The organism is Microbulbifer variabilis (assembly GCF_056232115.1).
The window spans coordinates 2,435,686-2,491,866 of sequence record NZ_CP174325.1; the positions used below are offsets into that span (position 1 = coordinate 2,435,686).

General features: G+C 47.3%; 64 protein-coding genes and 1 tRNA gene (2 of these 65 cut by a window edge). 48 read left to right on the forward strand and 17 right to left on the reverse strand.

The genetic code is table 11. The features are described from left to right. The 28 genes from ACJJI7_RS10715 to ACJJI7_RS10850 all read left to right on the forward strand — a co-directional run. Positions 1-234, forward strand: partial view of a D-Ala-D-Ala carboxypeptidase family metallohydrolase gene (locus ACJJI7_RS10715; RefSeq protein WP_444902192.1) — the 3' portion only. Its footprint begins 144 nt before the window's first position; the window shows 234 of its 378 coding nt (coding positions 145-378); the start codon falls outside the window, past its left edge; the stop codon is at positions 232-234. Continuing rightward, positions 234-602, forward strand: a complete 369-nt coding sequence (locus ACJJI7_RS10720) for a 3TM-type holin (RefSeq protein WP_444902191.1) — start codon at positions 234-236, stop codon at positions 600-602. The genes ACJJI7_RS10715 and ACJJI7_RS10720 overlap by 1 nt, the downstream gene beginning before the upstream one ends. Further along, the gene (locus ACJJI7_RS10725; RefSeq protein WP_444902190.1) at positions 599-805 is read left to right on the forward strand and encodes a holin; all 207 of its coding nucleotides are present in this window, start codon (positions 599-601) and stop codon (positions 803-805) included. Before ACJJI7_RS10720 ends, ACJJI7_RS10725 begins: the two co-directional genes overlap by 4 nt. After that, complete coding sequence (locus ACJJI7_RS10730; RefSeq protein ID WP_444902189.1) at positions 802-1,539, forward strand: hypothetical protein; 738 nt, start codon at positions 802-804, stop codon at positions 1,537-1,539. Before ACJJI7_RS10725 ends, ACJJI7_RS10730 begins: the two co-directional genes overlap by 4 nt. Positions 1,540-1,637: 98 nt before the next feature. After that, positions 1,638-2,159, forward strand: coding sequence for a hypothetical protein (locus ACJJI7_RS10735; RefSeq protein ID WP_444902188.1), 522 nt, complete (start codon positions 1,638-1,640; stop codon positions 2,157-2,159). Next, positions 2,104-4,134, forward strand: coding sequence for a terminase gpA endonuclease subunit (locus ACJJI7_RS10740; protein WP_444902187.1), 2,031 nt, complete (start codon positions 2,104-2,106; stop codon positions 4,132-4,134). The genes ACJJI7_RS10735 and ACJJI7_RS10740 overlap by 56 nt, the downstream gene beginning before the upstream one ends. Next, positions 4,135-4,350 carry a DUF6148 family protein gene (locus ACJJI7_RS10745; protein WP_444902186.1) on the forward strand — a complete coding sequence of 72 codons (216 nt, stop codon included), beginning with the start codon at positions 4,135-4,137 and terminating at the stop codon, positions 4,348-4,350. After that, entirely contained in the window at positions 4,350-5,852 is a 1,503-nt protein-coding gene (locus ACJJI7_RS10750; RefSeq protein WP_444902185.1) for a phage portal protein, read from the forward strand. The genes ACJJI7_RS10745 and ACJJI7_RS10750 overlap by 1 nt, the downstream gene beginning before the upstream one ends. Before the next feature lie 9 nt (positions 5,853-5,861). Continuing rightward, a complete protein-coding gene (locus ACJJI7_RS10755) occupies positions 5,862-7,916 on the forward strand; it encodes a ClpP-like prohead protease/major capsid protein fusion protein (protein ID WP_444902184.1) in 2,055 nt (684 codons plus the stop codon). A gap of 98 nt (positions 7,917-8,014) precedes the next feature. Beyond that, a complete protein-coding gene (locus ACJJI7_RS10760; protein ID WP_444902183.1) occupies positions 8,015-8,386 on the forward strand; it encodes a capsid cement protein in 372 nt (123 codons plus the stop codon). A gap of 11 nt (positions 8,387-8,397) precedes the next feature. After that, positions 8,398-8,694: a head-tail joining protein gene (locus ACJJI7_RS10765; protein WP_444902182.1), complete on the forward strand. Its 297-nt coding sequence runs from the start codon at positions 8,398-8,400 to the stop codon at positions 8,692-8,694. A gap of 362 nt (positions 8,695-9,056) precedes the next feature. Continuing rightward, positions 9,057-9,506 carry a hypothetical protein gene (locus tag ACJJI7_RS10770; protein WP_444902181.1) on the forward strand — a complete coding sequence of 150 codons (450 nt, stop codon included), beginning with the start codon at positions 9,057-9,059 and terminating at the stop codon, positions 9,504-9,506. Between the two features lie 123 nt (positions 9,507-9,629). Further along, positions 9,630-10,094, forward strand: a complete 465-nt coding sequence (locus ACJJI7_RS10775) for a hypothetical protein (RefSeq protein WP_444902180.1) — start codon at positions 9,630-9,632, stop codon at positions 10,092-10,094. 266 nt (positions 10,095-10,360) lie between these two features. After that, the gene (locus ACJJI7_RS10780; RefSeq protein WP_444902179.1) at positions 10,361-10,909 is read left to right on the forward strand and encodes a hypothetical protein; all 549 of its coding nucleotides are present in this window, start codon (positions 10,361-10,363) and stop codon (positions 10,907-10,909) included. Beyond that, a complete protein-coding gene (locus ACJJI7_RS10785; protein ID WP_444902178.1) occupies positions 10,894-11,664 on the forward strand; it encodes a hypothetical protein in 771 nt (256 codons plus the stop codon). The genes ACJJI7_RS10780 and ACJJI7_RS10785 overlap by 16 nt, the downstream gene beginning before the upstream one ends. Before the next feature lie 95 nt (positions 11,665-11,759). Continuing rightward, complete coding sequence (locus ACJJI7_RS10790) at positions 11,760-12,158, forward strand: hypothetical protein (RefSeq protein WP_444902177.1); 399 nt, start codon at positions 11,760-11,762, stop codon at positions 12,156-12,158. 86 nt (positions 12,159-12,244) lie between these two features. Next, positions 12,245-12,808 (forward strand): hypothetical protein, encoded by a 564-nt coding sequence (locus tag ACJJI7_RS10795; RefSeq protein ID WP_444902176.1) that lies wholly within the window; start codon positions 12,245-12,247, stop codon positions 12,806-12,808. 99 nt (positions 12,809-12,907) lie between these two features. Then, on the forward strand, positions 12,908-13,309 hold the full coding sequence (locus tag ACJJI7_RS10800) for a VOC family protein (RefSeq protein WP_444902175.1): 402 nt from the start codon (positions 12,908-12,910) through the stop codon (positions 13,307-13,309). 100 nt (positions 13,310-13,409) lie between these two features. Next, the gene (locus tag ACJJI7_RS10805) at positions 13,410-13,814 is read left to right on the forward strand and encodes a hypothetical protein (RefSeq protein ID WP_444902174.1); all 405 of its coding nucleotides are present in this window, start codon (positions 13,410-13,412) and stop codon (positions 13,812-13,814) included. A 176-nt stretch (positions 13,815-13,990) separates the two neighbouring features. Then, entirely contained in the window at positions 13,991-14,398 is a 408-nt protein-coding gene (gene gpU, locus ACJJI7_RS10810) for a phage tail terminator protein (RefSeq protein WP_444902173.1), read from the forward strand. 26 nt (positions 14,399-14,424) lie between these two features. Beyond that, on the forward strand, positions 14,425-14,844 hold the full coding sequence (locus tag ACJJI7_RS10815) for a phage tail tube protein (protein WP_444902172.1): 420 nt from the start codon (positions 14,425-14,427) through the stop codon (positions 14,842-14,844). Further along, on the forward strand, positions 14,841-15,266 hold the full coding sequence (locus tag ACJJI7_RS10820; protein WP_444902171.1) for a phage minor tail protein domain-containing protein: 426 nt from the start codon (positions 14,841-14,843) through the stop codon (positions 15,264-15,266). Before ACJJI7_RS10815 ends, ACJJI7_RS10820 begins: the two co-directional genes overlap by 4 nt. Continuing rightward, on the forward strand, positions 15,266-15,532 hold the full coding sequence (locus tag ACJJI7_RS10825; RefSeq protein WP_444902170.1) for a hypothetical protein: 267 nt from the start codon (positions 15,266-15,268) through the stop codon (positions 15,530-15,532). The genes ACJJI7_RS10820 and ACJJI7_RS10825 overlap by 1 nt, the downstream gene beginning before the upstream one ends. 3 nt (positions 15,533-15,535) lie before the next feature. Beyond that, positions 15,536-17,758: a hypothetical protein gene (locus ACJJI7_RS10830; RefSeq protein WP_444902169.1), complete on the forward strand. Its 2,223-nt coding sequence runs from the start codon at positions 15,536-15,538 to the stop codon at positions 17,756-17,758. 4 nt (positions 17,759-17,762) lie between these two features. After that, positions 17,763-18,158 (forward strand): hypothetical protein, encoded by a 396-nt coding sequence (locus ACJJI7_RS10835; RefSeq protein ID WP_444902168.1) that lies wholly within the window; start codon positions 17,763-17,765, stop codon positions 18,156-18,158. 2 nt (positions 18,159-18,160) lie between these two features. Beyond that, on the forward strand, positions 18,161-23,695 hold the full coding sequence (locus ACJJI7_RS10840; protein WP_444902167.1) for a hypothetical protein: 5,535 nt from the start codon (positions 18,161-18,163) through the stop codon (positions 23,693-23,695). A 15-nt stretch (positions 23,696-23,710) separates the two neighbouring features. Further along, on the forward strand, positions 23,711-24,094 hold the full coding sequence (locus ACJJI7_RS10845; RefSeq protein WP_444902166.1) for a hypothetical protein: 384 nt from the start codon (positions 23,711-23,713) through the stop codon (positions 24,092-24,094). 205 nt (positions 24,095-24,299) lie between these two features. Then, on the forward strand, positions 24,300-25,415 hold the full coding sequence (locus tag ACJJI7_RS10850; RefSeq protein WP_444902165.1) for a TIR domain-containing protein: 1,116 nt from the start codon (positions 24,300-24,302) through the stop codon (positions 25,413-25,415). A gap of 66 nt (positions 25,416-25,481) precedes the next feature. Here ACJJI7_RS10850 and ACJJI7_RS10855 read toward each other — a convergent pair whose 3' ends face one another. After that, positions 25,482-25,880, reverse strand: a complete 399-nt coding sequence (locus ACJJI7_RS10855; RefSeq protein ID WP_444902164.1) for a hypothetical protein — start codon at positions 25,878-25,880, stop codon at positions 25,482-25,484. Positions 25,881-25,977: 97 nt separating this feature from the next. On the opposite strand from ACJJI7_RS10855, the gene ACJJI7_RS10860 reads away from it, so the two are divergent. After that, positions 25,978-26,172, forward strand: a complete 195-nt coding sequence (locus ACJJI7_RS10860; RefSeq protein ID WP_444902163.1) for a hypothetical protein — start codon at positions 25,978-25,980, stop codon at positions 26,170-26,172. A gap of 528 nt (positions 26,173-26,700) precedes the next feature. On the opposite strand, the gene ACJJI7_RS10865 is transcribed toward ACJJI7_RS10860, so the two are convergent. After that, entirely contained in the window at positions 26,701-27,042 is a 342-nt protein-coding gene (locus ACJJI7_RS10865; RefSeq protein WP_444902162.1) for a helix-turn-helix domain-containing protein, read from the reverse strand. 216 nt (positions 27,043-27,258) lie between these two features. Between ACJJI7_RS10865 and ACJJI7_RS10870 the strand changes: the two genes are divergently transcribed. The 3 genes from ACJJI7_RS10870 (at position 27,259) to ACJJI7_RS10880 (ending at position 29,228) form a co-directional block, all read left to right on the forward strand. Continuing rightward, positions 27,259-27,468 carry a hypothetical protein gene (locus ACJJI7_RS10870; protein ID WP_444902161.1) on the forward strand — a complete coding sequence of 70 codons (210 nt, stop codon included), beginning with the start codon at positions 27,259-27,261 and terminating at the stop codon, positions 27,466-27,468. Between the two features lie 116 nt (positions 27,469-27,584). Then, positions 27,585-27,974, forward strand: coding sequence for a LexA family protein (locus tag ACJJI7_RS10875; RefSeq protein ID WP_444902160.1), 390 nt, complete (start codon positions 27,585-27,587; stop codon positions 27,972-27,974). After that, positions 27,975-29,228 carry a Y-family DNA polymerase gene (locus tag ACJJI7_RS10880; RefSeq protein WP_444902159.1) on the forward strand — a complete coding sequence of 418 codons (1,254 nt, stop codon included), beginning with the start codon at positions 27,975-27,977 and terminating at the stop codon, positions 29,226-29,228. A gap of 29 nt (positions 29,229-29,257) precedes the next feature. Here ACJJI7_RS10880 and ACJJI7_RS10885 read toward each other — a convergent pair whose 3' ends face one another. The 8 genes from ACJJI7_RS10885 to ACJJI7_RS10920 form a co-directional block, all read right to left on the reverse strand. Next, the gene (locus ACJJI7_RS10885) at positions 29,258-29,620 is read right to left on the reverse strand and encodes a hypothetical protein (protein ID WP_444902158.1); all 363 of its coding nucleotides are present in this window, start codon (positions 29,618-29,620) and stop codon (positions 29,258-29,260) included. 102 nt (positions 29,621-29,722) lie between these two features. Continuing rightward, on the reverse strand, positions 29,723-30,460 hold the full coding sequence (locus ACJJI7_RS10890; protein WP_444893096.1) for a hypothetical protein: 738 nt from the start codon (positions 30,458-30,460) through the stop codon (positions 29,723-29,725). Between the two features lie 103 nt (positions 30,461-30,563). Continuing rightward, positions 30,564-31,214 (reverse strand): tetratricopeptide repeat protein, encoded by a 651-nt coding sequence (locus tag ACJJI7_RS10895; RefSeq protein WP_444902157.1) that lies wholly within the window; start codon positions 31,212-31,214, stop codon positions 30,564-30,566. Positions 31,215-31,336: 122 nt separating this feature from the next. Beyond that, a complete protein-coding gene (locus tag ACJJI7_RS10900; protein ID WP_444902156.1) occupies positions 31,337-31,651 on the reverse strand; it encodes a hypothetical protein in 315 nt (104 codons plus the stop codon). Positions 31,652-31,754: 103 nt separating this feature from the next. Further along, on the reverse strand, positions 31,755-32,270 hold the full coding sequence (locus tag ACJJI7_RS10905) for a hypothetical protein (RefSeq protein ID WP_444902155.1): 516 nt from the start codon (positions 32,268-32,270) through the stop codon (positions 31,755-31,757). Positions 32,271-32,725: 455 nt separating this feature from the next. After that, complete coding sequence (locus ACJJI7_RS10910; protein ID WP_444902154.1) at positions 32,726-33,058, reverse strand: hypothetical protein; 333 nt, start codon at positions 33,056-33,058, stop codon at positions 32,726-32,728. Positions 33,059-33,143: 85 nt separating this feature from the next. Further along, complete coding sequence (locus tag ACJJI7_RS10915; RefSeq protein ID WP_444902153.1) at positions 33,144-33,491, reverse strand: hypothetical protein; 348 nt, start codon at positions 33,489-33,491, stop codon at positions 33,144-33,146. 323 nt (positions 33,492-33,814) lie between these two features. Then, positions 33,815-34,036 (reverse strand): hypothetical protein, encoded by a 222-nt coding sequence (locus tag ACJJI7_RS10920; RefSeq protein ID WP_444902152.1) that lies wholly within the window; start codon positions 34,034-34,036, stop codon positions 33,815-33,817. Between the two features lie 285 nt (positions 34,037-34,321). Between ACJJI7_RS10920 and ACJJI7_RS10925 the strand changes: the two genes are divergently transcribed. Then, on the forward strand, positions 34,322-34,513 hold the full coding sequence (locus ACJJI7_RS10925; protein ID WP_282951582.1) for a hypothetical protein: 192 nt from the start codon (positions 34,322-34,324) through the stop codon (positions 34,511-34,513). Positions 34,514-34,810: 297 nt separating this feature from the next. On the opposite strand, the gene ACJJI7_RS10930 is transcribed toward ACJJI7_RS10925, so the two are convergent. Both ACJJI7_RS10930 and ACJJI7_RS10935 read right to left on the reverse strand, forming a co-directional pair. After that, positions 34,811-35,692, reverse strand: a complete 882-nt coding sequence (locus tag ACJJI7_RS10930; protein WP_444902151.1) for an SMI1/KNR4 family protein — start codon at positions 35,690-35,692, stop codon at positions 34,811-34,813. Between the two features lie 274 nt (positions 35,693-35,966). Beyond that, positions 35,967-36,869: a LysR family transcriptional regulator gene (locus ACJJI7_RS10935; protein ID WP_444902150.1), complete on the reverse strand. Its 903-nt coding sequence runs from the start codon at positions 36,867-36,869 to the stop codon at positions 35,967-35,969. Between the two features lie 111 nt (positions 36,870-36,980). Here ACJJI7_RS10935 and ACJJI7_RS10940 point away from each other — a divergent pair, with 111 nt between their 5' ends. Together ACJJI7_RS10940 and ACJJI7_RS10945 are read left to right on the forward strand one after the other, a co-directional pair. After that, positions 36,981-37,673, forward strand: a complete 693-nt coding sequence (locus tag ACJJI7_RS10940) for a pirin family protein (RefSeq protein ID WP_444902149.1) — start codon at positions 36,981-36,983, stop codon at positions 37,671-37,673. 220 nt (positions 37,674-37,893) lie between these two features. Beyond that, positions 37,894-38,313, forward strand: coding sequence for an isochorismatase family protein (locus ACJJI7_RS10945; protein WP_475717124.1), 420 nt, complete (start codon positions 37,894-37,896; stop codon positions 38,311-38,313). 1,169 nt (positions 38,314-39,482) lie between these two features. On the opposite strand, the gene ACJJI7_RS10950 is transcribed toward ACJJI7_RS10945, so the two are convergent. Together ACJJI7_RS10950 and ACJJI7_RS10955 are read right to left on the reverse strand one after the other, a co-directional pair. Continuing rightward, positions 39,483-40,691 (reverse strand): glycerol-3-phosphate dehydrogenase/oxidase, encoded by a 1,209-nt coding sequence (locus tag ACJJI7_RS10950; protein ID WP_020412048.1) that lies wholly within the window; start codon positions 40,689-40,691, stop codon positions 39,483-39,485. Next, positions 40,675-41,367 carry a glycerophosphodiester phosphodiesterase family protein gene (locus ACJJI7_RS10955; protein ID WP_020412049.1) on the reverse strand — a complete coding sequence of 231 codons (693 nt, stop codon included), beginning with the start codon at positions 41,365-41,367 and terminating at the stop codon, positions 40,675-40,677. Before ACJJI7_RS10955 ends, ACJJI7_RS10950 begins: the two co-directional genes overlap by 17 nt. Positions 41,368-42,049: 682 nt before the next feature. Between ACJJI7_RS10955 and ACJJI7_RS10960 the strand changes: the two genes are divergently transcribed. Then, on the forward strand, positions 42,050-42,733 hold the full coding sequence (locus ACJJI7_RS10960) for a fimbrial biogenesis chaperone (protein WP_020412051.1): 684 nt from the start codon (positions 42,050-42,052) through the stop codon (positions 42,731-42,733). A gap of 97 nt (positions 42,734-42,830) precedes the next feature. Here ACJJI7_RS10960 and ACJJI7_RS10965 read toward each other — a convergent pair whose 3' ends face one another. The 3 genes from ACJJI7_RS10965 to ACJJI7_RS10975 form a co-directional block, all read right to left on the reverse strand. Then, positions 42,831-43,706 carry a hypothetical protein gene (locus tag ACJJI7_RS10965; RefSeq protein WP_444902147.1) on the reverse strand — a complete coding sequence of 292 codons (876 nt, stop codon included), beginning with the start codon at positions 43,704-43,706 and terminating at the stop codon, positions 42,831-42,833. A gap of 70 nt (positions 43,707-43,776) precedes the next feature. Continuing rightward, a complete protein-coding gene (locus ACJJI7_RS10970) occupies positions 43,777-46,296 on the reverse strand; it encodes a TcfC E-set like domain-containing protein (protein ID WP_444902146.1) in 2,520 nt (839 codons plus the stop codon). Positions 46,297-46,340: 44 nt separating this feature from the next. Beyond that, a complete protein-coding gene (locus tag ACJJI7_RS10975; RefSeq protein ID WP_444902145.1) occupies positions 46,341-46,865 on the reverse strand; it encodes a hypothetical protein in 525 nt (174 codons plus the stop codon). Positions 46,866-47,142: 277 nt separating this feature from the next. On the opposite strand from ACJJI7_RS10975, the gene gltX reads away from it, so the two are divergent. From gltX to ACJJI7_RS11035, 12 genes are all read left to right on the forward strand, one after another. After that, the gene (gltX, locus tag ACJJI7_RS10980) at positions 47,143-48,618 is read left to right on the forward strand and encodes a glutamate--tRNA ligase (RefSeq protein ID WP_282951572.1); all 1,476 of its coding nucleotides are present in this window, start codon (positions 47,143-47,145) and stop codon (positions 48,616-48,618) included. A 160-nt stretch (positions 48,619-48,778) separates the two neighbouring features. Further along, positions 48,779-48,854 (forward strand) — tRNA-Ala (locus ACJJI7_RS10985). A gap of 761 nt (positions 48,855-49,615) precedes the next feature. Further along, the gene (locus tag ACJJI7_RS10990) at positions 49,616-50,062 is read left to right on the forward strand and encodes a DUF262 domain-containing protein (protein WP_282951571.1); all 447 of its coding nucleotides are present in this window, start codon (positions 49,616-49,618) and stop codon (positions 50,060-50,062) included. Positions 50,063-50,943: 881 nt separating this feature from the next. Continuing rightward, a complete protein-coding gene (locus ACJJI7_RS10995) occupies positions 50,944-51,168 on the forward strand; it encodes a hypothetical protein (RefSeq protein ID WP_282951570.1) in 225 nt (74 codons plus the stop codon). A 173-nt stretch (positions 51,169-51,341) separates the two neighbouring features. Then, positions 51,342-52,034, forward strand: coding sequence for an endonuclease NucS domain-containing protein (locus ACJJI7_RS11000; RefSeq protein ID WP_282951569.1), 693 nt, complete (start codon positions 51,342-51,344; stop codon positions 52,032-52,034). 201 nt (positions 52,035-52,235) lie between these two features. Further along, a complete protein-coding gene (locus ACJJI7_RS11005) occupies positions 52,236-52,994 on the forward strand; it encodes an ion transporter (RefSeq protein WP_282951568.1) in 759 nt (252 codons plus the stop codon). A gap of 581 nt (positions 52,995-53,575) precedes the next feature. Further along, the gene (locus ACJJI7_RS11010; protein ID WP_282951567.1) at positions 53,576-53,851 is read left to right on the forward strand and encodes a hypothetical protein; all 276 of its coding nucleotides are present in this window, start codon (positions 53,576-53,578) and stop codon (positions 53,849-53,851) included. Positions 53,852-53,866: 15 nt separating this feature from the next. Next, complete coding sequence (locus ACJJI7_RS11015; RefSeq protein WP_282951566.1) at positions 53,867-54,250, forward strand: hypothetical protein; 384 nt, start codon at positions 53,867-53,869, stop codon at positions 54,248-54,250. A gap of 322 nt (positions 54,251-54,572) precedes the next feature. Continuing rightward, positions 54,573-54,872, forward strand: a complete 300-nt coding sequence (locus tag ACJJI7_RS11020; protein WP_282951565.1) for a hypothetical protein — start codon at positions 54,573-54,575, stop codon at positions 54,870-54,872. 101 nt (positions 54,873-54,973) lie between these two features. Beyond that, positions 54,974-55,378 (forward strand): SMI1/KNR4 family protein, encoded by a 405-nt coding sequence (locus ACJJI7_RS11025; RefSeq protein ID WP_282951564.1) that lies wholly within the window; start codon positions 54,974-54,976, stop codon positions 55,376-55,378. A gap of 114 nt (positions 55,379-55,492) precedes the next feature. Then, positions 55,493-55,882, forward strand: coding sequence for a DUF6678 family protein (locus ACJJI7_RS11030; protein ID WP_282951563.1), 390 nt, complete (start codon positions 55,493-55,495; stop codon positions 55,880-55,882). Positions 55,883-55,942: 60 nt separating this feature from the next. Further along, positions 55,943-56,181, forward strand: the start of a protein-coding gene (locus ACJJI7_RS11035; protein WP_282951562.1) for a hypothetical protein. Its footprint extends 334 nt past the window's final position; only the first 239 of its 573 coding nucleotides appear in the window; the start codon lies at positions 55,943-55,945; its stop codon lies beyond the right edge, outside the window.

Genomic DNA, 56,181 nt, shown 5'->3' on the forward strand with positions numbered 1-56,181 from the left:
TGCCCAGCTCATAACGCCAGATTAAATGCGACCATGACTCATACCACCGGGCAGGCTGTTGATGTTTCTGTGGCTGTGAGCGGGGCGTACAAGCTTATGAAAATTGCCTTAGAGGAGGGTTTCACCGGTATAGGGGTGAAACAGAAAGGGCCGATCAAAAGTCGGTTTATCCACTTGGATGACCTTGATTCTATTCCTGGCGAGCGTGCGCGCCCTACAGTGTGGAGCTACTAATGATTTCAGCTATATCCAACTTGCTCGGCAAGGTCATAGACAAGGCATTCCCGGATAAGACAGAGGCCAACCGCCTAAAGGCGCAGGTAGATTCAAAGTTAATCTCAATGGACCTGGAGGAGCTGAAAGCGGCTACCCAGGTAATCACTGCTGAAGCTAAGGGAGAGTCATGGCTACAAAGAAACTGGCGGCCAGTAACAATGCTCACGTTCGTGGGCCTGATCGTCTTTCATTGGCTGGGGTGGACAGCACCAAACCTAAGCGAGGACCAGACGCTCGCCCTTCTGGAAATCGTAAAAATCGGCCTCGGTGGTTATGTCGTGGGGCGCAGCGCTGAAAAAGCGGTGAGGGCTTGGAAGCAGTCATGACACTTCAGGATGCTCTGAGAGAAATAGCGGATAAGGCTGGCTATATGACTGCCATTGGTGCGGGAACTTTCGCGGGTTGGCTTGCAAACAACTGGCTTGGACTTGCGGGTGTGGTGATAGCTGCGGTTGGTCTGATGGTGAATTGGTATTACAACCATAAGCGCTTGAAGCTGCAAGAGCAGCAGCAGGGTGAAGACTCATGACGGTTAATGTCAGCATTGATACTTCAGCGTTTGATAGTGCCTCTACCGAGTTACAGCGTCAGCTGCCTTATGCTGGCTCTGTAGCTTTGAACAATGTGGCCTTTAGGATTCGAGGGGAAGAGCGTTCTGCAATGGGCCGGGTTTTTATGAACCCAGTCAAGTTAACTCTGAATTCAGTTCTGATAGATAAGGCGACCAAGCGCTCTGGTCGTGCCAAAGTTTATATCCGTGATCATGCCACTAAGGGCACAGCACCCAGTAAATACCTTGCCCCTTCTGTATTTGGCACTAGCCGTAATGACAAACGATTTGAGCGGGCGCTGCGCATTGCTGGCCTGCTACCCGCTGGGATGTATGTTGTTCCCGGTGAGGGGGCGAAGCTGAATAAGCACGGCAATATCAGCGCGGGCACTTACAGCAAGATCCTATCCCAGGTTAGTGCTAGCTCTGACCCCATGCAAAACGCTACCGATAGCCAGCGTAGTAAATCCAAGCGAGGAGCAACCAAGGGTTACTTTGTCGGAAAGATTGAGGGCACTTTAGGAGTATGGCAAAGGGTAGGGTACAAGCGACGCCGATCAGTTAGGCCCATCCTGATCTTCGTTAAAAAGAAACCAGAATACCGTAAGCGTTTTCCATTCTTTCAAATTGCTGAAGGCATAGCCCGAAAGCACATCCCCATCGAGCTGGAAAAGGCAATGGAGCGCGCACTGGCAACCGCCAAACGGCGCTGAACGACACCTCAACGGGTCCTCCTGAGAAATCCGGCACACGGGTAATTCGGACCCCGCTTTTTTAACAGATATCTGAAATTTCCTAGGGGGGTTATACCTTGGCTGGCGATATCTCTTTTGATGATCAGGCCACTCAGTCTGGTTTTGCTCGCTTAGTAGGCGCATCACAGCCGGCGATTGCCAAGCACTACAAAGCGGGGGTCTTTACTGAAGGTGCCAATTATAGGGTTTGGCTTCAAGAATACTGCGAGCGATTACGGACAGAAGCCGCTGGCCGCCAGGTTAGTGATGCTCGCAGCCGTCGCGATATGGCCCAAGCTATTGAGTCTGAGGTGAATGCTCAGATGAAAATGCGCGAGATGTATAAGGACGATCAATTAATTCTGGATATTGAGTCTGTACGCAAGGTGATGGTGGAGTGGTCCACCATTGGAAAGAATGAATTATTAGGAGCGGTGGAGAGCATCGTTATTGCTATCGAGAGCCAGTATGCAATTACCGTCGACCGCGAACCCTTACAGCCAAACATTGACGCTGCCCTCAAAGCTATTGGCAGTTACCAGATTGAATCTGAAGAGGCTGGTGGAGGAGGTGCGTCAGGCCTGGATACCGCAGCCTAAAATCCCGCTGATTGAGTGGCTGCCAGACAATATCAAACTGCCGTCTGAGGATAGCGACAACGCCGGCTATTACCGCAACGATTATGTGCCCTATTTTTGGGGCGTGATGTACGCGCTGGATAGTCCGGTGTCGTGGATGGTAGTGATGCAGAAGGCCGCGCAGATCGGCTGGACGGTTCTGCTGGCTACCGATATCTGTAAATGTGCGGTTACTGAGCCCGCTCGGATCCTGATGCTGTTCCCCAAGGATGAAAAAGGCCGGCAGTTTATGGATGAAAAGCTGGTGCCGATTATCGAAGGGTCGCCAGCAGTAAATAAGGTGATCGATGTCACCACCAGCCGTAAAGGTGGCAGCCGCTCAACACGCAAGAAATTCCCCGGTGGTGAGGTTCGCACCATTGGCTCCAACTCAATTTCTAATGTGAAATCTACTTCAGCCCGCCGGGGCTATGTGGAGGAGCCAGACGATACCAATAAAGATGTCGGCGATCAGGGCGATTCCATTCGCCATCTGCGCGAACGCCTCAAGCGCATGCGCAACAAGAAATTGATTATTGGTGGAACGCCTGCGGTAGCGGATCTCTCCCAAGTAGAGCATTACACCAAGCTCGGCACCATGCGCGTTCTACCGGTGACCTGCCACGACTGTGGCGAGTCCCATGTATTGGATTGGGAAAACGTCAGCTGGCTGGAGAAAGAGGGCGGTACTCCGCACCCGGTATTCGGCCTGCACCAGCCAGAAAGCGCGGCGTATAGCTGCCCGCACTGTGGCAGTGTCTGGGATGACTACCGTCGCCAGGCCAATATCCTGCAGACCTGCAAAACCGCGCGGGAGAGCGGCGATGACTTTGCCGGCTGGGTCAAAACCCAATGCGGCGAGGACTTTGCAGAAGATGAAATTGAGCCGATAGAAACCTTTATGGAGCTATCAGAGCTTTATGTTTGTATCCCTGGCACGGGCTTGGCTGAGGTCGTAAGGGATTTCTTAGAAGCCGAACACGAAGCAAAAAGCGGCGATGAATCCGCACGTATCGTATTCCAGAATAACAAACTGGGCCGACCCTATCAGTATGCAGCCAGCCAACTGCTAGACCATGAAAAGCTGGAAGAAGCTGCGGAAGACTATCCAGAGTTATTTTGCCCAGCGGGTGGTCTACTGGTAACAGTCGGAATCGATGTTCAGCACGATCGCCTAGCGATCAGTATTCGCGCTTTCGGTCGCAATGAAGAAAGCTGGCAGATGTACTGGGGCGAAATTGATGGTGATACCGCCGATAAACAAGATGATTGCTGGTCAGCGCTGGATAAGTTGGTTTTTCAAAGTTTTAAGCACGAGCGTTTTGGTGAAATTCGTGCAGCAGCAGTAAGCATTGATTCCGGGGATGGCGGGACTAGCAATGCAGTGTACCACTGGGCAAGAACTCGCGATAAAAAATATCGCCGTGTTCAAGTGAATCCTATCAAAGGCGATAGTAACGATTTTGGGAGAAAGGAGATTTATACCCCTCCTAGACAGGTCGAATATGCCGACTCCAAAAGACGAACCAAAGCGGATTTCTTTGAGGTAAAACTGTATTTCGTCGGTACACACAAGGCTAAAGACCTGATTGCTAAACGTCTACTCGGCACTAGTGCCTACATGCACAGCTGTAAAAATGTGCGGCAAGATTATTGGGAGCAAGTTACTGCTGAGGTTAAGGCTCCAAGCAAAAAACACGTAGGTAAGAAAGCGTGGCAAAAAAGAGCAGGTAAAAGTAACGAGGGGTTGGATACTGAGGTTTACGCTCTACACGCAGCCCATGTTATGGGGATGCATAAATGGAACGAAAAAAAATGGTCAACCATTGAAGCGCGTTTAGGCCAGCGCACTTTATTTAGTGAACCTGGGCCTAGCTCAACTCCCGAACAGCTCAAGCCTGAGCGGAAAAAACCGCGGCGGCCATCACAGCCTGCCGGCTCCCTATTGGATAGCTAAATGTCTAAAACCGCACAGGAAATGGTCGACCTCTACACTGAGGCCGAAATAGACGTGCTCGCCGGAAAAACCACGGTGATCAATGGTCGGCAATTTACTGCCGAGAACCTGCAGGAGATCCGTGCCGGTCGGCAGGAGTGGGAGCGCCGCGCATTGCAAGAACAACACAAGGCTGCTGGCAAACGCCGCGGACCCGCCTACGCGAACTTTTACTAATGAATAAATTAGATACTGTAATCGGGTTCTTTGCGCCCGAGGCTGCCTTGCGCCGTGTGCAAGCTCGCAGGGCCTTAAAAATCGTTGCAGCCTATGAGGCTGCAAAGCCAAGCCGACTGAGAAAAAACCCCGGTGATAACCGCAGCGGGGATCTGGTGGTAGAAGCGGGTGTGGAAACTCTACGCGGCCAAGCTCGGCACCTGGAACAAAACCATGATTTCGCCGCTGGTATTCTCACAACCCTGGTCACCAACATTGTTGGCCCGCGTGGCATCGATGTGGAGTTTCAGCCCAAAACCTGGGATGGCGATATCCATGATGGTCTCGCCAGCCAAATGAATGATGCCCACAAGGAATGGGCACGGCGTCCGGAATGCACTCGGCAGTTCAGCTGGGCCAAATCTCAGAGACTGCTGTGCAATACCTGGCTGCGGGATGGGGAAACCCTACTGAGGCACCTGCAGGGCACAGTACCCGGCTTAAAGCATCGCACTGCTGTGCCTTACACCATCGAATGCCTGGAACCGGATTTTCTACCGGTCAATTACAGCGACCCCAGCAAGCGCATTGTTCAAGGCATCCAAAAGTCTGCCTGGGGCGAGCCCGGAGGATTCTGGCTGTATGACGAGCACCCCGGTGCCTCGTTGAACTGGCGCATGAAACGCAGATTCCACAGTGCAGAAAATATCGAACACCTGAAGTTTGTACGCCGTCTGCACCAAAGCCGTGGGGTTTCCATCTTTGCCGCGGTAATGAATCGCCTCAACGATATTAAAGACTATGAAGAAAACGAACGGGTCGCCGCCAAGATCGCCTCTGCGATGGTTGGTTTTATCCAAAAGGGCAGCCCTGATCGCTATCAGTATGACGACGACTTGGATGATGACGGAAACCGCACCCTGGATATCCGTGCCGGCGCCATCTATGACGACCTTCGCCCAGGGGAAACCGTCGGCACCATCCAGAGTAATCGCCCAAGCGGTCTGCTGACTCCTTTTTTAGAAACCATGCACCGCATGGCTGCCGCCGGCACCATGGCCAGCTTTAGCAGTATCAGTAAAAACTACAACGGCACCTACAGCGCACAGCGTCAGGAACTGGTAGAGCAGTGGGCCAACTACGAAACCCTCAGCCTGGAATTCTGTGAAGAGATTGTAGAACCGGTTACCCGGCGCTGGGTGCAAATGGCTTTACTGGCAGACGCCTTTCAAGTGCCCGCTGATGTGGACCCGGCAACCCTGATGCATGTTGATTTTATTACCCCGGTGATGCCCTGGATTAACCCGGCCCATGAAGCCAGCGCCGATGAAACCCTGCTGGAAAATGTACTGGCCAGCCCACAGCAGACCATCCGCCGCCGTGGCAAAAGGCCGGACGATGTGATTAAGCAAACCGCTGCCTGGCAGCGAAAGCTCAAACAAAACGACATTACCACCCCAACCAAACGCACCGCTGTTCCCCCACAACAAGCTGAGCCTGAATCTCAATCTGAACCTGAATAGGAGGCAGCCATGCCGAATAAATCCTGGTACAGCATTACCGCTGCCGCAAACAACAGTGAAGCCGATATCTATCTATACGACACCATCGGCTACTGGGATATGACTGCAAAAGATTTTGCCCGAGACCTTAAAGCGCTCGGTGATGTCAGCAAGATCAATCTGCATATCAACTGCCCCGGCGGTGATGTGTTCGACGGCACCGCCATTTACAACCTGCTCAAAGACCACAAAGCCGAAGTGGAAACCTGGATTGAAGGCATCGCAGCCAGTATGGGCAGTGTGATCGCCCTCGCCGGGGACAGGGTCCATATCGCCGAGAACGCTTATTACATGGTGCACAACCCCAGTGCCGGTGTTCGCGGTGACGAGCGCGCTCTGGAAAAAACCAAGAGCCTGCTGGCCAAAGTCAAAACCACCATGAAAAGCCTGTATTCCTCCCGCACCGGAATGTCGGATGAGGACATCAGCCAAGTGATGGATGACGAGACTTGGTATACCGGCGCTGAAGCCGTGGAAGCTGGCTTCGCCACTGATACCACCGCAGCTATCGAGATGGCTGCCAGCTTCAGTGCCGATCACTTAAACCAATTCAAAAACACCCCCCAAGCCATTAACGCATTGGTCACGCAGGGACCCGCTGAATTTAGATTCCCGTCTGCGGTTGCAGGCAATCCAACCCAAACCCAAACCCAAACCAAGGAAGCGCAAGCTATGACCACAACTACCTCCACCACGCCAGCTGCAACCGCTGCGCCCGAGGTTACCCCAGAAATGAAAGCGCAGATTGCCGCCGATGCAAAAGCACAATTTGCCGCCGATGAGAGAAAACGCAAAGACGATATCACGGCTGTATTTAAAGGCTTCGAAGCGCACAGTGTTGTGATGCAGGAATGTCTCAATAATATGGACTGCACCGCCGAAAAAGCCAAAGACAAACTGCTCACAGCCCTCGGCAGCCAAACCCCAACCCCCGTGCAAAGCTACAGTGTGGTGGTACAGGAAGGTGAGGGCATTAAGCGCATGAAAGCCGATGCCGAAAATGCCATTGCTGTACGTGCCCTCGGTGAAAAACGCACAGAGGGCAATGAACTCAGTGGCTATACCATGCTGGAAATTGCCCGCATGTTAATGCACGCCCACGGCCAGAACCTGGGTGGTATGGATAAGATGGCGATAGTCGCTGCTGCCTTTACCCACAGCTCCGGTGACTTTGCGACTGTCCTCGGTAATATTGCCAATAAATCCATGCTGAAAGGTTATTCGGAAGCAGCAGAAGTCTTTCCGCAGTTTACCGCCACCGGCAACCTGAGCGACTTTAAGATAGCGACCCGCACCGACCTCGGTACCTTCCCCTCTCTGCGTCAAGTGGCCCCCGGAGCAGAATTTAAATACGTAAGTATCGGAGAGCGCGCCGAAACAGCCGCACTTGCCACTTATGGGGAAATGTTTTCTATTAACCGTCAAGCGATTATCAATGACGACCTGGGCGCCTTCACCCGAATTCCACAAAAGATGGGCCTCGCCGCCGTACGCACCGTTGGAGACTTGGTGTTTAGCATCCTGCTCAACAACCCACAAATGGCCGATGGCAAGGCATTGTTCCATGCCGACCATGGCAACCTCGCCACCAAGTCTGGTATCAACACTGCCAGCATCGACGCCGCACGGGTATTGATGGGCAAACAGAAGGATGGCACCGCCTTCCTGAATATCCGCCCCAAATTCCTGCTGTGTGATATCGCCGACGAGGGTGTCGCAAAGGTTGCCCTGGAGTCAGAGTTTGAAGTGGGTGCTTCCGAGAAATCCAACACTGTACCCAACAGTGTGCGCAATATTGCCAGTGTGATCTCCGATGGTCGCCTCAGCGGACACAATGGTTGGTACCTCAATGCCGATCCGGTAGCGCACGACACTATCGAAGTGCTTTACCTAGACGGCCAGCAAGCCCCAGTGCTGGAACAGCAAAACGGCTGGAATATTGACGGGGTGGAATTCAAAGTGCGTCTCGATGCAGCTGCGAAAGCCTGGGATGCAAAAGGCATGGTGAAAACGCCCAAAACCTAATACCCAGCTCAAACCGAGCTAAACCCTAATTAATCCGAAAAGGGCCGCATCGCGCGGCCTTTTTTATTACTACTGCTTTATCCACTGAGAGAAAGAATATGGCTACGAATTTTGTACAAGACGGGCGCATGCTCGATTTCACCAACAACACCAGCGCAGAGATTACTTCCGGCCAGGTAGTAACGGTCGGTGCCGTCCTGGGTGTCGCGATGGACGATATCGCCGTGGGTGAGTCCGGCGTGATCGCCATTGATGGCGTATTCACCGTACCCAAGGTATCCGGGGCTGTGATTGGCCAGGGGGAAACCCTTACCTGGGATGTTTCCGCAAAAGCCTTTGATGATGCCGCTGCTACAGCCGCAAGCGGCGATATCACAGGATCTACAGCCTTTGCTGCAGAGGCTGCCGGTAATGGTGTAACCAGTCTAGCGGTGAAGTTCACCGGCGTACCGGGCACTGTAAAGGTCTAGGTGAGTGAACCATGGACCTGGACCTAAGAGCCGCAGAGCGCGCGTTTCGCAAATGGGGCAAAGCCGCTACCTATGATGATGGTAGCGGCGGTGAGCCTATTGATTGCCGTGTGATAAAAGATCAGGAGGTTGACGAGTTCGATGATGAGGACCGTGTTCGGGTGCCGCGTGTTGAATTGAGTCTGCTGGTGAGTGAGGTTGGCGCTTACAACTCAGAGGCGGTGATAAAGCTCGGTGGTGTGGAGTATGCGGTGCGAAAGCGGTTGGCGGATGATGGGGTTGTTTGGCGGGTGTTGGTGGATGCTTAGCCTAAACCGACAGATCAGCAGGGGATTTATGATCACTGTGACTGTTATTTTTTGGGGTTGCTCAATTTGACGGATAAAACCAGTAAAATCAATGGGTTGAGAGATCTGTGAAAATTGGGGATAGTGGTCACGATGACCGTTTTTCTAGTTGGGTCGATAGTGCTAAGTGATCGCAATCTATTGATTTAGTAGAAGAAGACGGCGTGTTGGCGTAAATTTGCATCAGAAATAGTGGTCAAGGGGATAGTAGTCATGATGACCACTATATAAATGTTATATTTCGGGAGATTGAGATCAGGTATTTAAGCTTAGTCGTAATACTATTTGTAAGTGCATGCAGTATTGTTGATGTTCAAGAGTATGTGCATGAGCCGACGAACTCCATTCGACATAGTATCGTTTACAGCTCACACACAAAAATTGACGGTATGGGCGGTGAGGAATTTAAGATAATTCCAAACTTTAGAATGTTTGCCCCATCATACTCTTTTAAGCGGGGCTCTTTAATACTCGCCGCTAATAAAGAGACGAATGTGAATGTCATTAGTGCAACAATTACGAATATAGATACAGGCGAATTCTCGAATATAGATGTTAATCGCGCGATCACAATAAATAAGCCTATTCCTAAGTCTAAGTATTTCGTAGGTTTTCTGGTGGTTATCGACGAGGAGTTCAGGAAATCAGAGAAATATAGTGGTGCTCAACTGCTAAATTTGGAAGTGTTTTACACTATCGACGGTGGAGAAGTTGTTTCTGAAATCTTCGAGCTAAAGTTAATAACCAGAAAAGACGTGGCATGGGTCACGTAAAATATAACAAAAAGCTGCACGCGGACACATATTACTACGCTCGTTTTTGTGTATGTCGCGTTGCGCCATTATGCCACAAAAACGCTCTCCGCAATATGTGCCGGTGAGCTTGGCGTTATGTATATGAAGATTGAGCGATTAGATAGTAAGTCAAAATTGGTTGGATATACTGCACTTGCACTTTCGGTGTTTGCACTTGCCTCGGGATACTTCCTTTATAGCGACTTCCCTCAGAGGGAAAGAGTTTTTACCCAGGTTGGCTTGCTTGAAAGAATTAAAACTAGATATGTTGGAAAAGGTGATTATCTACACATCATCATTATTGAAGACCTAGAGTTCAAGTATTCAAACTCCTCTAAAGACATGTTTGACAACCTTCAAGTTGGGGATGAGCTAGAACTGGAATACTACACGTCAAAGATCGATAAAGACCAGTACATAGTTGGAGCTTACTACGATAACAGGCAACTGATTTCTGGTGTTGAGGAAAAAGAGAAACTAATTTTGAATTTAATTTTGTCTTTTTCTATTAGTGTAGGTCTCTTTTGGTTCGGTATATTTGAGCTTCGTGGGGTGCGGCATGCATAACGAATACAAGCAGGTTGCTACGGGCTTCTAACCCTTCGTGGGATGGCCTGCGCTGCGCTCCAAGCTCCCCTATTATAGTCGTTATTGTGGCGGTCGGATTTATTGATTTTTCGTAGTAACTGAAGCTTTAGTGCCACTACATAGTACTCGGTATTGAGAAGTTGTACTGATTGTTATTCAGGCAGTTTCGCTCCTAGAATGTTCGCTTAGGTACTGTAAAAGGGGGTAGTCCGCTGAAATTTCGCAGAGTGCCAGTAAGATAGGAATTGGTTGAGGAAAGTACGGCATTCTTTCCTCGTAAATATTGGGCAGCGACGGACCAAGCCGTGGTTGGTAAAGCGTTAGTAGTCGGTCCCGAGCGCGCCAACCATAACCAGGCTAGGCAAGCTCGCCCGACCCCTTCGGGGCTGGGCTGGACAGCCTACGCGTTGCTTCGGCTGCCCTTGCTAGCGGCGTTAACTGTCTCTATGAAATTAGATCGCACAAAAGAATTAATACACGGCACAATAAATGAGGCAGAGCCTTATCAGGCTTTAGCTCATGTACTGGAATCTGCGATAGAGCTGGTACAGATTCCAGATAATGACTTTTGTTGGTCTTCATGGGATGACTCTGAAGAGGCAACTAAAGAAATCCAAAAACTACTTAATATGGCAAAATCGTATGCTTTGCCAGAGAGAGTCGAAGTTGGGGTCCTATTTGCACCAACTGGGCCATTACAAGAAGTTAGCTTAAGTAGTGGCTGGGCTGAGCCATTTCTTAAAGTGGCTGAGAAATATGATCAAGTAGAGAAATTATTATGGCCAAACAGTTAACAAGGCCAGGCACAATCGCCCACTTCGTGGGCTGGACCTCCGCACTGCGTGCTCCGGCCTGTGCTGGCGGCGTTAGGGCTACAAGGAAAGTTATGATGAAAAAATCGAGTATTGTCTTATTGTCAACTGTACTTACCGCTTGTGCAGGAGGAACTATTGGAGGGTTGTTACCAGCGCCTAAAATTTTAGATGGCAAGCTGGATGGCAGAAAGTACACCTCTCCAGATGGCGAATTAACAGTAATAGCACCAGCAAGCGAAGAAAGAGGCGAATGGACTTATACTGTAGTTAAAGAACATTCAGAGCAGCATGCAGATCAAAACTCCAGATTTGTTAGCTTTAAAACGCCGTATGATAGTCACTTTTACTCCGTAGAGATTGTTAAGTTCCTTAATGAGGAAGAGTTAAATTATGAAACGTTTTCACTTGTGAAAAACGACAACCTTTCCCGTGTCATCTCCTCAACTGAGGAGCGCTGGGGGAGCAAAGTCGAAAAGTTGGTTGAGTCCGATTTAAATTGCGAAAATAAAAAATCATACTCTTACTCAATTTATAAGCAGCACATCACTTCATATCCTCCTAATTTCGACAAATATTTTTTAATTTCCCAGTCATACGAAGGAAATACTATTGCTATTGTGACCAGTGAATTAAATTTTGATCTTAGAAATACGAACATCCCCGAAGAAGAAATAAAAAAATTGAATTATATAAAGCATAATGAGTTTTCATGCTCAGTCGAATTTGGTGCGTAAGCAGCCCTAACAAGTCAATCAACTACGCGCCTTCGGCGCCGGACGCAGAAAAGCAGCGCCGGTTATTGAGACGTTATAGCTCTGGAAGAATCAGAATGAAACTACTTTATCTCTTAGCCTTTACGCTAATACTGTCTGCATGTGTAAATGCACCTCATATAGCTGAAACTAACGCTGAATTGCTAGTTCAGGGTACTTGGGCCGAGTATGTTCAGGATAGCGAGATTAAGGTTTATGCAACTTATCTACCTGATGGCAGATACCACTCTTTTGGGTACTTTCTTCCGGACTTTAAGAAGTACTTCTTTGCTGATGGCTACTGGCGAATTGAAGGGGACTCCAGTTGCATTTACATCACTTACCTGAGTACTGACGATTTCGCTCCAGGAGATGTGCTTTGTAATCGAATAGTTAGTCTAAGCGAACAGGAGTTTGTCTTTGATTCTGGAGGAGTGGATGTCAAAATGGTAAAGGTCAGTGGCGTCAAGCTATAACAAGCGCATGTTGTCGGACTGTTTTTCCGCTGCGCTCCAAAACAGCCGCAAATGCGTGCGTTAGCTTTCCAAGGAAAATCGAGCATATGAATAAATTCTTAATAATTCTGACATCCATAGCTATTGCTTCATGCGCAAGTAACTCTGGTGTTACAAACTTTGAAAGCAAGGGAAATCTCGAAGCACCCAAACCAGCAGCATGCGTGGCAATTGAACAGCTTCAATCAAACCAAAACCCTGCTGATATATTTGTGGGCATGAAGCAATGCTTGGACTCTGAAAATTACGCAAGCGCAGCAAGAATGTATTACGCCGCAATGACCTATGGAATCTATGACACCAAAAGGGTTAGCGATAAAACATCGCATCAAGGCCTCATAGTTCTTCGCATGAACACATTAGGAGGTCTTTCCGAGCAACAGATTTCCCTTCTCCAATCTGAAATTAATGCAATCTTGGAAAGTAATGAGCAAGTATGCAAGACCTTAACTACGCGAGGTCTACCAACATACCATCCTACATATATGATTCAGCATGGTATGGGTGCTTTCACTGGCAATCAGACCAACAACGGCCTTGTTGAGAACTTTGATAGTCAATCTGCGTGGTCAGAGGCCATTGAAAAAACAGTTAAGTGCAAAAAAAGCTAACAAGCGCATGTTGTACGCCGCTGTCGCGGCCGGACTCACTACGCTGCGCTTCGTTCGCCGCAAATGCGGGCGTTATGCGCTCAGTTACCGGAGAGAGAAATGTTTAGTCATGTAATGCTAGGTACAAACGACCTCTCTGAATCCATAGAGTTTTATGACCAGGTAATGCCAATATTGGGCTATTCTAGAGAATCTACCGGTGAGGCATTTGCTGGCTATGGGAATAAATGTGATATATCCACGGGTGTTAACTGTCTTTGGATAGGAACCCCTTTTAATGGAGAGTCAGCAAGTCCTGGAAACGGTATTAATGTCGCTCTACTTGCAGCGACAAGAGAACAAGTCAGTAAATTTCACGAAGCGGCTCTAAAATTTGGAGGTGCTGACGAAGGCGCCCCAGGAATCAGAGAAGAAGCTCATCCAAATTTCTACGCTGCTTATGTTCGCGATCCCTCGGGGAATAAATTAGTTATCGTTTGCCATGCAGAGCAAAGCACATAACAAGGCAATTAACTGCGCTCCAGCCACTGTGTGGCTTCCGCCGGACCTTCGCTTCGCTGCGGCCGGTTATTGCGAGCGTTAGGCGAATGGAGAATCAGCGATGAAACGAGCACTGCTAGGAATTTTGATATGTGTCTGCCCAGTGCTTTCATTTTCTGGGCCTTTTGCTTATGAATGTAATATCAAAAACGAATTTCAATTAAATAGTGACGGCCAACTAGTAACCGAATACAAAATTTACTCAGGGAAATTTTTTAACGTAGATAGAAAAACAGGAGTCGTTTTGGGAGGTGGTGTAGGTAATTCAAGCTACAAAATAAAACAGATAATTGACCCAGGTGGAAAAGAACAATCTTTCAAACTCCTCTGGATATCACACCAGATAACCGGTGTTGAGGGTGGGCACAATTCAGCATATCTGACAATCAAGGAATACAATGAAAATTTCCTCAAGCCATTTATTCTTGTCCTTCCAAATTCTATGCTTACGGGGACATGCAAATAATTCTCCATACAAGTGACTATGAGTAAAGCTGTCCCTTTTTTTGATTTGCATGGTTCTTTGAGATTTAGGTAATCAGCAAAGAGAAGATGGTTAGTACGAAAGATATTGCTGCACTGTAAACACCCAAGCCCGCAATCGCGGGTTTTTTTATGCCCAAAATTTATCAGGAATAGACTATGACTCGACGCATAGCCATTCGCGATGCCGTACAAAAAGAAATAGAGAACCTAAGCGGCTATTCATTCCCACCCCCTGGCACCACAGAAGAAATAGATTCAGAAAAGCTACCAGCCATTGTGGTGGGCTTTGCTACCGAAAACACCGACCACGAAATGCATGGCGGCACCAGTCGGCAGCTGGATCTGACTATTGCTGCGGTAGTAAAGAGCGATGGCGATATATATGCCGCACTGGATCAGGCAGCAGCCGATATTGAGAGCACATTGCAGGATGCCTCTCTGGGTGGCAGCTGTGACTTATTCCTACTCAGCCAAACCCAGTTTGCCTTGGACCAGGATCACCCACTGGGCGAGGTTCGATTGACCTATACGGCCCAGTATTCCACTGAACCCACAGAACTTTAATTGAGCAACCCACAGAGGGCATAACGATGGCACAAGGTTATAAAACAAAATTTTCCCGCAGCGACGATGGCAGCTCCTATACGCCAGTGGCTGGCATGTTGGATATCGACCCCGGCGAGGAGTCACGCGGTTCTGTCGAAATGACGCCGATTGATGGCACCAGCGGCTATATGGACTACGACCCTTCCGGTTTGCGCGATGCAGGCGAGGTTTCCATTACCTTGATCTGGAAAGAGAGTGACAGCGGCCAGCAGGCTCTGCGTGCAGATTACGACTCAGATACCAATAAACATTACAAAATTGAGTACCCAGAAGGTACCACCGTGGAATTCATCGGCCACATTACCGGCTGGGGTAAGGCAGTGCCCAAGGATGACAAGATCACCCGCACCGTAAAATTTAAGATTTCCGGCAAGCCTTCGGTAACGGCAGGTGGGCAGTCATGAATTCTGTTCCTACGCCTATTTTAGAATCCGAAACTGTTTTATTTGGCCAGCAGGAAGTGGAGTTATTTGAGCTGAGTGCCTACCACCGCTGTGAGTATCTGCAAAAAACCACGGAAGATATTTCACTGCCCCAGGATGAAGAGTTGCCGGAAACTCAGCTGGAGACCTTTGGCCAGCTTTGGGCTTTTCGTATGGGAGAAGTGAGCAAGAAGCTGTTGCTGGTTGCCTATGCCATCTGGATGAAGCCGGACTGCCAGGATTCACTGGAAGATATTCATCAGCGGCTGATCCGCAGTGTTACCCCAAAGTTAATCGACGTGCTCTATATTCCTGCAGCCAAGTTATCCGGTCTTTTTGTCGATATATCTGCTGATGGAGAGGGCGGTGAACTGGAAGGTGAGGACAGCGAAAAAAAAGGCTAGTGCCGGGTTTCTATTTCGCCCGGCAGCTCGCGCGGGATTTTAACCGTCCCGATTATTTCAATATGTTGCGCTCCATGAGTTCTACCGAGTTGGACCACTGGTATGAATATCACGCCGAGCGACCATTAAATACCGAAGTCCAGCAATGGCAGCTAGCCCACATTGCCGCCGGCACACTGGGGGGCAAAGTCTCTAACTTCCTACCTCAGCAGCACAAGCCAAAAACCGTGCAGCAACAAATCGCAATCTGGAACTCCATGAGCTGAGCAATGGCAAAACAAACTTCCATGGCCACTATGGTGGCGAACCTGGAGCTGCGCTCCACCCAATACAAGCGGGAGATGGCCCAGGCGACCGCGCGCAATAAACAACTCACACGGGAAATGAAGTCCACCAGCGCCGCCGGTGATGTTTTCGGCCGCTCAATGCGCGGTGCCGCCCAGGGTGTTGCTGCTATTGATGGCCCCTTGGGCGGTGTTTCCGGTCGAGTCGGCGCGCTCAATGGTCTGCTGACAAATGGTGCGGCTAGTTGGGCACTGTTTGGTGCAGGGGTAGCCGGTGTTACTGCAGTGTTTTATCAGAGCATTCGCGCCGGTGAAGAAATGGAGCGGCAGCAGCTCAAGATTGAGGCGCTGCTTAAAGCTACTGGCAGTGCCAGTGGTCGCACTGCACAACAGCTGGATGACCAGGCGCGCTCAGTGGCCCGCGCTACCCTGGCCAGTGTTACCGGTATTCGTGAAGCTCAGGGGGTTCTACTCACCTTTAAGGGCGTGCAGGGGCCAGTCTTTGATGATGCTATTCGACTGAGTCAGGATTTATCGGCCGTTATGGGTGGCGATGCCAAGAGTGCAGCGCTGCAGCTGGGCAAAGCCTTGGAAGAGCCATCGACCGGGTTGACAGCCCTTAAGCGCGCCGGGGTGAGTTTCACTGCGCAAGAGAAGGAGCAAATTAAAACCCTGGAGCAGTCGGGCCGGGTGGCTGAAGCCCAGCGTATGATTTTGCTCAAGTTGGAGCAGCAAGTGGGCGGCGCCGGTGCGGCTGAAGCCGGTGGTCTTACCGGTGCAACAGATTCTCTCGCCCAATCCTGGCAGGAATTTCTTGAAGGCCTCAGCGAAACCAGCGGCTCAACCAGTATTGCCACTGCAGGGATTCAGAAATTAACCGGTGTAGTGGATACCCTGCGCAGAGGTATTGCACCCACCGATGACGAAAAACAGCGCACCCAGTTTGCCGAACTGCATCAACAGTATGTTTGGCACCAGCAGATGTTGGCCAAGGCGGAAGCTGAAGGTATCCAGATTCAGGTCGAAATTCACCGCAATAAATCCGAGAAGATACGCGGCCAGCTTGCCGAGTTGCAGAGTGCACAAATTGCTGCGCAGAAAAAGCGTCAGGAAGAAGAGCGGAAAGCTGAAGAGGCCGCTGCAGCAGCCAGGGAGCAGACAGAGCGCGACCGTATTGCCCAACAGCGTGCAATGGCTGAGGAAGCCGGTAGTGCCCAGCTAATCCAGCTGGATCAATTCCTGGCCGACCAGCGCGGCAAGATTCAACTCGATCATGAACAGCGATTACAGCAAATCGCAGCGCTGCAACTCGCTGAACAGGAACTTACCAAGCGGGGTTTCGATTCTATCGAGGCTCTGCGCGCTGAGTATTCCGAGCGCGAGAAAGAGCGCTACCAAATGGCCCTGGCCGAAGAGCAGGCGCGCACAGCCAATGGTGAAGGCGAAGAGGGCCAAGCCGGTGCAGATGGCCTCACAGAAGCGGAGCGCCAGCGTATGGTGGCCCGCCTGGAAACCCTGCAGCTTTCCTGGCTTACCGAAATGGAGCAGCTGCAAGTACAGCAGGATGAAGAAATGGCCCTGCTGGATCAGTCTTACGCTAAAAAAATAATTGCCCGCGACGAATATGAGCGCAGCCTCACCAATCTGGAACAGAAGCATCGCAAGCAGCGTGAAAAACTGGATCAGGCTTCCAACAAAAGCAAACTGCAAATTTTTGTCGCCGGTGCAGGGCAAATCTTGTCTGCCGCTGCTGCCTACAACCAAAAAGCGGCAAAGGCAGAGATGGCCATGGCCGTATTTTCCACAGGAGTTTCACTGGCAAAAAATATTGCCAAGGCATCAGAGATTGGATTTCCACAAAATATTCCAATGATCGCCGGGGCTATCACCCAAGGGGTGCAGATTGCCGGCATGTTGTCATCGCTGAAAGCGCCCGGCGGGGTTTCCGGTGATGCCAGCGCGCCCAATGTGAGTACTGGCAGTGCCGTAGCCGCCACCCCATCAGAGAGCTTAGCCAGTTCAGGTAGTGATGGTTTTGTGGAAGGTGAGGCGCAACAGCCAGCAAGCCAATATATTTTTGAATTTCACGGAGATGTTGTTGGAGACAGTGCTGAGCGATTTATTGAGGAAATTAAAACGAAAATGAGTGAGGGGGATTTAGTGCTATTCGATAAGGATAGCCGCCAAGGTCAGGAACTGAGGGGATAGAGCGATGCTAATCCAATACACCCCAACACGCGCACTGGTTGGCGATGGCAGTGATTATCAGATTGAGGCCAAGCTAAAACGCTATGACTGCAGTGACCGCCCCGAAGGCAAAGAGCACAAAGCGCTTAGTGGCAAAACGGAATACACAGTTTACCGCCTTGAAGAAGAATACCTTTGCCAGACGGTACCGCTAAAACTCACCTACACAGAGTTGGCCCGTTGGCGGGAGTTTAAAAGAAGCTGCGCCTTCGGTGAGTATTTCACTTTCGATGCATACGGCACTGAAGCCACTGCTGACTTCCCACAGCAAGTACAACTTAAATTCAAATCCTTCAAAGAGAAGCGTCAGAAAGATGGCCGCTTTATTTTCTCTTTTACTACCGTTCAAGTTATCGCTTAATCATGCGCAACAATACAGAAACTTTTGACCTGCACAATCAAGCTGCACAGCGTGAGCTGCGCCTGGTGATCGAGATCGGTTTTGACTTGCCGTTGTATATCACCAGCCACAATGATATTCCTGGCCTACCTGCTAACGCGATTCTGGGTTCCCTGAAAAAGTGCAGCGCTACCAGCCAAAAATTAATCCCAGAGCAGGGCCTGGCGCAGATTGGTGCTATCTCGTTTGAGGTGGTAGATATTGGTGGCCAGCTGTCCTATGTGCTGCGTGATGAGCTGGAGCAGGGCAACGGCATCAAGGGCCGCACGGTGCGGCTGTATCAGGGTTTTGCTGGGCTCGACTGGGATGAGTTCCGCTTGGAGCAAACCCAGATTGCCGAGGAGTCCATTTCCTATGCTGAGGGCATCTACCGGGTGCGCTGCCGGGATATCCAGCGGGAGATGCGTCGCGACATTTTTGTACCCAATACCACGCGCCTGGCTGCCAATTTTGCCAAAGCCGATACCACCCTGCAGGTATTCGATACCAGCAGCTTTGAAGCCAGCCCGCACACTATCGCCTATGGCGATGCCCCTGGCCAATCAGTGTATTACCTGAAAATTAAATATCAGGATGGCTTTGAAATTGTGCGCGCAACCGGCAAAACCGGTAGTAGCTTTACCAACTGCGCCAGGGGTTTGTTCGGCACCTTTGCCCGCGACCATGAATTGCCCGAAGACAGCGACGACGAAAGCGGCGTAGAAGTTGAAGAGTTTATCTACCTGGAGGGCCCTGGCCCCCAGCTGGCCTATGCACTGTTGACCGGAAAGATTCTCGGCACTAATAACGTACTACCCAGTAATTGGCACCTGGGCATAGATCCTGCCTTTGTGGTACTGGATGAATTCCAAAATATCGGCGCCGACTGGTACAAGCCCAGCGACAATAGCAAAGGCAAGATCCTGCGCTTCGATGGCCTGGAAAAAACCGACGGCAAGAAGTTTATCGAGACTGAGATTAATTTATTGCTCGGTGCCTTTATGCCGGTTAATGCGGCCGGCCAGCTGGGCTTTCGCCGTATGGCTGGGGTGCTGGCTGAATCCGGCACTGTGGCCACCATAGGCCCCGATGATGTGAAAAGCCTGGGTGAATTGAAATACAACCTGGCCGGGGTGCGCAATATCTTCTCGGTGCAATGGAGCTGGTTTGAGCAGCCCGGATTCGATGGCAAGTTTTTGCGCTCGAATAATTTAATTGATGCGGACTCGGTGGCTATTCATGGCGAGGCCAAGCAACACACCCTAAAATTTCGCGGTCTGCATAATTCGCGCCATACCTATACCACAATAAAAAACACTTTCGATGCTTTGCGCGATCGTTTCGCCGGCCCACCGCTCAGTCTGCGCCTGGGATTACTGCCGAGCAATAACGACTTGGAAGTGGGGGATATTGTACGGGTGAGCCTGCCGCAATTGCGCGATCACTCTATCCGCGGAGACAGGCCCTACGATTTTAATTTTGGTAGTGACAGCGAAGGCTGGACCCCTCGCGATGGCATCACCAGTTCCAGCGTAAGCAATGGCGTCCTTTCGGTAACAGTAAAAGGTGAAAATCCCTGGATCAGTCGCAGCTTTGCACCCACGTTTTTAGGGGCGGATCTGCCCTTTATTAAATTGCGTGTGCGCCGTACCAGCGACGAGCCCATAGCAGCGGGCAGCGGTAGCAAGTTATTTTTTAAACACACCGAGAGCAGCAGTTATTTTTCCGCTGGTACTGCGGAAATGCTGGACCTGATTGAGCGCCTAAACGAGGCTAAAGAGGAGTGGCAGGAATTAGTTCTGAACCTCACGAATAATAGCGACTGGACCGGCAACCAAGTTTCTTTAATTCGTTTCGATATTGGTCACGACCACAGCGCAGACTATAGCTATGACGTGGACTATATTCGGCTGCTGCCAGCACTGGGCCTCGATGAGTACAGCCTGGACCGCGCTATGGAAGTGCAGCGCATCAGTATCGATCAGGTGAGCGGTGCGGTATCCGTAGATCTATTCGGCAGCTACCAGCCCGCGGGCATGATTGCCGATCAGGCCGATAGTACTAGCGCAGAATTACCGGATGCCTGGTACAGCGCTGAAGGTGCGGCCATGACGGCCAGTGGCTTGAGTATCGATGCCAGCGGCTTTTTAACTGCTGATGGCACCTTAACTGGCAATGGCGATAGCCGCGCAATTTATTACTATCCGGGTGACCTCACTATCCCCGCTGGCCGTACTCTCACAGTAAATAATAATGTTGAGCTGCGTGTGCGCGGTGTATTGCAAATTGACGGCACTTTACAAGGAATCCCCACCAATAATGGCGTGGGCTTTCTCGGTTCCTGTTACGGCGGTGCCGGCCAGTTAAAAAATGCCCAAGAGACTGTCAACCGAGGAACCGCCCGGGGAGCTTGGGGGAAAACTGTCAAAGGGCGCAATGAGGTAATGCCGCCTCTCAATATCGAGAATAACGGCGGAGATCTACAAGGCCTCCCAGATGATCTATCCGGCTCTGGTGGAGCGCGTGGTGGTCACTCTTCTTTCTATTCCTTTGATGGCAGTTATGAACCCAGCGGACGCGGTGGTTTAGGTGGAAAGGGCGGTGCTGGGATTGTTGTAATCGCGCGGGGTATCGCCATTGGTGTCAGCGGCAAAATAGAAAACTCCGGTGAAGATGGGAGTCCCGGTACCACCGGTGATGGCAATGTAATTCAGGTGCCTGGAGGCAGTGGTGGCGGTGGTGCCCCTGGCAGCATAGTGCTGTTGATAGACGGTACCCAGAACCCGATGCCAATACTCAGTAACAGCAAAATAATTGCATGTTATGGGGAAAGCCCGGATAGCCCTGGTAATGCTGGGCACGGGGGCACCTGTTTAGGCACTAACGCCGCGCGCCTGATGTTTGTACCCAAGTCGCGCACGCCCTATACCGACTATGAAGACCCGGCACTCGACCCTGAAGTACAACAGGCAATCGACAAGGCCGAAGCCGCACAGGCGGATGCTGATGCCGCATTGGCAGACCTGGATAACATCGCCGCCGATGGTGTTTTACATCAAAACGAAAAGCTCATTGTGATTCGCGAGTATGCCCAGCTTCAGGCGGAACAAGTGGGTATTGAAGCCCAAGCCGATGGTGCTGGCCTGGTGATCGAAAAAGGCAATTACACCGGCAACCTGGCCGCACTGACCAGTTACCTGGGCGGGCTGTCTCCAACCTGGAACGATACCGCAGCCAACACTTCGATCAGCCGTACTATTTGGAATGCCAATTGGGAGGCGGTGTACAGTGCGCGCCAGGTTCTGCTTAACGCTATCGCCCAACAGGCGCGCGAAGCGGGCATGGTCGGGGCCACGCTGCAGTTTCAGTGGGATGGACGGCCTACCGGACTAATCTGGCCTACCAATACCAACTATGCCGGGGGTACTAAATATTCCTTTAATGCCACTGCTGGCCGAGGCTTTATCCATGTGTTGGCATACGACGCCGAGGGCGGTCCGCGCGTTGGTTTGAATGGTGCCCAGGTTGGAGAAATGAGTGGGCCGAATGACGCAACCCAGTGGTACAGCTTCCCAGTCACTCTGCAGGCCGGTGCCAATGAAATCTCTATCTGGTCCAACGCCGCAGATGGGGGAAGTTACGGGGGTATTGTGGTTACCCTCGGCGGTAGTGGTGACCCCGAGGCATTACTAGGCGTGTCTGCAGCAGATGCCAAAGCCGAGGCCGCCGCCAATGCAGCTGCAGAAGCGCAGACCGATGCCGCCGCCGCACTGCTGGACCTCAGCAACATAGCCGCAGATGGCAAACTCCACCCAACAGAGAAATTAACCGCAGTACGTGAATACAACCAGATCCTGGCAGAGCAGGCCGATATCGAAGGACAAGCCAATAGCTACGGGATCACCACTGAGAAAACCAACTACAGCGGTGCGATAACAGCACTATCCAGTTATCTCAGCGGCGCAGGTCTGGGCAATACCTCAACAGTCACCAGCATTGATCGCATCACCTGGAAAGCCAAATGGCAGGCGGTATACAGCACACGACAAAAAGTGCTGATTAAGATCGATCAGATTGCCGGTGCTCGCGCAGACTGGGAAGAAATCTACGGGACCAATAAACCCGAGGACGGTGCCACCGTTGGCGCTACTGCACAGGAACGCGCGCAAATCCGCTCCATGCGAAATACCTTTTTAGAGGACTTTTCTGATAGTAATTATCCGCAGTATTGGGAAAATTATGCTGCTGGCACTCAAGCTTTATACACAGACAGCAGCCAAGTAAAGATTGGTGGTAGCGCGGCTCGCCTTGTTGATTCTGTGACAATGTTGCATCAGGAGAAAATTCCTTTTGACCCCAGTAAGTTGTACCGGCTTGAGGCCAGGGTTTATGTGTATAGCAATGGTGATGCTGATCGCACCATGTATGCCGGCGTGGCCGGATATGATGGTGCGGGCAAGCTCTGTAACACCACCGGTGTCGAAAATGTAAGCAGTCAGCACTACATTTTGGGTGCAGGTTTAAATCTAGTAGGGCAGTACTGGCAGACGCTGGTGGCCTATGTCAAAGGCAACTCCAGTGGTAACGCTGAGTACAGTGGTACAAGGGGGGCAAACCATATTGGCAACCCGGCCAAGCTGCAGAACAAAGTACGTTTTATTACCCCGATTTTTTATTGTAATTATCCGACTAAAACGGGCGTTACCTTAATTGATTATGTAAAAATCGATGTGGTGGAAGTGCAGGACCAGCGCAATCTGCCGATGATTCAAGCTGGCATTGCTAGCCTGCCGACCAGTTCCGCGCTATCCGCCTCAGATGATGGCAGTACCGCAAAAATCACAGTTGCCGCACATTCGGTGCAGTTTGGTTTCGGCATTGTTAATTACAACAGTGGCAGTATCACTGGTTTGTCCTTCAGCACTAAATATTATGTGTACTGTGATGATCCAGGCACTCAGGGCGGCGCTGTTACCTATTACGCGACCACGAACATTTACCAGCTGGCTGCCAGCACCTGGCGCCGAGGTATAGGCACCATTACAACCCCGAGCAATGGCGGCGGCACTACGGTCCCTAGAGACCCTTGGTGCGTTGCTGCAGGCACTTGGCTGCGCGAAGGTTTACTTGCGGAAAACTGCGAAAGCGGAGACCTGATCGACTGCTGGGATACCGGCGACGAGGAAACCCATCTATGCCCCATTATTGGTGCGGTAGATGCAGAGCCAGAAATACCCTGTGTATTGCTCACCACAACAAGCGGTGCCCAGGTAATTTGCAGCCGTGAAACCCCCGTCACCGACCGTGCAGGCCAAGTATACGAGGCGCAGCACTGCCAGGGCGTTGAGCTGGGGGTTTTGCATGAAGAAGACCCGCTCACCTGGGAGCGTGTCGAGCGGGTCGAATGCGCTTGCCTGCACACCGTGTACAAGGTCTCTGTAGGTGGTAAGAGCTACGCTGCTGGCGTTGATCCCCAGCACCGCATCATCACCCATAACGGCGTACATAAATCTGATTAAGCAAAGGAATAGATAATGCCCAGCTTTTCCCCGATTACAGTGCCAGGCCTGGAGGCCTGGCAGTTCGCCTACACCATCGATGATGGCCACAGTGCCGGCACTATTGTGCGCGCAACGGTAACTCAGGCCACAGAGCCCACTAATAGCGATGCTCAAGCGGCTGCAGTGCTTAAATGCACCATTGCTGTTATCGATGATCAGAACAACGTACAGACCGATGGTGCCGGCGATCTAATGTCCAGCGTTTATGTAACCACCAAGACTCTGCAGACCGATGCAGGCCAGCCGGTAAATGTCGCCGATCATGCTGCTGATTTAGTAGCGAGTTGTATTGTTGAGGTGGCAAACCGCTTAGCTGTGCATAGTTCTATTGCGGCTATGGCTATTCCAAGCGGTTGATGAGGTGGAGTGAAATTTCCTAGCTAGAATTATTGTTTGTATATCGTAGTTTAGCCATTCAAGGTAAAAATAAAGGCAAGATGATATGCGTAAAACCAACTGGGAATGTTGAGTGAGTTTAATATCAGTACTTTGATAGTGAAATTTAGAGGATTTTAAATATTTTCACCTCGAAATTTAACTATGTATAATGACAAGTTGGATAATGATTAAAGTTGAAGTGGAAATGTCTGTTTCTAAAGAATTAGATTTGCTTTTGAGTGAGCTAGAAGAGTCCACTGATATAAAATCTGCAGAAGTTAATGCTTTACAAGAGGCGGCTAATGATATTGGTAAATCGTGGTCAGGTTCTTGGCTAGGAAACCAATCGTCTATCTACTATAAGAATTTTGGAGTGCCTCCTGCATGGGCTGTATTTAGTGTAGCGGATGGGTTAAATCAAGGCCTTACAGCTGGTGATTGGCAGCAGTATGATGGTAAGGATGTGATCACTCACATCGTTGATAGGGTGGGTGAACTTCAACTAGCAGAATATAATTTAAAGGGAAAAGAGGCGAAAAAAAAGTTTGATGTAATTAAGTCTTCAGCTTTGTCCTTAATTTACTCAAGTTTTTATTCAGATAGAGACAGCTATCTGGAAAAACTGATGGGCGAAATTGAATCCCTAAAAGTACATGAGAAATCAGATTACATTGATAGTGTAAAACCTAAAGGGAAAATCTCCTCGATTGACTTTGTTGCTATAGAGCAGGGTTTAAGGGTTCCGCCACATATAAGCTTGATAGGTGAATGCTTTTCATTAGAGCAACCTTTTGTGTCTTGTCGGGAACTTAAAAGTAAATTAATAAAGCTATCTGAGCACATTAAGAATTTGGAGAGAAAAAAAGGCGTGGAAAATAGGGTGGGAACTAATGTTTTTATTGGCCATGGGCGCTCTTTGATTTGGAAGGATCTAAAAGACTTTATTAATGAACGTGTAGATCTACCGTGGGATGAGTTTAATCGTATACCTGTTGCGGGTATTCCTAATACTATTAGGTTGGCACAAATGCTGGACCAGGCATGTATAGCGTTTTTGGTGATGACTGCAGAAGATGAGCAGGCTGATGGGAACCATCATGCTCGGATGAATGTAATTCACGAGGTGGGGTTGTTTCAGGGACGTCTTGGGTTTACTCGAGCAATAGTCCTGCTAGAAGAAGGGTGTGAGCAATTTAGTAATATACAAGGACTGGGTCAGTTGCGATTTCCAAAGGGTAATATATCAGCAATATTTGAAGATGTTCGTCAAGTATTAGAGCGTGAAGGTATACTTGATTAGTAGTTTGTAATGATACCTTAAGGTTGGGAAATTTATTACCTTACCTTAAGGTACCATGTATAGAAGTTATGCCGCTTGAGTTTCCATAGAGGAAAGGGTTTTGTTTGCAACTCTCTTGATATAATGTGTTTGCCCTTTTTTTGAGGGTTGATTTATTATTTTTAATATTGTTTCTTTTTCATTTTCAGACATTTCATTAAGAACTTCAATTATTTTGTCTCGCATCTCAAGAGATGCATTTTTATATGCGTCGTTAGTTCCACAAAAAGCTTCTACAGTGATTTCTCCGGCAGCAAGTTTTAAGGTTATATCTAGATTTTCATTGCTTATCTTTCTGGCGAGACGGTTGGCTAGTTTTGATTCAAGTGAAATTCGACTTAATAAATCTTTTGCGGATATGAATAGTCCAGCAGCAGGAAGTGCCATGGCAAAAAAAGGAATTAAGTAGAGAGTAAAAATTTCCATTTAATTTACACCCCTTACTCCAAAGTCCCAAAAAGGTTCACATTCAATCACATGTCTGTTGTAGCGTTCACATGCATGCGTGATAAAAATTCCAGACATGGCAACCATTGATATTATAACTACGTTATTCAAAGGGCTTGACCCTGAACTCGGAGTAGTTCCATTTAGCATCCCAAATACGACAGCAAATATTACACATACAAATACACATATACCAAATATGGCTTTGTTTCTTGAAGAAATTCCAATAGCGATAGAATACATTGAGGCTGAAATAGCCATTGTGGCATGACTGGGATTGCCTCCAGTTTTCCAAGTCTCGACAATTAAGGGTAGCAAAGGGAGTAGCATATGAAGAAGTATGCATAAGATAAAGTCACTAGCTTCATCACTTATACCTTTAATTGGCTTGAGTTTACTTTCCTCACTACTGGCTACAGTCATCTGAGGTCCATCTCGATCTCTTTTGCTTTGATTGTTATCTATTTGTCTTGATAGTTAGGTGTAAATACCTGACACCTTTGGAAATTATCTATTTTCATAACTTTTAAGTAAAGATGATTCAGCCTCTTTAGTATCTCACTACCTAGTACCAAGATGTTTAGTTGGTTGTAAATTAATCGATGCAAACGATATAGAGTAAGAATAAGTAAGAAATTTTTGTTTAGCGGTTGCCATTTTGAGCAGAATTTAAGCTTTTTGTATATATAGCTAATAAGTTAATGAATTTTATTTGATATGTAATTATTGTTCTTAGCTAATTGGAAAGTATATAAACTTTTTTTCGGCGCCTTAATATTATCTAAGTTCTACCCATTATTTATTGCGTTTTTTTCCATAACCTATAGATACTTTCAATAGTTCTCTGCACATGTTGTTGCCACTCCTTAGGCAGTTGAGTATAAAGCCTTATTATAATGGGCGGAAATGGAATCTGCACAAAGTGGTACCTTAGCTCCACTCCATACACTTCCGCCAAGGTGGTGCCCACCGCCTCGCACCATATCGGCAACAACTCAGCTGGAATCCGCTGAGCCCCTGTTTCCATTTTCGAAATTTGTGAAGGCGCAAGCCCTAGCCTCTGGCTCAGCTGTGCCCCCGTCATCCTTTCCCGTTTCCTTGCTTCGCGCAGGCGCTTGCCCAGTGTGCCTGGCTCAAACATCAACTATCTGTCACCACTCCACATAAACCTTGAAATTTCGATTTTAGAAATAAGGCAGCATTTTGCATTGCTAGTTTAGAAATAATCCAGAATATCTATTTATAAAGTGAGAAATGGGTAGTAGCGTTGGGGTGTATGTCGTCAAAAGCCCGAATAAAGTGCTGAATTCGTTCGGCGGCATTAGGGAGGATTTGTAGTTCCTACAGGAGGTGGACTATGCCAATGATTGCTCATATTCAACAACTTCACTACGTCAACAATCTATGTGCCGGCCTGGAATGGGTTGCGGACTGTCCGAATCAGTTGGCCCGTACAGCTTTACTGCAGCTTATTGGCGAGGAAGTGGGGGAGACTCTTAGGGGCGTTATTTTTGCTATTGAAGGAAAAGTTACAGCCGGAGCAGTGCCAAGCGAGGAGGCTGCTTAGCAGGTTGTGGGGCCGGTGCCGTGAGTGGTGCCGGCCTCATAGTCACTCATTCCCCTTGTCTGTTGGATACCTGTAGCAATAAACTGTATATATATACAGTATTCAGGTATTTCAGTATGAAGCTTTCCCCACTCTATAGTCACGGCGTCGCCTGTGGCTTCCCTTCGCCTGCTGATGACCACAAGGAGGCAGCCCTAAGCCTGGATGAGCACCTGATCACCAAGCCTGCGGCAACCTTTATGGCACGGGCGAATGGGGATTCTATGATGGGGCTGGGCATCTTCGATAAGGATCTGTTGATTGTCGATCGCTCGCTGACCCCTGCCCATGGCGATGTGGTTGTGGTGGCCCTGGATGGGCAGCTGACCTGCAAAGTGCTGGACCAGCAGCAGGGACGGCTGCTCTCTGCCAATGACGATTACACCCCGATCCCCATCTGGGAGGGACAGGAATTGATTGTTGAAGGGGTGGTAAAGGCTTCGGTGCGTTACCACCGTCTGCTCTGAATGCTGGTACTCGTGGATTGCAACAGCTGTTACGCTAGCTGTGAACAGATATTTCGGCCCGACCTACGCGGGCGTCCTGTAGTGGTTCTCTCCAACAACGATGGCTTTGTGGTGGCGCGCTCCAAAGAGGCGAAGCTATTAGGCATCGGCGATCTTGAACCATTCTTTAAGATTGAGCACTTGTTGCGCGTGCATCGGGTGGCAATCTTCTCCAGTAATTATCCCTTGTATGGCGATATTTCCCACCGGGTAATGACCACCCTGCGAGAGTTCAGCCCCAATGTAGAGGTGTATAGCATTGATGAAATGTTTATGGACCTGCACGGGCTGCAAGAGGAATGGCTGGATTATGGCCGCAAGATCCGCTGCACGCTCTGGCGGGATATCCGTATGCCTGTAGGTGTAGGTATCGGGCCTAGTAAAACCTTGGCCAAGTTAGCCAATAGAGCAGCAAAGAAGATCCCTAAATGTGAAGGCGTTTGCGCACTGGATACGCCAGGAAAGTGGCAGTGGATGCAGCGCCGTACCGCCGTCAATGATGTCTGGGGCATAGGCCGACGCCTCACCAAGCGCCTGGCCGATTTTGGCATACAGACCGCCTATGACCTGGCGCAGGCCAATCCGAAAATATTGCGCCGTCATATCAATGTGAATATTGAACGAACGATAGAGGAGTTGAACGGGATTCCCTGCCTGGGTTTGGAGGAAGAGCCCCCAGCAAAGAAACAGATCTACTGCACGCGCTCCTTTGGAGAAAAGCTTACCGACTTACAGCCGATACTGCAGGCAGCCACCTTGTATGCAAGCAGGGCAGCAGAGAAACTGCGCGCGCAAAAATCGCTGGTAAAGTCGATTCATGTATTTCTGCATACCTCGCCCCATGAGCCCAACTACTACAGCCGCAGTACAGTTGTGCAGACACCATACCCTACGGACGATACGCGAATAATCGTGCGTCTGGTGAGAAATGCTGTTGCTGGCCTGTACAGGTCAGGGTGCCGCTTTATGAAAGCAGGAGTGGGGCTTGTCGAGATTATCCCGCGCGCGCTAGGGCAGGGTGATTTATTCACGCCAGGCCAATCGGCAAGGGCTGGGGAGACTATGCAGGCGATGGATCGGATCAATAAAAAATTTGGCCGGGGGACTCTGTTCCTGGGGGCTGAAGGAATCCAGAAAAAATGGAAGATGCGACAGGCTTATACATCGCCTGCATATACGACTAGGTGGGGTGATTTGCCTAGGGTGATGACTTGAGGTAGCCCGAGCACAACTTCCTTATTATGCTAGCGGACTTCGAAAATATACAGTTTCTTGGGCTTGCCTTCTATTGGGACCCAAACTTCTTTCACGCCTTTAAAGTCCAAGACTAAATCTGCTTCTTCTAAGATATTTTGGCCTTGAATAAGCCCATCCCAGTAGACCCCGCCACAAGTCCAGTAAAATGGCGCCTCTTTTTCAGGAATATTTACTATTAAATCACCCCTTTCCGGCCTGGTAATAGTTAACTCATGTTCTTTGAATGCTGCCGCAGAAATGAAATTTTTTCCTTCAATACTCATGATTTCAGGAAGCTCTATATCCCTCACCTCTTGAGAAGCGCAACCGCCAATAGCGATCAAAATTATTGCGAGAAATATACGATTCATTTCATTCCTACCTGAGCATAACGCCCCAATAACCGGCAGCTGGAACGTAGCGAAGCGAAGTGTAAGCTGTCCGGCGCCGTAGGCGCGTAGTTGATTAGTTTGTTAGGCAATTGGGCACTCACTGATTTTACGAGCAAAGTAATATTCTTTTGCTCTCGACACCGACTCTCTATTTACATCAGCCAATTGCTGCCGATTAATTTTCTGGTCATTTTCACCAGCCCAGAAGGCTTTCTTTGGTGATATAGGAATAAAAGCAAAATCTCCATAACCATCTGCAACAATAAACTCCCCATCCTGAGCTTCGATTAACCCCCACTTAAAATGGCTGCAAGTACCCCAATCTCGGTCAAGGATAGTTTGTATTTGAATGCCTGAAGTAAAACGGGAAACTACAACTCCACCATCACGAACAAATCCTGCACCCTTGCTCTCTCGTATTTCTTCCTGTTCTTTGGTTAGACCAGAGCCAGACACCTCATTAAGCACTGCATCAGCAGGGTTACTTAAATGATATTCGTGCCTTAGCCGCCATAGAAGGCAGTATTTAGATATTGCCTCATGGTTTCTTTCGGAAAATGCTTTGATATTATCAATCTCTTCGTGGAATGCATTTTCGATTGGCACCATATATCCCGTTTCAGCTCGCTGATCCCACGTTCGTTTAGTGCAGAACATTTTGGCACGTTTATGCCTTCGAACTATCTCGCCAGAAGAAAGCTCCATCACTTCTACTTTTCCTTCAGAGTCATAGAACAAAGAAATTGCATGAGCTGTATGAAAATGCTGTTCAATCGCTAATTGTCTAGGATTCCGCTTAATAGTTGGTTCGTAGGGCATATCTTTCCTTTTGCCTAACGCTTTGCTAAGCGGCGAGCGCTAGCGAGTCCAGTGGAGGCCGTCTTTTGACCGAAACGATGCTTGAGCAACTTGTTAAATATATTTATTTTTCTGAAATAGACTCAAAAATTTCGGAAGCTTTACTTTGAGCCTCTGACAATGCGTTAGAATCAAGCTTCTTGGATATATTATCGCGAAGCTCGGAAGATTCAGAATCTCCACTTGCAGCTGCGATTGAGTACCAGATGTATGCACTTTTATAGTTCTGAGGTACTCCCTGGCCATACTGATATGCTCCACCTAACAAGAGCTGCGCATTAATATTTCCATTATTTGCAGATTGTTTATAAAGCTTAACTGCCTTCGAATATTTTTTATCGTTATAGTAGATAAGTGCTGCCTGAAGTTGTGCTTGATGGTGATCTTGTTTTGCAGCTTCTAAATACCAATTTAAAGCCATATTGCTATTCTGAGGCACTCCTTCTCCTAACTTATATGAAGCGGCCACATTATATTGGGCTTGAGTATGGCCGAGTTCAGCGGCCTCTAATAAGTATGAAAACCCTTTCTTTTGATCTATTGGCACACTTTCTAAACCATACATATAAACATTACCTAAGTGAAATTTGGCAACAGGATTTCCCTTCTCCGACCCCACCTCCATAATTCTAATGAATTCTGTGGTCTTATCAGAGAGTTCAGCATGTATTGAAAAAGATATTAATAGTAAAAGTATAGAAATAAGTACTTTCATGAGATAAACCTATAAACATTTAACGCCGCCAGCAGCGGCGGCCGTAGCGTTTAGCGTGCGAAGCGCGCTGCGAAGGCCGTCCAGCCGAGTCCCGAAGGGGCTGGGCGTAGCTGCCTGGCTTGTTAACCCCACTTTTCCGCTACCTCATCAAAGCGTTCGGATAACTTCAAGTATGGATCGGACCACCCATTTTCCATTGATGTTTCTTGGATTGGACCTGTTGGGGCAAATAAGTACTTGAGTTTAAACATTGAAGGAGATTTCCCGTTCTCAATTTTTTCAATTGCCTTACCTAAAATACCGGAAATCTCCTCTACGCTCATATCGGACCAAATAGAATCTTCAGAGGTTCTAGCCAACCTCAACGTTTCTTTTAGGACATAGAGCATCTCGTCGAGAAGAACTTGATCTCTTTTCTTTACGAATAGCTTGATCATGCTTTCCTAGGGTTAACGTCGCCATAAACGGCTGCCGAAGCGCAGCGTAGGTAGTCCGGTGGAGGCCACGTCTTTTGTGGCCAGAACGTATTTGAAGGCCTTGTTACACATTATCATATGTCTCTACAGAACAACCATCACAACTCAGAACACGATTGCCCGTTAGATTGCCTCCGCAATTCAAACATTGTCTATTTTCCTCTAAAGGAAGGACATCTTTGAAAATTTTACCAAGATTTCTTTCTTTATGCTTGATGATTGTAAAAACAAAATATGCTACTGCTAAAGCCACTGCTGCACGTATAGACCAAAGCGTTAAGATCTCTATTTTTTCAGTACCATTTGTGAAAAATAAAAAGAATACTAGCGATAGAAACAAGATTATCAGAACTTTGACACTGATAGATGTTTCTCTATTTGCCTGCTTGTCTCTACCGCATTTATTACAAACCCAGACACTATTATTGCCAAGAGGAATTAATGGGATAAAAAACATGTGAAACCATGAAAACCACTTCCATTCGACTTTAATCTCTTCACTTTTACAACTCTTACAGTACGATTTTTTTATAGCATTCTTTCTTTTTCTAAATTTATGTGTGCCAAAAATATAAAACATGGCTATTCCTTATTGTGATGTGTAACGCTCACCGCAGAGGCGAGCAACTTGTTGTTGCGAGTCCAGCGCACGAAGTGCGCGCTTGTGCCGGTACTTGTTATGTTTCACGCTACTACGACCTCACTTCAAGATCTAATGGCGATATATACAAGCTATTTGGAGAAGAATTGTGACAGTGCAACCCCATTTCACTTAGATTTCTTTCGAACCTCACAAGAACTCGCCCACGAGAGTTTTCTAACTCTTCGATTGTTCCGTACGCTCCTATTAATCTCCAGTAGTTCTCCGCAGGATCACAGTCTTGAGGTGATAAAGAATCACCATTAAAGGATACAAGCTTTACTTTCGATCCAAGATTCATCGTTTACTTCTCATTCGAAACATAACGCCTAAAGCAGCGGCGCGCGTTAGCGCGTCCAGCCCGAAGGGCGATGCTGCCTTTACTTGTTAAGTGATTACGGATTTGAGACATTATTTAAACTCTCAAATATTTCCGAGAAATATTTTTCAATATCTGAACCTACCAACACTTCAGGGATTTCACCCCTATTAATATACTCCGCTGCATTGATAGTTCTTATCGTGTTGTCACCGGTAAGATGCCCACTAATATGTGACATCAGCATTCCGATACGTGCTACATTTTTATGTTCTTCCTCCAGGCGGATTTTATATCCATCCGAAAGCTTTCCGCTGGCCCATTCAATTGCACCATCGTCGTATTTGCACGAGTTCCAAATATATTCAATTAGTTCTTTTTTGGTAACTAGTTTCAATGGATTACTCACTTAACGCCGTGATATGCGGCAGACCACACGTAGCGTGGGCTGTCCGGTGGAGGCCCGCAGGGCCGGAAAGAACATCATCACCTTGTTATACCTGACTTACGTTTATATAGTATTGCTTAGCCGTGAACACAAAATTGTCTTTCTGTTCAATAGCATCAACACGTTCATCGTACGGATCCAATGATAAAGTGATTCTATCATTTTGACTCAAAGCTTTTATGTGAGATACGCAAACACCTGAGTAATCATCGCAAAAGTCGGCCTCCAAAACATTGAGCAACTGAAGTTCAATTATCTCTTCATCAAAGCGAATAAACTTCATATTAACTGAGTTGCCTTGTTTCAAAAGCTCAGAGTAATACTCATATTCTATCGAGAGAGAAACTAGTATCGAATCCCTTAATGCTATTTCTATTTCACGTACTCTCTTCATCTAAACCGCCAAGAGGTATAACAGTTTATTAATGAGCCAGTGGCTCATTATCCATTTGGCCACTATTTCTGAAGTAGCCCCTTCAGGCTAAGTAAAAAAGCTTTTATTTACAGCAAGTTATAAATTTTCGTTCAAATAATAACCGGAGATAGTGAGCCACTGGCTCAAGTCGCCTGATTCAACTACCCGCTCTTGAACATACTTTACCAGTAATTAAATCAATAAGTTAGGAGGAACTCTCCGTGGATGTAAGTCATGGCTCTATAATTCGGGCCTTCGCACTGGTGATACGCTCACTCTACTACTGATAACTACGGCCAGTATTAACTACTTGGTATCGCCATAGTCGTAATCGAGCTATGCACAGCCAAGCGGTTGGCCACTTTGACACTATATTCAGATGCCAGGCCTGCTATATGGTTGGAGACGTTTACCGCTTCGTCGCCATCGGTCTGTAGGGTTTTAGTAGTGACATAAACACTGGACATTGGATCACCGGCTCCGTGAGTCTGTACCGTGTTCTGGCCATCGCCTGCATATACCACTGGGTGGGAGGAGTTACCTCTGGTCGCGACTTGAGTTCATGTTAGTGGATGGTGCTAAGCTCGCCGAATAGAGGTCGATCACCGCGCTGCTACAAAGAAAAATATCAGATTTATGGTACGAGACTGGTACAAGAAATATATTAAAGTTATAACTTATTGATTTTTATATATTTTATTTTGAGTGGGTCCAATCGAGTAGTGGTGCGGTGCAAAAGCGGTGGGGGCTGTATTCAGACATAAACTGCGGCGTAAAAGACTATTAAAAACAGAGTAGCCCGCCATTATATGGGATGTAAAACCCATACCCTATGGCGGGATGGCCTGTTGTTGTTGAATCTGGGTGTCAGCACGGCTCGAAATGTTACCCTTAGCTTCTCCGGATCACGTGCTGACTTGATGGCGAGCCGTATTGTCAAAGTAGTTAACTGCCGGGTTGTCCATTGTTCTATTGCGGCAATGGTGACTATGAACGGGTGATTACTTGTTCGGTGCAAAAGCGACCAGAGTTTGGTCAACACCGGAGCCAGCGGCTGAGCTGGCCAGTTCGCTCGCTATATGGAGAAGCTGGCTGACAACTTTCCCCCGCCAAAGCGGCCCTGAATAAAGCGGATGGTCTGCATTATATGAACAGAGCAGTGGTTGGCAGGTTGGCAACCGCTGCTTCGTTACGAGATAACGGTGATGCCGATACAAATCTGGCTGGGATGGTAGAGCAAACGCTTAGCCTATTAAACTGGGTTCATCAGGATAACCGAGCTACCAGACAGATAGGCTTTATTGGAAGCTACTTAACGTTTTAAACTCCCCTCGAAACCTCTCTTCCTTCCAGCTAGCTGTATCTAAGGCCTGAATAAACTTTGAAATAAAATCAGTGAAGTTCTCGGCAATCAAGAGCTTTGTATCCTCATCTCGGCCAAAAGCTATTATCTGGCCAGGAATTCCTTTTTTACCAGGGTCGAAATCGATACCAATATGGTTGCCTGCCCAATCAAAAGTTAATGGAATCCAAAACTTATTAATATATAGAGGTTTTATAAAGCCCTCCGGATTGGACCGCATGTAATCAGCACAGTCCTTATTCATTTCTTCTTCATCCAGCTCTCGCCAACTATCCCAGCGCTGTGCAATTTCAGAGGTTGATAGAAATTGTGATTCAAAGAAAAGACCTAACCCCCGAAAAAACTGACCATTATGTACTGACAAAAATTCTTTTAAGTCAGCCGGTAGCTCAACACCTAAGTGCTGCTCTAGTACCTCAATTTCGCTCTGTGAACAGCCTGAATTTAAATTCAACTTATCTAAACAGCCAAGTTGAGAAAGCTTCTCTTTTATAACTTCCCAAGAATCCTTCATATCTAGTATCTCATTGTTCCTTGCTATGAAATCAGCATACCATGGCAAACCAGAGTCACCAATTGAGTAATTAATTAGCCAAGGTAGCATTCTTCCATTGTGATTGGTATCGATGTATTCCTCGATGAGTATGCTGATTAGCTTTTCTGGGGGAGTGAGGGTTTTGTAGTTTCTATAGGTAGTTTCTATAGAAGGTGGAGCATGCCAAGGTATATTCAAGTTGACAACTTTACCACGTTGGTAATCTATATATAGGGTTTGAATCGGGTACGGTTTGCCCCCATCAGTTGGCTCGCATCGCATTACTGAAGTTCATTGGTGAGGCGTTGGGGAGACTGCCAGGGTTGATGTTTTTGCTGACGAGGAGGGGTGCTGTGGAAAACTGCAAAAATAGTGCGCGGCCGGGCCGTTTATTGGATACCAATCCTACGGTAACCATTATGGCGCCCCTGTATGGACAGGGCTTGCTATGCAAGTCATCGATAGAAAAATCTAATGGCCGAGGATTTTTGTTCATGAAGGCCAAAGATAATCGGAAGAGGTACCAAGTTGATGATAGGTAACCAGTATAAAAAAGTCAGAATCGTAAACCTTTTCGCTCAAATACATCTGATAGAAATTCTATAAAAGCACCTACTTTTGCAATCTTGGCGCGATTTTGGGGATACAGTGCATATATACCTATTCTTTCCATGCTCCATTTTGGTAGTAGGTTAATAAGAGTGCCCTCTTTAACTTCTTGAAAGCACATGTAATCTGGTAAGACTGCGATACCACAAGAATCAATTGTTGCTTGTTTAATAGTTGAGAGGTCATCTGAGTAAAACCTCGGTTTTATTTTTTGTTGAAAAACCCTATTTCCATTTTGCAAAATAATTTTTGACTCATTACCCAAGGCGTTCATAAATAGCCACTGGTGATGTACAAGTTCTTTGATATTTAAAGGTGTACCATTTTTATTGAGATAATCAGGGCTGGCATAAATTTTTCTGCAGGCGTGACCGAGGGGCCTCGCAATCAGCCTTGAGTCACCCATTTCCCCAACCCGTACAACAACGTCAAAACCCTCCTCGATCAGGTCTACCCGATGGTTCACCAGGCTCAAATTCATTTGTATTTCTGGATAGTGATTCAAAAAAATTGCCAGGGCTGGTTTTAGGATTTGCTGGCCGATAGTGATTGATGCGCCAACCTTAATAGGACCGCGGTGAACTTGTAGTACCTCAGAAACTTCGGCCTCTGCCAGCATCATTTCTTCTTCAATACGTTTACAGTGACTTAAATACTTTCTTCCTGCTTCTGTTAAAGCCTGGGAGCGGGTAGAACGTTCTAATAGCTTGACGGATAGTCGATCTTCTAGCCGAGCGACCTTTCTGCTTACGTTGGCTTTTGGAATTCCCAGACGGTCTGCAGCTTGAGTAAAACTGCCTGTCTCTACCACCGCCAAAAAAACCATCATATCGTTTAAGTCGTGAATCATGGAAATCTGTTGTTGTTAAAAATGAAATAATTTTGTTCATTTTTTAGTATATATCAAACAATAGATTGCACCTAAGATGCTCCCGTATTGCAAATGTCTGGGAGGCACATTTTGAAGATTCTCACTCGTGACTCGTTACCGTTAGGTGGTTTTGCTGGGCTAAAAGAGCACAGGCTGGTAACCGACAGTCGTGTATTTGGCCCTCATAAACGCCCAAATACCTTTGAAGGCCTGGATAACTTTGTGTATTTGGCCGATGCGCGCTTTAAACCCCGTGGTGAAACGGGCATGCATCCACATCATGAGATAGATGTTATTTCGGTGATGATAGATGGGCGTATACAGCATGAAGGCTCATTAGAAGATGGCAGGGGGTTGGAAAAAGGTGGCGTACAAGTCCAGCGGGCGGGAGGTCAGGGTTTTACTCACAATGAAGTAAATCCAGATACCAGGAAAAACCGAATGATCCAGCTATGGGTTCTACCTACAGCGCCTGGCCAGGCCGCTGGTTACAAGTATTACATACCTGCCGAGAGTGGAGTTACAAGAATTTATGGGGGAAATAAGAACCAAACAATTACTTTCGATAGTAGTACGATTATTGAAATTGCCAATTTATCGGCGGATCAGCAACTATCAATTAACAGCGAATCTCTGGTGTATCTAACCAAAGGTAGCGGCCGATTTATTGAAGAGGAGCAAAAAGAGACTGTAACAGATGGAGATTTGATCAGAAGTTACAGCGGTAAATTAATAGCGGATACCGATATTAGTGCCATTGTAGTTAGGAAATCCAATCAGTAAATGAGAAGGTAAATGCATGAATAAGTACGTTGAGACATTGACGGTAGATAATTCTGTATTGGCGTTAGTTGACCATCAAACAGGGTTGCTGGTGAGTTGTCGGGATATGGATCCCCATCTAATGACCCAGAATATTAAGGGGCTGACAAGTCTTGCTAAAACAGTAAACTAGCCCACTGTTGTTACTGCAAGTATGCCTGACGGGCCGAATGGACCAGTTATGCCAGAAATAACAGATATCTTGGGCGATGAAATAATTGAGCGCGCGGGTGAGATAAATGCTTGGAAAAGCCCAGAATTTAAACGAGCTATAGCAGCGACGGGCCGTAAAAAAATTATTATGGCAGGTATCGTTACAGATGTTTGCCTGATGTTTCCCGCGATTTCTGCCGTGGCAGAAGGATATGATGTATATGCTGTGGTAGATGCCTCTGGTACTTGGAATAACACCGTTATGCAAGCGGCTATGCATCGTATGAGCCAAGCGGGGGTTAAGGTTGCCACCTGGTCATCTGTGTTGGCAGAGATAATGGACGATTGGCGAAGTGAACATGGAATGGAACTCGGCGAAATATTAGCTCAGCACACTACATACCGCTGGGTATACAACAGCTACCTTAGTGCAACTAACCAAAAGTAGTTCAGAGCCCCTCTTGTGTTAATAAGAGGGGTGGGAGAATGTTCATGCGTCACCATAACAGGCATCTCGTTGTATTTATCACTTTTTTATCGTTGGTGCCCCTCGTATATTTTATTCCCGATGGAGTGGTCCAAATTTTACCAGATCAAAAATTCCTCCAAGTAGTTGTTGCAGTGGGTATAATTGTGCCTGTTACTAGCTATTTGATTTTACCCTTAGCTTTGTATGCTGTTAAATATATCAAGAACAAGCATATTAGGTCTGTTGTTCATAGGTATTTCTGCAGGTAATGCTTTTTTCGGTACTATTGCCCCTATCTGGTTAGGTGAGGGGGAAGGCACTCTCCTTTAGGAGAGTGGATAACCTGGGTTCAAAACAATGGCGGCATCCACTCTAGCTATATATTTGATAACTTATTGAGTGCTCAGATAAAAACTTCAGAAGTATCATTATATTGATGCAGCTTACGTTAGAGCGTATTATTTTTCATCTTCCTAGAAGTATGGCTAGCCAGAAAAAATTGATAGCTTGCTGTTTTTAAGAGTATATCTGATAAAAGGAATTAAGTATGAGAAGTAAACTAATCTGTCTGAGTATTGCAGCAATGGCTTTGGGAGGTTGCACTACTCTGATGAAAGAAACCGTCTCTAAGAGGGCGCCTTTTGACTTGAATTGTGATGCTTCATCTATAACTATCCACCAATTGGGTACCAGAACATATGGTGTTGCCGGATGTGATAAGCGAGCCACCTATGTATTACAAGGGCCTTGCTCAGGCCCTGGAAGCATGTGTGTAGCTGTAATGAATTCTAGTGTAGAGGAAGGTTAGAAGTAGGGGGCAATAAGCCAGCGGGTGCAAAGGGTTTCTCTCTGCTGGCTGAAACTTGTTACTCACATGAGTACTGCTCTTCAATAGATTTTCGGTAAAACTAATCCACTCCTGTAGTGCCAAATACCTAAACTCTTTGTTCCTTTAGAGGTTCGGTTAGAGTAGAGGTTTGATTAGAAGGTACTGTAGTTTTGTATGGTTTTTCCATAACTGGCTGCCGATCTCTCCACTGATATTTTCACTGAAAATTACCACGTCCCTATTTTGCTATCGTAGAATTAAGCTCTGCGCGGGACTTTATTACGGTTAATCGAGAGAAGCATTGAATTCTTTTGATCGATTAGAGGTTCCGTTCCCGCTCAGAGGTGCTGGAATGGCTAGAGGTTTCAGTGCTTTCGTGAGTTGATGTTGCCTTATCCTGCAGAGTGGCTTCGAGTTTCCGTGCCAGTTTTCGCGCAGTGGCGCGGTAGCTGGTGAGTTTCCCACCGGCTACGGCGAGAATCCGAGGTTTGCGCTCATCATCGCAGCAGATCATAGATTCCCTTGAGCGTGCAAATGGGCTTTTCTCCGCTTCAGGTAGTACCCGCAGACCGGCAAAGCTTTCACAGATATCTTCAGCTTGCAGCCCGCGAGTCTGGGTGAAGTATTGCTGCACAGTGCGCAGCAGGTAGGACTCCTCCTCAATTGTGGGGGACACATCCCGCGGATCACCGCAATAAGGACGTTCTGTGGTGCCCACCAGGGTTTTATCCTGCCAGGGCATCACAAAAACTGCGCGTCCATCATCAGCTTCCACATAAAAGATTTTGTTGCCAAGAGATAGCGGGAGCAATATGTGGGTGCCTGCGACCAGATCTATTGGTGGAAGGGCGACTGGCGGTGAGCAGCGGGCATTTGTAGTGGCGACCCAGGGGCCGCTGCAGTTGACCAGGGCACGGGTGCGCAGTGTGTTGAGTTTACCGTCGGCCACATAGTCAATCCGTACACAATCTTCAGTGACCTCCGCTCCTACCAAACTGCCGGGACAGATAATCTGTGCACCATGGGCAATTGCGGATGCAACCACATCACGGGTGAGGGCGGCATCATCTGTCTGTGCATCGTAGTAGCGGAATACGGCAAGTAAATCTTCACGCTTTAGACCGGGCAGGGTATCCCATTCAGACCTAGGCAGGGATCGGAATCTAGAGTCGCCATTTCGAATACCGGAGAGCAGGGCATAAAGGCTGAGCCCCAGTCTGACCATCCAGGGAGATCTTTTGCTGTTGCGATACACAGGGATATAAAAAGGCACCATGCGCACCAGCTGAGGTTTGTTATCCAGTAACCAGCTGCGTTCGCGCAGGCACTCATAAACCAAGCGGAATTGTCCGCTTTCCAGATATCGCAAGCCACCGTGAATCAGTTTTGAAGAGCGTGAGGAGGTCGCAGCGGCAATCCCCAGCTGCTCCAAAATGACGACAGAGTGATGGGCTTGGGCCAGGGCCTCTGCGGTACCGGCGCCGAGAATTCCGGCGCCGACGACTAGAACGTCAAAATCCGTAGACATCACTCGCTTCCCGGGAGCGCATTAATAATGGCAGGTTACCGGTCAGGATATGGTGTGCGCCGCGTTTACGCCAGAGAACGGCCTCCTCTGTGGAGTTGATTTCATAAACAACCCACTGCCAAGGCCCCGGTGGTAGTTCATTGCACTCAACAAAACTGTCCCGAATCAGCAGATACTCAGGTGCAAGAGTAACAATATCTGCCGATAGACAGCGGGAGACGCAGCTGATCTGCAGTGCCACCCTGTGCCAACCCATATTGCGTGCAGCGCGTAAGCTGCGACAGTCCTGGGAGAGCAGGGCGAAGGATTCGCGTTCATTACGCATGAGGTCCAGCAGCTTTTCCACTGCTGCGGTGAAACCGATGCCGGTAATATTGGATGCGGAAATCCCTACAAACCAGTCCAGGTGGCGATGACAGCTTGCCCAGTCCACCAGTTGGATAAATGAGTTGATGGGCTGGTGGTGTAGTTGTGAATCCCTCAGTTCGTGAAAGAAGTGCACGCGCTTATCGCTGGGCAATTGCAGTGTATCGCTGTGGAAACACCAGGGTGTTCCGTCCAGGCTGAAGCGGACATCGCACTGGATTGCGCAGGCCCCCAAGTTATGGGCTGCTTCGAAGGCGGCGATTGTATTCTCCGGTTGGCGGGTCTTGTCGCCTCGGTGCGCGATTAGCATGTGAGTAAAGTCCGGAAAGCGGGTGTTATTGTCGGCTGGATTTGGGGCGAGTGGCCCCTGTCACCAATGGGTATTTCCGACCTGGGTAGGCCCCGGGTCTTACAGGAAAAATAGACTGTGCTCCAGTTGTTGCAAGCATGGTGGGGCTGAAATATTGGCGCCTGGTACCATGAGCCGGCAGTAGGGATTGAATTAGGCTGGATCGCCAACTGCAGTTTACGCAAATGTGATGGTGCTGGGGCTCTGAGAGGTATGGTGGGAAGTTTAACGCTGGCTTTGGTGCAGCTCATCTTTGGGGTGGCGCCATCTTCAATGCAAAGTATTGTCGCAGCAGGCAATGCAGTATCCGCTAGCGCCCGGATTATATTGATATTGCCCACCTGAGCTGAGTGGCGCCAGTTTGAGAAGGGAGCTAAGCGCGAGCTGTGTTTGAGACAGATTCCCACACAGCATTTCTCCTTGGTCGCAACTGGGTTGGATGAAGGTGAACAGCAGAAGCCGCTTTCACTGGGGGCTGGAGATTGCCTTTCTGAAGTGCGACTGAAAGATTACTCTCAATTGGTTATTACAGAGAAATAATTATCTTTCCCAAGGCTTGATTGGTAAATAAAGCCAACTGCCGCCCACTCCTAGTGTAAAATACCGCCACCAGAATAATGAATGCCGAGTTATTCACTTTCCTATGAAAAAGATATTCCTTGCATTGCTTTTGGCAATTTCACAGCCAGCCCTGGCTGCGATGTCTCTAAACAAAGTAATCCTTTACCTCGATGACGCTCCCAGTGCTCGGGATGACGTTGTAATCACCAACCCGGATAATGAGACTCTGTACTTACAAACAGAGATTTTCCGGGTGGATAACCCCGGGCAGGAGAATGAGCAGCGTGTAAGGGTGGTGAACCCCGATGAATTCAAGCTTCTTGTTAGCCCAGCCAAGGCTGTCCTGGCACCAGGAGAAAGAAGACGTTTCCGCCTGATGGCCTTGGATCGTGACCTGGAAGAAGAGAAAGTTTATCGGGTGACGTTTAAGCCAGTTGTCGGAAAAATCAAAACTGAGCAAACGGCCTTAAAAATACTCGTAGCCTACCAGGCCTTGGTATTTGTGCAGCCAAGCAGCGGCCAGTATAAAGTTGAGCTTGTTGGGGAAGGAGATAGCTACAAGCTGGTTAATGATGGCAATATCAATATTGAAGTTGTTGAAGTACGTCATTGCCTCGACGATGGAAACTGTAGGAAATTGAATGTATCGGGCCGTTTGTATGCCAGAACTAATCTCTCACTTGAGGACATCCCAAAAGATGGGGAGTTGGAAGTACTGTTACGTGGGCGCAAAAGCGAAAGGGTTCGTTTCCCTCTTAACAGTTAGCCTAAATTTTTTTCGATATAGCGACTAATAAAGTTAGTGGCTTTTTATATTTTTCTGCCTTGAGAGGTTTTATTTGACGCTGGCTCCTGTGGTAAATCTACTGGCTACTAACCGTCACCGTCAAAACATCGGTATAAAACGGTTCGTTGGCATTTTCCCAGTCTGACGGGGAGACGCTGATATAGATTCTCGCGTTGTCAGAAATACAGGACTCATCAGTCCTGCGGGAGAAGCTACCAGGCACGTCCCCGAGTCCCCCGGGCGCTATGCCGCTGGTGCCCGTTAAGTCATCTGAGAAAGTTACTGTATAGGGTATATTTTCGCTTGATCCACCTAACTCATAACCGCTGCTTCCACCACCGCCGGTACTGCCATTACTACTGCTAAGGTTAACGGTATAGTTGGAGAATCCGATACCGCCTACACAGAAATCTTCTGATCCCTTAATAATCTGGCCCAAAGTGATGCCTGAATTACTCAGGTCGATATCTCCCAGGTTGCGAATAGTAATATTTGGTTCTACTTCCAAGACTATGTCGAACTCTATGGTTTCTGTATCAATGGGGAAAATTAAAAAATACTGGCTTAGTTCCATTTGAAAGTTGCCAGAGTATCGACTGGAAGATGGAGTGAGAGAACCATCTACCTCGATAGAAAGAAAAGCACCTGTATCGGTTGTGGTACCACCAAAGGAGCCGGCCAGAACTCCTGGATTTAATACCTCTGTAATGCCTCCGTTGGAAGTGAATGTTATAGAAATATCAATCTGCTCTCCGTTATCTGAGACCAGTGAAAAAGTATTGCCGTTTAGCGGTAATATTTCTAAATAGTACGACCAGGCATTACCGCGTCGATGACTGCGTAAGGTGAAAGGGATATCCTTGGGGTCTGTTTCGTAATTTAAAGTGTGGGATCCCCCAAGATTACAAGTGCGTAAACTACCATTACTGGAACAACTGGTCTGCGAATTCACTGGTAAGCCCAATCCCATAGCTAGGATAAGTATAAAATAAACAGGCCAAATAGCTTTTTTTAGAAGTGTTTTAGTGGTGTACACCTTTTGCCTCCGAGGTGTATTCGATTTGGCAAAGAGCGCGAGATTGCTCAATGGTGCCTAGATTTAGCCAGTTTTCCCCACCGGATTGGATTTTTATAGGGATGCGGCAGTTACTCCAGGTAATTTCCTGGGCGGTTAGAGTTTGCTGGTCGCCACTCACTTCCAGTTGGAAAACGCCATATTGATCGGTAACAGTATTGTGGTCGCCGATGAAAACCTGAATGTTGGCTATTCCTATGCCTTCATCGCTTAGTCGGCCTAAAACCAGTGTTTGGGGCAAGATCTGGTAGCTCGCTGAACTTACGTTGCCGGGATAAAGGGTGACAGTTTCACTTCTCTCGCGAAAATCAAAGAAGCCTTGTTCAAGCGGGCGCAGTGACAAATCGTAACTTTTAAAAGCCGGTAGATTAATAACAGATTTGTTACCACCCTTGGCATAGCCGCGCCGAACACCATTCACCAGTACTTCAAAATTCTGTTGATCACTTCCTTCAATATCGACAATAACTGCACTTTCCAATGCCCTTTCGCCTCCCCAGGCCAGCTCTCGACCTGTGGAAATCAAGTTGGTGCTAAAGCTTCCCAGATAATTAATGGCATCACCCTGATCATCATGAGTAAAACCGACAGTGGCACTTGCATAGCCCATATGTCCCGCCAGGTGGGTACGGCTTTCCAGGTAATTTGCCCCCGGTGCTTTTTCAACAAAGAGTTTCTGCTCAAACTCTGGTGCCCATAAGTCACGGTCACGCCAGCGGGTATGAAAAGCCAACCGTTCCCCGTCTGTTCCGCTATCACTATTTTCACTGTGCAAATTAGCGGTGTGCTGCCAGTGTTTTGATCGCAGGCGGAACTCGATACCAAGGTTGGAATATTGCAGCCCATCTGCTTTGCCGTAGGAGAAGCTGGCATTGCCTAGCCAATTTGCGCTTTGAAAGAAAGTGCGGCGAAACTCCAGGGTTGTTAGTTTACGTGCTCCATCGGCAGTGTTATCCAGAGTGAAATCATTGGGTAATAGATTTTGAGCTTTGTCCCGCTCGCTATGGCGCAGGGAAAGATGCCCACCCAGAATACCGCTTTGTAAGCTAAAGCTGCGCTGGGAATACCCTCCGGGTAAAAGCTGATAGTTGTTATCGAAAGGCCGCTGGTCTTTTGCTGGAAGCCTGGCCTCCATCGCATTTATGGTGGCAAAAGGCGTTTTGATTAGAGCTTGAAAACGGTGGCCATTACGGCCTTCACTGGTAGTAACCAGGCTTGGGGAAAATTCCAGATATTGCCCCACCCAGCGCAGGCCAACCTCTGCCAGTTGTTGCTTCTCGGTGGTAGCTACTGACGCGAATAGTCCTGTGCCGGTTGAAAGGCGGCGCGCAATCGAGCCTTGAACCAGTCCTTCATCATAATACTCGGGCAAAGTGCCGGTATTGTAGGGTAGAGTGGGTAACCCTGCTTGGAAGCTCCACAACCACTCTCCCGGAGCCGGCAGCAACGAGTCCTTGGCAAAAAATTCTGTGTGCTGGCTGAGTGCTCGCCCGGTCTCATCATATGTACGAATCTCCACTTCATAGGCACCATGCGGCATAGTGGAGGTATTTAATAAACGGTTACCTGCCTCCAATAGTTCTGTGTGAACCAGGCGCTTATCCCGATAGACTTCAACCCGCCCGCGTACTGGCATATTAATTTCCAGTGGGGCTCCTTGCTGGTACTTAATATCGGTACGGCTTCGCTGGGACTTTCGCAACTCCAAACCGTATATAGTCTCTTGAGCCTTAAAAAAATTAAGCCCACCTTGTGGCTGCAATAACCCTATTGAATAGGCCTGCCCACGAAAATCCCTGCTCCAGTGCAAGTTATGAAGCCGGCCACCCTGTTCTGTTGCGTTGGACCAGAGGCTGTGCAGCGCGCTCTCACCAAAACTGATAATGGTATTGCCGCTCAATGTTGCCTGGTAACTATTTGGGCTCCAATCACTTTCGACACCACTCCAGGTGCCACTTAGATTCTGAATTACAGAGAAGTCACTACTAGAAGCCGGTAAGTAAGGGTCTTTAATCGCTGCCTGCAGAGGCAACAGCTCGGGTGCAAAAAACAAATCAAGCCGAAAACGCTCTTCGTCATAGATAACTGCGAACTCCTCAGGCAGCAGGTATCCACAGTTCACTTGTCTAGCTGAGTGACAGATATATTGTGTATTTTTGGACTGGCTTGTTCCCAGTAAAGTGAGTACCCGTTCAGGGTCTTTCACTTCTGGCAGAAGGGCGAGTACAGATTCGGGGGAATCAAAGCGGATATGGTTAGACTCTACTGAAACCTGCGCGGCCCCAATTTCCTTACCACCATAATAGAGATCAACCACAAGATGTTCGGAGACTAGCAGCGCATCAAATCCTTCCGGCGCTGAAGTTTCCAGCAAGAAGGTAGCCGCTGTTGCCGCTAGGGCATCAGATTGAAGGGCTTGCGCCAAGCAAAAAGCCAGCGCCAGCCCTCTCGGGTGACGTCCTGCCATAAGGAGCTGTCGGAGCAGTTGCTAGAGTCCAACTGCCCTCTAAATTACTCGGAAGCTACAGTGATCAGGAGGGTGTCAGTATAGCTAGTGCCGTCTAGCACATTGGGAGTCTGCCAGTCATCATTGGCGACTGTGATTTGAAACCTAGCGTTGTCTGTACCAGTACAGGAGGCGTTTTTTCGGGTTTGATTCCCAAGGGCAGCCCCCTCAGTGACGTTTGTAAAACTGCCCGAGGTACTGTTGTCAAAGCCGACGCTGTAAGTAACTTTTTGGCTTTCATCACTATTAATTAGGCTGAATTCATCATCATTTTTGCCATCGTTGCTTTCAAAGGTAATGCTAAAGGTAGAGAAGCCGAAGCCACCTACACAAAAACCGTCTCCACCAGTTGCATCGGTATCCAGTGCCGGGTCTTCAATCGAAATATTCTCAACACCGTCAATATCAATTGTCGCATTGAACTTAAGCTCGATATCACTACTTTGACTGTCTGATGCTGCTAAAGTGGTTGAAGAGATACTAACAAGCAAGCCTGCTGCGACCAGAGAACGAACTACATTTTTTTTCATGGCCTATCTTCCTGAGCCGTTGATTTATCATTCTGAGGAAAAGTTGCTCGCGGAAATCCCTGCACAATAAGGGCTATTGCGTTAGTCAAGCTATTCCATGTTTATGGCGGCAATCATACTTTTTTCGTGAATCAAGTCACGTCAATTGTGTACTTTATTTGAGCTATGGCACGAAAAGCATCTTTTTGTTGAAAAAATACCGCCTGGGCCCAGGGGCAAGCCAGCGCTATAATCCCGCGCCTTAACAGTCCTTTATCCATCTTCTATCAGGTTTGTCATGACCGTAAGAACCCGAATTGCACCTTCACCAACCGGTGATCCCCATGTTGGTACTGCCTATATCGCTCTCTTCAACCAGTGTTTTGCCCGAGCACAGGGTGGCCAGTTTGTACTTCGTATTGAAGATACCGATCAGCAGCGCAGCACCCCGGAATCCGAGAAAGCGATTCTCGACAGCTTGCGCTGGTTGGGTTTGGATTGGCAGGAAGGGCCCGATGTAGGAGGTCCCCACGGCCCCTACCGCCAGAGCGAACGCGGTGATATCTACAAAACTTACTGTGACGAGCTGGTACAGAAAGGACATGCCTTCCACTGTTACCGTACTGCGGAAGAACTGGAGCAGCTGCGTGAAGGATTACGCGAAGCAGGGCGCACTTCACTGAAGCCCAGCGACCTCGCCCTGCCGGAAGAAGAGGTAGAGAAGCGCCGCGCCGCCGGAGCGCCTTATGTTGTGCGCATGAATGTGCCTGAGAGCGGCACTTGTGTAGTGGAAGACCTGCTGCGCGGTACTATCGAGATTGACTGGGCCCAGGTAGATGCCCAGATTTTGCTCAAGTCCGATGGAATGCCCACTTACCACCTGGCGAATGTGGTAGATGATCACCTGATGGAGATCACCCATGTACTTCGTGGTGAAGAGTGGATTAACTCTGCGCCCAAGCACAAGCTGCTGTATGAATACTTTGGGTGGGAAATGCCGGTGCTCTGCCACTTACCGCTGTTGCGCAACCCGGACAAGACCAAGCTGTCCAAGCGTAAGAACCCCACCTCTATCCTCTATTACCAGCGCGCCGGCTTTATGCCCGAAGCCCTGCTGAACTACCTGGGCCGCATGGGCTGGTCCATGCCGGATGAGCGTGAGAAGTTCTCCCTCGAAGAGATGCTGGAGCACTTCGACATCCAGCGTGTCTCCCTGGGCGGCCCGGTATTCGATGTGGAGAAGCTGTCCTGGCTGAATGGCCTGTGGATTCGCGAGCTGGAAAACGAGCAGCTCGCCGATCGCCTCACCGAGTGGATGTTTAACCGTGACAATCTGCTCAAGGTGCTGTCACAGGCCAAAGAGCGTATGGAGACCTTCGGAGATTTTGCTCCTCTGGTTAGCTTCCTCGCCTCCGGCAAATTGCCCCTGACCGAAGAGAGCTTCAGCGGTAACAAGCTACCCCTGGATGACCAGAAGAAACTGCTGCAATTTGCCCTGTGGCGCCTCGAAGCCCTGCGTGCTTGGGATAAGGACAGTATCTTCCAGGCAGTGAAAGCCCTGTCCACAGCCATGGAAATCAAGCTGAAAGACTTCAACGCCCCACTGTTTGTTGCCATCAGCGGCACCACCGCCTCCTTCTCTGTGATGGAAGCCATGGTACTCCTGGGCCCCGACCTCAGTCGCGCCCGCCTGCGTCAGGCAATCGACGTACTGGGCGGCGCCGGGAAGAAGGTGCTGAAGCGCTGGGAAAAGGAGTACGCTGGGCTCAATTAAGGCTTTGCTGCCTTCATAGCCCTTGGAATTGACAGCTTCTGAGGGCGTCCATTGTTGGCAGCTAACTAATTGATTAAAAAGTTATTTTTTCTGTTGACAGGCGCCTAAACCTTGCTAAAATGCGCCCCGCTTTCGACGGAAACGTCAGGCAGCAGAATTTGGGGCTATAGCTCAGCTGGGAGAGCGCAACACTGGCAGTGTTGAGGTCAGCGGTTCGATCCCGCTTAGCTCCACCAAATTTCCCTTGTGCTTCAAGGGGTTGTAGAAGAAAAGAAATTGACTTCTGCAAGGTGCACACAAACTGCACATAAACCCGTACACAAACTTACGGGTGGAAAAAAGGGCCTTTATAGGCCCTTTTTTTGTTTGAATCTTCACATCTCGAAGCTCTTGTATAATCTTTTTAAGGTGGCGTTAATTTTAGTGCCATTTCTGCCTATCCAGGCCCGATAAAACTACTTGATATGGTTATTGAAACCTACGATGGGGTAGTACGTTCTTTAACGCCATGTCGTATCCATTTGTTAAGCTGAAGTCAAAGCGCTTTTATGCTAGGAAGCCGAGCCAAGAATTTTCATGTTGCTCAAAATTTATTGGCCATATGAGTTGTCTTAGTGAATATGTCGTATTGAAGGTTAAGGCTTCCTTGCCAGTTATTAAGTTATATTGAGATTCCACCGAATTTATCTTGCTCCCGAAGTGATTGAATTTTAGGCGTATTAAGAAGCTTTTCTTGAATTAACTTTTAGATTTTCTCATGCCTCCATATAATCGCATGGTATAGGGGCAAATAAATTATCGATGGAGCTGAAATGTTAGATGAAATTGAGATTGAAAAAGAAAGTGAAATTGATTTTGAATTCTAAGAAGAGGATGAAAGTTATCCTCTTAATGAATATCAGTTAACAACAGCTCCCAATGACTTTAACATTTTGACAATTGTTAGTTTCATTGAATCAAATGTATTCAAAATACCTACTTTTTAAAGGCATTATGTTTGGGATATAAAGCGTGCTTCAAAACTAATAGAATCATTGCTAATAGGATTGCCTATCCCGCAGATTTTTTATATGAAAGTGGAAGGAATGAGTTCTTAGTGATAGACGGTCAGCAAAGACTTATGACCATTTACTATTTCGTAAAAGGAAGATTTTCACGAAAAAATAAGCGTGGAGAGCTTCGTGAAATTTTTGATAAGTATGGAAAAATTCCTGATGACGTAATGGAAGATGATAAGTTTTTCCAGAAATTCAGCCTGAATCTTGATGGGCTTGTAGAGGGAGAGGAAAATAAATTTAGTGGAAAAAATTATAAGACCCTTGAGAATTTTAAAACTTCATTAGACTTATCAACCATAAGAAATATGGTGGTGAAACCCGTTTCTGGAGATGAAGAAGACGGGGCAATGTTTGAAATATTTAACTGTCTGAATAGTGGTGCGTAAACCTTGGTGTCCAAGAAATTAGAATGAGCTTATATCATTCTGATTTTTTAAGGTCATTATTGGATATGAACAAAGATTCATGTTGGATAAGTATTCTGGGAAAGGAAGACCTCGAAATACGTTTAAATGATGTGGAAGCCATATTGCGTGTATTTGCAATGGTAACTTATGTCAATAATTATAAAAGAACAATTACTGGTTTAATTAATAAATATGCCAATCATGCTAAAGAGTATGATACAAAAAAATTGAGCACTTTAAAAATATTTGGGATTCATTTTTATCTAATTGTAGTGGTCTTGATGTTTCTAATTTCATCAATCAATACAGGCGTTCCAGTATTATGCTGTTTGAATCAGTGTCCTATGTCTCTACAAAGGATGCGATAGAATCTGGTAGCCTGGTTACGAAACCTATTACTGAAGAGTATATTAACTCGCTTAAATCAGATGAAAAATTTCAAGTATTCACTACGGGTAAAACCACTCTACAAAAGAGTGTCGTGGGGCGTTTGAATAAAGCTAAATAAATTCTTCAGAGCTAAAATTATGCATGTACGAGATGATGCACTGATAGCGGTTGAGGCGCTCTTTGTAAATTATGAATAAAATTACAATTTGTTACTGAGACTCGGGGAAGTAAGCTTTACAAGTGATTATAAAGATCAATTTGCAAAGGTTGCATTACTGGCTTGTGCTAGTTATTTTGAAACAAAGGTGACAAAAGTTGTTCTTGAGGTGTTGGCGACTCAAGAGTGTTTATTAACGTATAATTTTGTAAATAAAAAGGCCTTAACTCGACAATACCATACATTATTTGACTGAGAGGAAAATAATTCTAATAAAATTTTTGCTTTATTTGGTGATGAATTCAAGAAGTTTATGAAAGATAAAGTGAAAGAAGATGATACGCTTAATGATTCTATTAAGGATTTTCTTCAATTAGACTTATTGAGAAATAAATTAGCTCATAATAATTATGCAATATTTTATTTTAGCTTAACTGTTGAGGATGTTAGAGAGAGGTTTTATAAGACTTTAGATTTTGTAAAAAGTCTTCAGGAGTGTCCGAAAGATTTTAGTAAGTTGAGGCAGCTAGAAATATAGGGAATAATTTAAGTTTTGGTAAAGAATGTTTAGCTGTGTTTTTAATAATAATCAGCAGTAATCTCTCATATTTATAGATGAAGATCAGTAACTCATTAATATTTAGATGGGACCAAAAGTGATATAAAGAAGTTTCTTTTGAATTAACTGTTAGCCCCCCATAGGAGAATTTCATGCGGCGCTTCAATGTTGTAATTCCAAAAGATGATGGTGGGATCGAGATTCATGCAATGAAATCATGGCTGCGTTCACATCCCGAGCATCTTCCGGAGGGATTGAATCCATCATCAGATAATTCGCATCAATTCAGAAACGCACTTCGAAGTAACGGCTGGCATGTTGAGGAACTCCCAGATGAAGTTCGATTATTCATACTTGGCGCTAATGTACCAGAGCAAGCTATCGATGCAGTGCTCGGTGAGGTCGAAGATGATGATGTATTTGAAGAGGCGGCATTTGCTCTAGAGCATCAATTGCGGGACTTTATAGCGCATAATATGGCGTCGCTATCAGTAGGAGGCCGAAGATTCCATCTTTATCAGGACGGCACCGGTTGTGGCGGCATTGAGTTCTCTACGGAGGTCGGACCAATCGATATCCTCGCTGTGGATACAAATGGAAACTTCGTGGTATTTGAACTAAAGCGGGCCCGTGCGCCAGACAAGGCACTCGGACAGCTGCTCAGATACATGGGGTGGATCAAGGCCATGATTGGTAAAGACAAGGAGGTGGCCGGAGTAATAGTCGCAAAGCCTATTAGCAAAAACCTTCGATATGCTGTGTCGGTAATATCGAATGTTTCGCTGTATGAGTACCAAGTCAGGTTCGACTTAACAGCAGTTGAGGTCAGCGAGGATGGTGCCTAACTAGTGCTTCCAGTGCGACGTATTCACCTTTGACTCACACAAGCCTGAAATGGGGCCAAGGCTTTAGAAAATTAAATTTCATTTGCAGGCTATTATGGCTGATCAAATATTAAGCGAAGAAGTCGCTCTAAGAGATATTTGGCTGGATTTTCAATCCTGAACACTATATTTATCACATAGGATAACAATAGGAAGAGTGAAGTGGAGTTTTTCTACAACCTCGTTATGTCAATTAAAGAAATTCTCTTGAGTTTCAGGGAAAAATTAAAAAAAGTAGTTAATGATGTTGAAACATCTCAAGGAAGAAAGTTCGCACTATTTATACAGCTCATGATTGTATCTTCATTGATTGCATTTTCGCTTGGCACTCTTCCAGGTGTAAATGAATTTCAGAAGCAAGCACTTTATTATTTTGAGGTTATGTCGGTAGTTATATTCACGTTTGAATATCTATTAAGAGTCTATTGTGCAGAAAAGCCATTAAAGTTCATTTTTAGCTTTTTTGGAGCTGTCGATCTTATAGCTATACTTCCATTTTATCTTTCTTCTGGTCTTGATCTTAGGGCCATCAGATCCTTGCGACTATTGAGAATATTTAGGATATTTAAGTTGTTGAGGTACAACAAAGCTATTAGTCGTTTTCATAGGGCCGTGCTAATAGCTAAAGAGGAAATTATTCTATTTGGATTTGTTTCAATTATTCTTCTGTACCTTTCTTCAGTGGGAATCTATTATTTTGAGAACGAGGCTCAGCCAGATAATTTCAAGTCAGTGTTTCACTGCTTGTGGTGGTCCGTGACAACTCTTACAACAGTAGGATATGGGGACATGTATCCGATAACCACTGGTGGAAAACTTTTTACTTTTTTTGTTCTGATGATAGGGCTTGGGATAGTAGCAATCCCAGCAGGATTGATAGCTTCAGCGCTGTCAAAAGCCAGAGAAGATGAATCGATATAAATATGTTGCTGCAAGTAAGAGCCGCAGTTTTGTTGATTCTGCATTAGATCAACTGCCAAAGGTTTTAAACTTAAGAATCTGTAAATTTATTCATAGAAGCTTTTGAAACTCAGGTGCCATAAAAAATACTGAGTACGAACAGACTCTGCCGAACAGTAACTTTACAAGCCCGCATCAGCGGGTTTTTTAATGTCCAAAATTCTTGGAGCGATCCCCAATGAGCCAGCGCATCATCATCCGCGATACCGTTTTAAACAAACTGAAAAGTCTGTTCAGCTACACATTCCCACCCCCTGGCACCACAGAAGAAATAGATTCAGTAAAGCTACCAACATTTCCCAGCTGGTCGCCAATACCTGGCCCGAGGTATAGGCACCATTACAACCCCGAGCAATGGAGGTGGAACCACAGTCCCTAGAGATCCCTGGTGCGTTGCTGCAGGCACTTGGCTGCGCGAAGGTTTACTTGCAGACAACTGCGAAAGCGGGAACCTGATCGACTGCTGGGATACTGGCGACGAGGAAACCCATCTAAGCCTCATTACTGGCGTGGTAGATGCAGAGCCAGAAATACCCTGCGTATTGCTCACCACAACAAGCGGTGCCCAGGTAATTTGCAGCCGTGAAACCCCCGTTACCGACCGTGCAGGGCGGGTCTACGAGGCGCAGTACTGCGAGGGCGTTGAGCTGGGTGTACTGCATGAAGAAGAACCGCTCACCTGGGAAGCTGTCGAGCGGGTCGAATGTGCCGGCCTGCATACCGTGTACAAGGTTTCTGTAGGTGGTAAGAGTTATGCCGCCGGCGTTGATCCATTACACCGCATCATTACCCATAACGGACAACACAAATCTGACTAAGCAAAGGAATAGATAATGCCCAGCTTTTCCCCGATTACCGTGCCAGGCCTGGAGGCTTGGCAGTTCGCCTACACCATCGACGACGGCCACAGTGCCGGCACCATTGTGCGTGCAACGGTAACCCAGACCACCGAGCCCACTAATAGCGATGCTCAGGCTGCTGCAGTACTTAAATGTACGATTGCCGTAATCGACAACCAAAACACAGTACAAACTGATGGTGCCGGCGATCTAATGTCCAGCGTTTATGTAACAACCAAGACTCTGCAGACTGATGCAGGCCAGCCGGTAAACGTCGCCAACCATGCCGCTGATTTGGTAGCGAGCTGCATTGTCGAAGTGGCTAACCGACTGGCTGTGCATAACTTGATTGCGGCTATGGCGATTCCGAGCGGGTGATACTAGCTGTGGTTTTCAGTAGTGGAGATGGCGTGCCGCCGGTGCGAAAGCCCGAATTATAGAGCCATGGCTGACATCTACAGAAATTCCCCCCTAACTTATTGATTTAATTATGGGTAAAATGTGATCAAGAGCGGGAGGTCGAACCAGACGACTTGAGCCAATGGCTCACTATCTCTGGTTGTTATTTAGACAATAGTTTGTAACCTGCCGCAAATAAAGGCTTTTCTGTGGAGCTTGGAAGCTCCCTCCCAGAAATAGTGGCCAAATGGATAGTGAGCCACTGGCTCATTAATAAACTGTTAACTGCTAAGGAGAGTTGATGGACTTCGGCAAGATCGTCAAAGATACTGAAGGAATCGATCTTGATCTGTGGAGCGAGGTTATTTCTAAACATGAACTTCTTGAGCAAGCCCCAGATAGAAAGGGAGTCAATCCATTTACTCATGAAGAAGTAATATTTTCTGGTGTAGGGGTGGCATTCTACTGCGAGGGTGGTGAGAACGTTGGCAATATCTGTTTCCAAGAAGGAGCATTGCTAACTACGGGAGTACCTATGTCCGTCTGTTCTGAGCTAGCCAAAATATTCAATGCGGTTGCATCTGAGGATGATCGCAGTTAACAAGCCGCAGCAATCGCTCCCGTTGGTCGCTGGGACAGCCAAAACGCTGCGCTTATTTGTCTGCTCCTGTGCGGGGCTTTATACGTTCAAGAGAGATGGCGATGGAAACTCACTTCAAGGAAATTGAGGATAAGCTAGGCCTAATTTTACCAGAGTTCTACAAGTCGGCTTTACTGAACTATCCGTTTAAGCCATTGGATGAAATTGATTGTGTAGAAGATAATTTAGTGAAGGAGCTAGAGTGGATTACAACAACTAATCTAGAGCTTCGAAAATGTCACTTTTATGGAAATTTATGGCCGCCCCATTTTTTTGCGATTGGCCATGATGGGTTTGGAAATTTCATGTTCTTAAACTTAAAAGAGCATGACAAGACAATCTATTTTGCTGATCACGAGGAAGAATTTGACTCTCGAGATATCAGTGATCTAGAGCTTGCAGCAGATATGGAAGAGTACATTCAGTTGTGTAAGGAAGAGCAAGAAGATGTGGTTAAAAAGGTATAACAAGGTTATCAACCTGACCGTCATTACGTTGCTTTGTTTGCGCTTAGTCGCTACGCTAGCGCAAACAAACTAACCACGTTCCGGCCGGTTATAACGGCATTATACGAGTTTTCAATGAACGAAGTCCTTTCTAAAGTCATAGATCAAAGACAGCTTGTTTCTGTAATGAACAAGACTAAGTGGAGAGAGTTGTGTTCATTGTTCGCTGACCAAGGTGATGCATCTCCAGAAGTGAGATATAAGCTGATATACGAAGATAAAATACTTGGTTTTAGCAAGGTGTGGTGGGATGAACTTTTTGGTGATTCCGTCGCGATAGAATGGATAGATTTCGACTCATATGAACATGAATTCAGAGGTCGTTTAGTATCTGACAAGGATACTGATATAAGTAGTGGAATACTTGAAGTACTCCATAAGTTTAATATTCCTTACTCTATTGAAGGTAAATACTATAGGGTATGGGGTTACATTAATGCGGATTCTAATCCAGAATTCGTATAACAAGGGCCTGCAACCTGAACTCCGGCAGTTGAGGCCGGCGTTAACCCAGAGGAGTATTGAGTGAATTATGTGTTGATTTCAGCAATTGCTGGTTTTGTACTTGTGCTGATGCTTGGAGCCTCAAAGAATGCCAAGCCAATCTCTATGGAGAATGGGGATGTTTTTCTTAAGTATGCGAATTCAATTAGAGGTGCCGGTCTCGCCCTTTCCATTATATCTATAGGTGGTTTATTTCTTGCTCTTATCTTCGTTCCAGTAAAGACAGAGTCAGATGCGCGAGCAGTTATTTGGCTATTCTC

Excerpts from the sequence above, each read along its gene's own strand:
- ACJJI7_RS10720 (WP_444902191.1), top strand. The coding sequence starts at position 234 with ATGATTTCAGCTATATCCAACTTGCTCGGCAAGGTCATAGACAAGGCA.
- ACJJI7_RS10725 (WP_444902190.1), top strand. The coding sequence starts at position 599 with ATGACACTTCAGGATGCTCTGAGAGAAATAGCGGATAAGGCTGGCTAT.
- ACJJI7_RS10730 (WP_444902189.1), top strand. The coding sequence starts at position 802 with ATGACGGTTAATGTCAGCATTGATACTTCAGCGTTTGATAGTGCCTCT.
- ACJJI7_RS10745 (WP_444902186.1), top strand. The coding sequence starts at position 4,135 with ATGTCTAAAACCGCACAGGAAATGGTCGACCTCTACACTGAGGCCGAA.
- ACJJI7_RS10750 (WP_444902185.1), top strand. The coding sequence starts at position 4,350 with ATGAATAAATTAGATACTGTAATCGGGTTCTTTGCGCCCGAGGCTGCC.
- ACJJI7_RS10755 (WP_444902184.1), top strand. The coding sequence starts at position 5,862 with ATGCCGAATAAATCCTGGTACAGCATTACCGCTGCCGCAAACAACAGT.
- ACJJI7_RS10760 (WP_444902183.1), top strand. The coding sequence starts at position 8,015 with ATGGCTACGAATTTTGTACAAGACGGGCGCATGCTCGATTTCACCAAC.
- ACJJI7_RS10765 (WP_444902182.1), top strand. The coding sequence starts at position 8,398 with ATGGACCTGGACCTAAGAGCCGCAGAGCGCGCGTTTCGCAAATGGGGC.
- ACJJI7_RS10775 (WP_444902180.1), top strand. The coding sequence starts at position 9,630 with ATGAAGATTGAGCGATTAGATAGTAAGTCAAAATTGGTTGGATATACT.
- ACJJI7_RS10785 (WP_444902178.1), top strand. The coding sequence starts at position 10,894 with ATGGCCAAACAGTTAACAAGGCCAGGCACAATCGCCCACTTCGTGGGC.
- ACJJI7_RS10790 (WP_444902177.1), top strand. The coding sequence starts at position 11,760 with ATGAAACTACTTTATCTCTTAGCCTTTACGCTAATACTGTCTGCATGT.
- ACJJI7_RS10795 (WP_444902176.1), top strand. The coding sequence starts at position 12,245 with ATGAATAAATTCTTAATAATTCTGACATCCATAGCTATTGCTTCATGC.
- ACJJI7_RS10800 (WP_444902175.1), top strand. The coding sequence starts at position 12,908 with ATGTTTAGTCATGTAATGCTAGGTACAAACGACCTCTCTGAATCCATA.
- ACJJI7_RS10805 (WP_444902174.1), top strand. The coding sequence starts at position 13,410 with ATGAAACGAGCACTGCTAGGAATTTTGATATGTGTCTGCCCAGTGCTT.
- gpU (WP_444902173.1), top strand. The coding sequence starts at position 13,991 with ATGACTCGACGCATAGCCATTCGCGATGCCGTACAAAAAGAAATAGAG.
- ACJJI7_RS10815 (WP_444902172.1), top strand. The coding sequence starts at position 14,425 with ATGGCACAAGGTTATAAAACAAAATTTTCCCGCAGCGACGATGGCAGC.
- ACJJI7_RS10820 (WP_444902171.1), top strand. The coding sequence starts at position 14,841 with ATGAATTCTGTTCCTACGCCTATTTTAGAATCCGAAACTGTTTTATTT.
- ACJJI7_RS10830 (WP_444902169.1), top strand. The coding sequence starts at position 15,536 with ATGGCAAAACAAACTTCCATGGCCACTATGGTGGCGAACCTGGAGCTG.
- ACJJI7_RS10835 (WP_444902168.1), top strand. The coding sequence starts at position 17,763 with ATGCTAATCCAATACACCCCAACACGCGCACTGGTTGGCGATGGCAGT.
- ACJJI7_RS10840 (WP_444902167.1), top strand. The coding sequence starts at position 18,161 with ATGCGCAACAATACAGAAACTTTTGACCTGCACAATCAAGCTGCACAG.
- ACJJI7_RS10845 (WP_444902166.1), top strand. The coding sequence starts at position 23,711 with ATGCCCAGCTTTTCCCCGATTACAGTGCCAGGCCTGGAGGCCTGGCAG.
- ACJJI7_RS10850 (WP_444902165.1), top strand. The coding sequence starts at position 24,300 with ATGATTAAAGTTGAAGTGGAAATGTCTGTTTCTAAAGAATTAGATTTG.
- ACJJI7_RS10855 (WP_444902164.1), bottom strand. The coding sequence starts at position 25,880 with ATGGAAATTTTTACTCTCTACTTAATTCCTTTTTTTGCCATGGCACTT.
- ACJJI7_RS10860 (WP_444902163.1), top strand. The coding sequence starts at position 25,978 with ATGGCAACCATTGATATTATAACTACGTTATTCAAAGGGCTTGACCCT.
- ACJJI7_RS10865 (WP_444902162.1), bottom strand. The coding sequence starts at position 27,042 with ATGTTTGAGCCAGGCACACTGGGCAAGCGCCTGCGCGAAGCAAGGAAA.
- ACJJI7_RS10870 (WP_444902161.1), top strand. The coding sequence starts at position 27,259 with ATGCCAATGATTGCTCATATTCAACAACTTCACTACGTCAACAATCTA.
- ACJJI7_RS10875 (WP_444902160.1), top strand. The coding sequence starts at position 27,585 with ATGAAGCTTTCCCCACTCTATAGTCACGGCGTCGCCTGTGGCTTCCCT.
- ACJJI7_RS10880 (WP_444902159.1), top strand. The coding sequence starts at position 27,975 with ATGCTGGTACTCGTGGATTGCAACAGCTGTTACGCTAGCTGTGAACAG.
- ACJJI7_RS10885 (WP_444902158.1), bottom strand. The coding sequence starts at position 29,620 with ATGAATCGTATATTTCTCGCAATAATTTTGATCGCTATTGGCGGTTGC.
- ACJJI7_RS10890 (WP_444893096.1), bottom strand. The coding sequence starts at position 30,460 with ATGCCCTACGAACCAACTATTAAGCGGAATCCTAGACAATTAGCGATT.
- ACJJI7_RS10895 (WP_444902157.1), bottom strand. The coding sequence starts at position 31,214 with ATGAAAGTACTTATTTCTATACTTTTACTATTAATATCTTTTTCAATA.
- ACJJI7_RS10900 (WP_444902156.1), bottom strand. The coding sequence starts at position 31,651 with ATGATCAAGCTATTCGTAAAGAAAAGAGATCAAGTTCTTCTCGACGAG.
- ACJJI7_RS10905 (WP_444902155.1), bottom strand. The coding sequence starts at position 32,270 with ATGTTTTATATTTTTGGCACACATAAATTTAGAAAAAGAAAGAATGCT.
- ACJJI7_RS10915 (WP_444902153.1), bottom strand. The coding sequence starts at position 33,491 with ATGAAGAGAGTACGTGAAATAGAAATAGCATTAAGGGATTCGATACTA.
- ACJJI7_RS10925 (WP_282951582.1), top strand. The coding sequence starts at position 34,322 with ATGGGATGTAAAACCCATACCCTATGGCGGGATGGCCTGTTGTTGTTG.
- ACJJI7_RS10930 (WP_444902151.1), bottom strand. The coding sequence starts at position 35,692 with ATGCGATGCGAGCCAACTGATGGGGGCAAACCGTACCCGATTCAAACC.
- ACJJI7_RS10935 (WP_444902150.1), bottom strand. The coding sequence starts at position 36,869 with ATGATTCACGACTTAAACGATATGATGGTTTTTTTGGCGGTGGTAGAG.
- ACJJI7_RS10945 (WP_475717124.1), top strand. The coding sequence starts at position 37,894 with ATGCCAGAAATAACAGATATCTTGGGCGATGAAATAATTGAGCGCGCG.
- ACJJI7_RS10950 (WP_020412048.1), bottom strand. The coding sequence starts at position 40,691 with ATGTCTACGGATTTTGACGTTCTAGTCGTCGGCGCCGGAATTCTCGGC.
- ACJJI7_RS10955 (WP_020412049.1), bottom strand. The coding sequence starts at position 41,367 with ATGCTAATCGCGCACCGAGGCGACAAGACCCGCCAACCGGAGAATACA.
- ACJJI7_RS10960 (WP_020412051.1), top strand. The coding sequence starts at position 42,050 with ATGAAAAAGATATTCCTTGCATTGCTTTTGGCAATTTCACAGCCAGCC.
- ACJJI7_RS10970 (WP_444902146.1), bottom strand. The coding sequence starts at position 46,296 with ATGGCAGGACGTCACCCGAGAGGGCTGGCGCTGGCTTTTTGCTTGGCG.
- ACJJI7_RS10975 (WP_444902145.1), bottom strand. The coding sequence starts at position 46,865 with ATGAAAAAAAATGTAGTTCGTTCTCTGGTCGCAGCAGGCTTGCTTGTT.
- gltX (WP_282951572.1), top strand. The coding sequence starts at position 47,143 with ATGACCGTAAGAACCCGAATTGCACCTTCACCAACCGGTGATCCCCAT.
- ACJJI7_RS10995 (WP_282951570.1), top strand. The coding sequence starts at position 50,944 with ATGAAAGATAAAGTGAAAGAAGATGATACGCTTAATGATTCTATTAAG.
- ACJJI7_RS11000 (WP_282951569.1), top strand. The coding sequence starts at position 51,342 with ATGCGGCGCTTCAATGTTGTAATTCCAAAAGATGATGGTGGGATCGAG.
- ACJJI7_RS11015 (WP_282951566.1), top strand. The coding sequence starts at position 53,867 with ATGCCCAGCTTTTCCCCGATTACCGTGCCAGGCCTGGAGGCTTGGCAG.
- ACJJI7_RS11020 (WP_282951565.1), top strand. The coding sequence starts at position 54,573 with ATGGACTTCGGCAAGATCGTCAAAGATACTGAAGGAATCGATCTTGAT.
- ACJJI7_RS11025 (WP_282951564.1), top strand. The coding sequence starts at position 54,974 with ATGGAAACTCACTTCAAGGAAATTGAGGATAAGCTAGGCCTAATTTTA.
- ACJJI7_RS11030 (WP_282951563.1), top strand. The coding sequence starts at position 55,493 with ATGAACGAAGTCCTTTCTAAAGTCATAGATCAAAGACAGCTTGTTTCT.